This is a genomic window from Microtetraspora malaysiensis (assembly GCF_001528665.1).
Lineage (GTDB): Bacteria > Actinomycetota > Actinomycetes > Streptosporangiales > Streptosporangiaceae > Microtetraspora_A > Microtetraspora_A malaysiensis.
Window position 1 is genome coordinate 208,115 of record NZ_BBYJ01000017.1, and the last position, 53,442, is coordinate 261,556.

The following is a 53,442-nucleotide window of genomic DNA, read 5'->3' on the forward strand; positions in this document are numbered from 1 at the left end:
CACGCCGGCCTTCCTTAGAAGCTGTCCAACCGGCGTGCGGACACCGTACACACCCCTCTGATCACACGACCAGCAGCGAGGCGACTATGGACCGTCGCTACCGGTGCCACGACGGGCCCGCCACCGCCGCACTCTCGGCTCAGATCATCGACCTGTACTGGCGCTGCTACGCCGCCCCGCCCTGGTCGGAGAGCCGACGGTGGAGAACTTCGTCCGACGCGCCGTGGCGACCGCACTCGGACATGGCCGCCACGATCGCCGGCCGTGCCCGGAGCTGACGGCGGGCCGGCATCTCAGGTCACCAGGCCCTTGCGGTAGGCGTAGACCACCGCCTGCACGCGGTCACGCAGGTCGAGCTTGGTGAGGATGCGGGACACGTACGTCTTGACGGTCTCATGGCTGATCACCAGCGTCGCGGCGATCTCGCTGTTGGACCGGCCGTCTGCGATGAGGCGCAGCACCTCCAGCTCGCGCGGGGTCAGCGCGGTCTCGTCCGGCGTGGCCTGGGCGGGGCGGATCCGGGCCGCGTACCTGCCGACGAGCTGCCGCGTCACCTCGGGTGCCAGCAGCGCGGCGCCCGAGGTGACGGTGCGGATGCCGTGCAGGAGCTGCGCCGGTGGGGCGTCCTTGAGCAGGAACCCGCTCGCCCCCGCGCGCAGCGCCTCGTACACGTACTCGTCCAGGTTGAACGTCGTCACCACGAGCACCCTGATCGGATTCTCGACCCCGGCGCCGGCCAGCAGGCGGGTGGCCTCGATGCCGTCGAGCACCGGCATCCGCACGTCCATCACCACGATGTCGGGGCTCAGCCGGCGGGCCAGGTCGACCGCGGCGCGACCGTCGCCGCACTCGCCCACCACCTCCAAGTCGGGCTGTGCGTCGATGATCGTCGCGAAGCCGGTGCGGATCAGCGCCTGGTCGTCGCAGACCAGGACCCGGATCGGCGCGGTCACGACGGGCTCCCCGCGGGGATGCGGGCCCGTACCACGAAGCCGCCACCCGCCTGGCGGTCGGCGCTGAACTCGCCGCCCAGGGCGTCCACCCGCTCGCGGAGCCCGGCCAGGCCCCGCCCGCTCCCGCCGGGAGAGGCGGCCCTGGAGCCGGGGCCGTCGGTGCTGACCTCCACGCTGATCTCCTTCTCGCCATAGCGCACCTGGACCACGGTCAGGCTGCCCTGGGCGTATTTGAGAGCGTTCGTCAGGGACTCCTGCACGACCCTATAGGCGACGAACTCGGCGCTACCGGCCGATTCCGCCGGACTGCCCTCCTCGGTGAACTCCACCAGCTGCCCGGCCAGGCGCGTCTGCTCTACGAGCGTGTGAAGTTCGCCGACGGATGGCACCCTGACGTCGGCGTCGTGGTCGGGGTTGAGCAGATCGAGCAGATGCCGCAGGTCGGCGATCGCCCGTCGGCCGGTGTCGGTGACGGCGCTCAAGGTCGCGTCGAGGCGGTCGGGGGCGGTGGTCAGGTAGCGTGCGGCCTCGGCCTGCACGACCATCGCCGTCACGTGGTGCGTCACGACGTCGTGGAGTTCGCGGGCGATCCGGGTGCGTTCGGCGGCGCGGGTGGCCTCGGCGACGTGGCGGCGGCGTTCGGCCTCGGCGGCGCGGGTGGAGCGCAGCCAGGCCCCGATGCCCCACGCGAGGGTCAGGGCCAGGTAGAACGTCACGTATCCTTCCGGCCCCTCGGTTGAGCCGGACCGGTCGAGCGCGAGCGCCAGCGGAAGGTACGCCGCGGAGAGGAGGACCACGGTGACGCGCCGGTGACGTTCCAGATGGGTGCCTGCGCTGATGAGCGCGATGGGCAGTGCGGTGCCCGCCACCGTGTGGTAGGCGCGGAGCTGGTCGAGGGCGAAGCCGAGCGACACCAGGACGAGACTGACGGCCGGCCACCGTCGGCGCACGGCGAGCGGGAGGCACTCGAGGGCGAGCACCAGGGCGGCCAGCGCGTCGAAGGGTCGGGGCGGTAGGTCGCCGAGTTGCGTCCCGTTGCCGTGCAACGCCGGCAGGAGTGACGCGATGACCAGCAGCAGCGCGAACGGCAGATCCCGGACCACGACATCGCACCGCCGCCACAGGTCCGTGACCCGCCGTAGATCGATCACTGGGCGAGCGTAGCGGTCGCGGCGCGCCGGAGCGGGACCAGGTTGCCGCGCCGGCGGGCCAGCCACATGAACACGACCATCAGCAGCAGGCCGAACACCACCGCGTACGGGCTCGCCTCCGGCCCGAAATCGCCGCCGGTGAGCAGGGCCGGGCCTGAGGTCACACCGTGCAGCAGCCCCTGCGTCGCGCCGTTGCCCGAGACCTCGGTGCTGAAAATGCCGGCCGCGGCGAAGTTCCAGCCGAAGTGCACGCCGATCGGTACCCACAGGGTGCGGGTGGCGGCGTAGGCGGCGGCGAGCATACCGCCCGCCTCGATCGCGATGGCGACCGCGCCCCACAGATTGGCGTGCTGGTTGGTCAGATGCATCAGGCCGAACACCAGGCCGGTCAGCGCCAGCGCCAGCCACGTCCCCAGGCGTTCCTCGACGATCCTGAACAGGATGCCGCGAAAGAGCAGTTCCTCCGTCACCGCGGCGGCGGCCATGAAGCCGAGCAGCCCGACCGCGCTCGTCAGCGAGCCCAGGCCGTCGATCCGGTAGCCGCCCACGAGAGCGATGTTCACGATGACGGCCGCGAACAGCGCGACACCGATCAGCGCCCCCCGTGCGATGGAGGTGGCGGCGCCTTGCGCCGCCACCTCCACTGGTGCGCGGCGCTCGGACCACCGCACCACGCGGGCGTACACGAGCACCGTGAGCACGGCCGTCGCGACGCCGAGGAGCAGGGTGAGGAGCGAGTTCCCCTGCACCGCGCCCACGATCGCGCTGCCGGCGAAGGCGACCATCGCGACGGGCACGAGCTGTTTCAACAACCGCATGACGACTCCCTTACATGGGGGGATTCCGCGGCGGGGCGCCGCCGCTACGCCAAGAAACGCTAGAGATTCGGCGGTCTGGAATCGTCCCCGTGCGGTGGACATTCACGGGTAGCTCGCACGGGGGACAGGCGCACATGCGATTCGTCAGCGGCCCCATGATCACAGGCGTGATCATGGGGCCGCCTCTTTTTGATCTACTTCGCCAACGGTGTCCCACTCGGAGGTGATATCGAACAATGACCCGCCAGCATGATCGACGTATGACCCGCTTCAGCGTGATCGATGTGACAGGTAGGAAATCTCCTACTTATAGTGGCGGCATGAACATCACGCATGCCTCTGTCGTCACCATCCCCGTTTCCGATCAAGACCGGGCGAAGGACTTCTACGTCTCCCAGCTGGGTTTCGATGTCGTCGTCGATCAGCAGATGGGCCCGGTGCGGTGGCTCCAGGTCGCCCCCAAGGGAGCCCAGACCAGTTTTACGCTGGCCACTGCCGAGCAGGGCTTCACCCCCGGCAGCTCCACCGGCACCATCTTGGAGACCGCCGACCTCGATGCCGACTGCGCTGCACTGCTGGCGGCCGGTGCCGCCGTCCACGGCCCGACGGATCAGCCCTGGGGCCGCCAGGCTACTGTTACGGATCCCGACGGCAACAGCTTCGTGCTCTGCGCGCCGGCCACTTCGAGAGTCTGACGCCGATGGCCACCCTCGGGACGGGCAGCGAGGAGAAGGTGTTCGCGGCGCTAGCCAGCCCGGTGCGCCGAGAGGTGCTGCGGCTGCTGCGGGAAGCCGGGCCGCAGCCGGTCAACGAACTCGCCTCGCACTTCGCCATGGCTCGCCCCAGCTTCTCCGAGCATCTGCGGGTGCTGCGGGAAGCCGGGCTGGTCAGCGAGACCAGGACAGGACGGCAGCGGCTCTACCGCCTGGAGGGCGCCCCCTTGTATGAGGTGCAGGAGTGGCTGAATCCGTTCGAGCGGTTCTGGCGCGAGAAGCTCACCGGGCTGCGCGACCTCCTCGACTCGCTGGGCGAGGTTGAGTCGTGACCGCAGACGATCTGACCGCCGTCCGAGTCGAGCAGTTCCTGGCACATCCGCCGGCGAAGGTGTGGCGCGCGCTGACCGAGCCCGAGCTGATCGCCCAGTGGCTGATGCCCGGCGACTTCCGCCTGGAGGTCGGCCACCGCTACACCATGCAAGCCCGGGCCATGCCAGGCATCGGCTTCTCCGGCACCATCCAGGCCGAGGTGCTGGCCTTCGAACCCGAACGCATGCTGCGCATCGGCTGGCGCGATGTCGACCCCAGCAGCCCCAACGCTGCTGACTGGACCATCACCTGGGCTCTGAAGCCCGAGGGTCGCGGCACCCGGCTCTTCCTTGTCCACGAGGGCATCGATCCTGACAACCCACTCCAACAGCGCGCCCGCACCCTTATGGGCAGTGGCTGGCGCTCCATCGTCACCCACCGTCTCAACGAGGTCCTCCGCGCTCTTCAAGCCCGATGACCTCACCGCGACAGACGCCCACGCCCCCATTTCGGCAAAAGGAATTCCTTCATGTCTGACATCGCAGATCGCTATGCCCACCTTGCCGAGGGCTTCCTGGCCCGGATCAGGGCGACCCCCGACTATCTGTGGGACGCGAAGAGTCCCTGCCAGGGCTGGACGGCCCGCGACGTGGTCGCGCACGTCATCAACGGGCACCGTGGCATCCTGGCCATGGTCCACGGGACTCCGCCGAGCGCCGCACATGGCGTCGCGGTCTCTCCCATGGCCGACGCGCCGGCCGTGGAACCCGGCGCCGACCTGGCGGTTGCGTTCACCGCCTGCAGTGACGACATGGTCGCGATGCTCCTCGACTCGGCGCTGGCCTCGCGGCGACTGCCCGGCGGCCCGCTCGGGCCCGTTCCGGTCGAGCAGGCCGCCGACGTGATCGGCTCCCTGGAGCTGCTGGGGCACACTTGGGACCTGGCCCGCGCCACCGGCGGCGACGAGGTCCTCGACTCTGACGATGTCGCCCGCACCCACCAAGCGCTCATCCCCCACCACGCCGGACTCCTGGCCACAGGAGCATTCGACCCCAGCATCCCGGTGCCCGAAGGCGCCGACGCCCAGACCGCGTTCCTGTGTTTCACCGGACGCCAGCCCTGACAGCCCCCAGGTCGGATGGGGTATGAGTGGTGGGGCGTCAGGGACTCAAACCCTGAACCTACGGATTAAAAGATCGGCTTGCCGTAGCTCCGCACAGTTCGATGCAGGTCAGGGCTCGTACGTAATCCGATCTGAACCGTCCTGGATCACCTGGAACTGCAACCAGGAATGCAACTCGGCGACTAGAGCGCCCTCAATGCCTCTGCTAGATCGTCTCCGTAGAAAGACCAACAGGAGACGGACTCCGAATCATCCATCTCGCCCATGAGGTACTCACCGTCTCGGGCCGGTCGTGAGTGACCGTGGTTGACCGCTCGTCGCCGGCTAATGGCACGCTAATGGCACGACGATCAGCCTGCGACCTGGGCTTTCACTCTTCGTGCGGGTCAGCCAGAGCCATGGCCTTTCGGATAGGAATCCCTTTGCGGTCCACTAATTGGAGACGTTCTCGGACTTGCCTGGGCGTCCGTGGTCGAAAGCCCGGACCACTGCAACCGCAGGAGTGGAAGTCCAAACCGGCGTGGAGGAGGGCGCTCAATGCTCGCCAAGCTGGGCCATCACTCCGGCGTGGTGCCGCGAAATCTCGCCCGGCGTCAATCATGGGCTCGCGGCAACGGTTACAGAGCTGGGCTCGCTCCTCCGGGCGTCGCTTGGTAGTCACGCGGCAGGGCGAGCACACATAGTGGACCTTGTAAGTTCCCGCGCTATACCGGCACATGCCGCAAGGGTACGTGGGTACAAGCGCATCGCGCGTACCCCGCCCTGCCTGGTCAGCCTTCCGCCTTAGCCACCCACGGCCCCAGCAACGGCACGACGATCATCCAGGAGCCGGTGGCTGGTGAGCCGTTCAGCTCTGGGGCATTCAGCGGCCGATGTCGTCCAGCTCGGTCAAGTCCTCAGGAGAGAGGGAGAGCCCTGCGCCGGCGATGTTCTCGCGCAGGTGTGCCGTCGATGACGTGCCGGGGATGAGCAAAATGTTCGATGATCGCTGCAGCAGCCAGGCCAGTGCGACGGACATCGGTGTCGCCTCCAATCGAGCGGCGACCGCCGAGAGCGCCGAGGACTGAAGCGGGGTAAAGCCCCCGAGGGGGAAGAAGGGCACGTACGCGACGCCGTTGGTGGCGAGCCGGTCGATGAGCTCGTCGTCGTGGCGGTGGGCGAGGTTGTACATGTTCTGCACGCACACGATCGGCGCGATGCCCTGTGCCTCGGTGACCTGCTCCGCGGTGGCGTTGCTGACCCCGAGGTGGCGGATCAGGCCCTGCTGCTGGAGTTCGACGAGCGTCTCGAACGCCTCGGCGAGCGAGCCGGGCTGGGGACCTTCGGCGTTGCCGAGTCGGAGGTTGACCAGGTCGAGTACGTCGAGCCGGAGGGACTTGAGGTTGTCGTGGACCTGGCGGCGCAGATCTTCGGGTCGCCGGGCCGTAGGCCAGCCACCCTGTTCGTCGCGGGTCGCGCCCACCTTGGTCACGATGTGCAGCGACTCGGGATAGGGGTGCAGTGCCTCGCGGATCAACTCGTTGGTGACACGCGGCCCGTAGGCGTCGCTGGTGTCGATGTGGGTGATGCCGACGTCGACCGCTTCACGCAGGACGGCCAGGGCGCCCTCGCGATCGGCGGGCGGCCCCATGACCCACGGGCCGGCCAGTTGCATGGCGCCGTAGCCGAACCGGGTGACGGTCAGGTCACCCAGAGTCCAGGTGCCGCCGGGAAGAGAGAGGGAGGGTGTGCTCATCTTGTTGCCTTTCGTCGTGCACTTGGGGGTGGCGTCTGCTGCCTCCCTGCATCAGCATTGGAGAGAAACTTCCTATCGGGAAGTAGGCACTCTGGAGTGCGTAACCCACCCATTGGTGAGAGGTGCGATCAGTGACGACGATGAAGGCGGCCCAGAAGAGGGCTCAGGCCAAGGTGGAGTACAACGCGTTCCTGGCAGGGTGCCCCAGCCGGCAGCTGCTCGACCGAATCTCGGACAAGTGGGTCGTCCTGATCCTGTGTGCGCTGGGCGGCGACAACAGTGCTGGCCAGCCCGGTGCGGCACACGCAGACGCGCCGAAGGCGATGCGTTACTCCGAGATCTCTCGTCTTCTGATTGGGGTCAGTCAGAAGATGCTGACCCAGACGCTACGATCGCTGGAGCACGATGGTCTGCTCACCCGTACCGTGACGCCTACCGTCCCTGTCACCGTCTCCTACGAGCTGACCGACCTCGGCCTCTCGCTCCACCACATGACGCGCGGGCTCAGAAGCTGGGCGCAGACCCACATGGCCGAGGTCCTCGCAAACCGCGAGAACTACGACTCTCGCACCTCCTGACGACTCACATCCAACCGTCCAACAGCTCCATATTCTCGGCGCTACACCCTCAACTGCGAAGAGCCCCTACTACCCCCAGCTCAGAGGGCCATCGGCGGCTGGTGACACGTTGGTCAACTGGCGCCGGTTGAGCAGCTGCGGCAGCGGATTATTCGTCCGCTGGTTTCCGAGTTTCAGGCCTGGATTGTCGCCTCCCTGCCGCTGCATGCGGCGCACGTTGCGATGGGAGACCAGGCGTCACCGGTGCTGGACCCAGACATTCGGTTCGATGAGTTCTCCCAGGTCATGCACTTGATCAATCGCAACCAGGGCGAGGGCACCAGGAACTACGTAGGAGCCCGAATCAGGAAAGGCCATGCCGACCCAGTTCTCCCAGTCTGCGACGGAACCCGTCATGACCATGGAGCGCTCCGCCGGGCACAGCATGTGGGCGCCCATCCTTTGGTGGGTCCGCAGCCATGGGTCCAGCGGAGCACCATCCGGCCGTGTCCAAGTCATGAATCGCCCCATCGGCGTCAATGGGTAACGCGCCTTCAGCGTCGGGCGGACCGGCGCGATCACTCGCGTCAGCCCGGCCTGCTCACCGGCGTCAGCGAGGCGCCGGAGCATCTGTGCTGCCAGTCCCTGTCCCTGCAGGTCCCGACGGACCTGGGCCGCGGCGATGACCAGAGTGTCGGGTCGGCCACCGTTCTCATGCAGTTCTACTGCTTGCCTCAATGCGTCGTCGTAGCCGCCAGGCAGCTTGTCGGCGGTGCCGTCCCATCGCACCGGGACGCCCCAACCCCCGGCGACGATCTGATCATCCCCGTCAACTAGGAGCAGGCTCATGTCCTCGAAGAATTCCCGCACCCGTCCCATGTACTGATCGGCCACCGGGTCGTGAAAGATGAACTCGGGCCAATCGGCGTTGAAGATCTTGTTGGCCTGCTGATGCAGGTCAGGTCGTTCGGCGAAGATGAAAGATCGGATGCCCACGGTTGCAGAGCCTACGCAGCGTCGCAGCCTCACGTGCCTAGAGCCTTGGGTCCGCGCAGGCCAAAGCGGCCGACGGCACCGACACCCGGTGGGCCGGGGCTGAGGCACGAAGTCCCGACCCGTCGATCGCCCGCCGACCCGTGCGATGGTCGGCCACAGCATGGCGATCGTCGTGCTGCATCTGTGTGCGGCGGCGCGGAGCGCCGTCGTCTTGACTGGCTGAGACCGCACGACCTCCGCCACGCCTGCGCGTCCTACCTGCCGGCCTGCGGAGCGTCGCCCCCGGCGTCGTCGCCGAAGATCTCGACCAAAGCCGATGCGGTGAAGAAGAGGCTGATCAGCGAGAGTGCCAGAATCCTGGCAACAGCGTGCACTCGGGTCTTCATGAACTTCCCTTCCTGGGTTCAGGTCCTGGGTTCAGGAGCGCCCGGTGGACGTCAGGTTTTCGATGGCGCGCGCGATCAGGCTCTGCAGCAGCGCATTGATGGTGCCTCCGACGAATTCGATGGCCTGGACGACCGCGAACGTCGTGTCGAAGCGGTCGTCGTCGGCGAAGATCCGCAGGGTTATGGCACACGGGACGAGGACCAGCAGCCCGATCGCCGCGACCGCCGTCATACGCCACTGTTTGCGGCGGATCAGGGGAGCACGGCAGCGCGGTGCACCCAGGCTCCGACCGGTGGCGCTGGTGATCGCCATGCACGGCACCAGTAGGAACAGCAGCCTCAGCGTTCGCGACGGCAGACTCCTCACCGCGGCGGCCCGGCGACGCAAGCGGCAGGCCGGGGCTGTCGCAGCGCGGCCGTAGCCCACGCGGCCGTACCGATGCCGGCGGCGTTCTCGTGCGCGGAGGCCGCGAGGACGACCGCGACGACGAGCCCCGACACGTCAATGCGGGATGACGATCGGGCGCGCCCGGGCGAGATGGGCGGCCAGTTGCTCACGTGTTTGGTGCAGGTGCGCGTTCCATGCGGGCTGGCCGGGGCCGCTGCGCCAGGATTCGCTCAGTGGGCTGTTGTCCACGGTGTCGAAGCCGAACTCGTCGTACAGGCGCGTCACCAGTTCCACTGCCTCGGGAAAGTCGCTCGAGACCGACAGCGCGTGGCGGCCGGGCGTGCCCGCCGGGCTGCCCGAGGCGAAGAACCGTGGCGCCTGGATGTGCGTGAAGGCTTTGGCGACCTTCGAGGTGGGAAGCTGCTCCTGACGCAGCTCGTGCACGGTCTTCTCGCCCGAGTCGACGACGGGGAAGTGGCCGTCGCGCCAGGGCATGTAGTTGTTCGTGTCGAGCACGATCTTGCCCGCGAGCTGTGTCACGGGCATGTCGTTGACCAGCTTGAGCGGGACCGCCACGATGGCGAAGTCAGCCGCCGCGGCGGCGTCGGCGGCGGTCGCGGCGCGCGCTGAGGGGCCGAGTTCGGCGATGAGCCGGGTCAGGGTCTGCGGGCCGCGGGAATTGGCGATGACGACGTCGTAGCCCTGCTTGATCGCCGCACGCGCGAGCGTGCTGCCGACCTCACCCGCGCCGATGATGCCGATGACGGTCATGGATTCTTACCTCAACTTCCGGTGAGACGGTTGCGCCGTCGCCCGGCCTGGGTTCGGCCGGGCAGCCGTGCTTTTTGTACCGCTCGGTTGTACGCAACGCTAGCAGATTTTTGTACCGATCGGTTAGTGGGGGTTGCATGCGGAGGGCGTGCGCCGCCAAGTCGGAGCCGATCGGTACAAAAATCAGACTGGAAGGGGGCGGAGGCGGGCCGGAAACGGCACCGCCCCGGACCGCTCAATGGCCACTTCCCGAACTCACGAGGCCCCGCCGCCTCGCACCCTCCTGGCCGCGACTGTTGTTCGCGGCGTCCACTGGACGCCGGTCGTCTGGCTTCTGCTCGTCGTCTGCGGTGCCGTTTTCCTTGATGGCCTCGACACCTCGATGATGGGGGTCGCCGTCACCGGCTCCCTGCTCGTCCTCGTCTACGCGGTCGTTGAGGCGCCGACCCGGGGCTGGGGCAGCGTGTAGACCCTCGTGCTGCTGGCGGTCAGTGTCGCGTTGATGGCCGCCTTCATCGCGATCGAGCTGCGCCATGAGCGGCCCCTGCTCCGCCTCGGCATCCTTCGCAACTCCCATCTTGTCCACGCCAACATGGCCGGCTTCGCGATCTCCGGCGGCTACGCCGCCTTTCAGTTCATCGCCACCCTGTACGTGCAGGACGCCCTCGGCTGCGCCCAGGCCACCGCGGGCGTCGCCGGCGAGGAGCAGGGCCTGGCCTCAGGGCTGGTCAACACCAGCCTCCAGGTCGGCACAGTCGCGATGATCGCCGTCGTCTCAGCGGTCCTCGGTTCGAGTGCTCCGATCCACGACCAGCTACTGCCGGGGATGAGGAACGCGGCGAGCGTGATCGTCGGTGTACTCGCCGGCGCCTCGCTGCTCACCGCGGCGTTCTTGCTCTGGCGACGTGGGCGGGCCACACCGGCCGACGACGCAGCCGTTTCACCAGAAGTCGGGGTGAGCTACCCCATACCTGTCAGCTCGTCAGGATCGCGCCCGCGACGACGTCGAGGAGGTGCTCGGCGCGTGGGGCGAATGAGGGCTGGTCGTTGAGCCATGCGAGTGCAGCCACCAGCGCGAACAGATCGGTGCCGTCGAAGTCGGTCCGCGCCACGCCCGCGGCCTGGGCGCGGGTGAGGAGCCCCGTGCCGGCTGCGCGCATGGTGACGCACGAGGCATGGAGCGCCGACTCGGGGTCCTCGATGGCGGCGGCCATCAGCTCTGTGACGCCTCGATACTCGTGTGCGACCGCGACGCAGTCGTGGAGCCAGGAGACGAGAGCGTCTTCGGGTGGGCTCGACGTTTCGAGCTCGGCCGCCCTTGCCGTCAGCTCGTCGAAGCTCGTGCGGAGCAAGGCGTCGAGCAGCGCCTCGCGGGTGGGGAAGTGGCGGAGCAGCGTGGCTAGCCCCATGTCGGCTCTGCGTGCGATGTCGCGTAGCGACGCCTCGGCGCCCTGCTCGGTGATGACGGTGCCCGCGACTGCGAGCAGGTGGTCGCGGTTCTTCCTGGCGTCGGCCCGCATCTACCCCTCCCGGCTATCCGGATCAGTGATCCAGTTGACGATCCGGATCGGTGGTCCATATATTCGGATCAGTGGTTCGGATAAATGGACCACTGATCCGATCAGCGTACCCCCTGGTAGAAGAAGGACAAAGCGATGAGGATACAGATGATGAGGGCCGTCCGGCTGCATGAGCACGGCGGCCCCGAGGTGCTGAGCTACGACGAGGTGCCGGTTCCGGTGCCGGGTCCTGGCGAGGTACTCGTCCGCGTGCACGCGGTCGGCATCAACCCTCCGGACTGGTACCTGCGCGACGGGCTGAGCAACATCCCTCCGGAGACCCGGCCGAAGTTCGACCTGCCCGTGATTCCGGGCACGGACGTGTCGGGCGTCGTCGAGGCCGTCGCCGCGGACGTGGAGGGCTTCGCCGCCGGTGACGAGGTCTTCGGCATGCTCCGTTTTCCCAGCTTCGACGGCCAGGCGTACGCCGAGTACGTGACCGCGCCCGCGTCGGACCTCGCGCGCAAGCCGTCCGGCATCGATCACGTCCACGCCGCCGGGGCGCCCATGTCCCTGCTCACGGCGTGGCAGTTCCTGATCGAGCTCGGACACGATCATCCCTCGCCCTTCCAGGCGGCCCGGCACCGCCCGGTGGCACTCGGCTCCGGCACGACGGTGCTCGTCAACGGAGCCGCGGGCGGCGTGGGTCACTTCGCACTGCAGCTGGCGAAGTGGAAGAGCGCGCGGGTCATCGCGGTGGCATCGGGCACGCATGAGTCGTTCCTGCGTGAGCTGGGCGCCGACCAGTTCATCGATTACACCAAGAACCGTCCCGAGGAACTCGTCAAGGACGTCGACCTCGTCCTCGACGCCGTCGGCGGCCGCGAGAGCAGCCGCTTCCTCCCCACGCTCAAGCGCGGCGGCGCCCTGTTCCCCGTGTTCTTCGGCGAATACGACGAGGAGGAGACCGCGAAGCTGGGCGTCACGGTCTCGGGAACCCAGGTCCGCTCGCACGGCGCGCAGCTCGCCGAAGTGGGACGCCTCCTCGACGCGGGCACGATCCGCGTCGCGATCGACAGCACGTTCCCGCTCGCGGACGCCCAGGCGGCGCACGAACGCGCCGCCCGGGGCCACATCCAGGGCAAGATCGTTCTCACGGTCGCTCAGTAACCAGCGAGCGGTTTCTCAAGGCGCGTCCGATGGGGCGCGGCCGCTCTCGCCGACCGCGCCCCTCTTCTCCCCGAATTCTCACCCGGATTACTACCGGCAACCGAGCATGTGCGAGGTCTGACATGACGACAACTGCGGCTTTCGGTTGGGGAAGCAGCCACCTCAACGCAACGCCTGCGGGAGAGGCGGATCTCGACCCCGCAGAGCAGCTCGCCGTCCAGCGGACGCTGGCGCGCTACACCTTCGCCCTGGATCACGGAGATCTGGTGGCGTTGGAGGACGTCCTGACCGAGGACGCCACCTGGACGTTCACAGTCGCGGGCGAGACGGAGATCGGCCCGTTCGCCGGGCGCGCCGCGGTTCTCGACTTCGTGCGGGATGCGACGAAGGCGCAGACCGATCAGCGAAGGCACCACCTGACCAACATCGTCTTCCGCAGTGCGGACGCCAGCACGGCAGCGGTGTGGGCCTACCTGACGCTGACGTCGAACGCAGGCGGGAGCCCGGCCGTGGTCACGACCGGCTTCTACAAAGTCGCGCTTCGGCACGCCGAAGACGGGTGGCGTATCGCGGAGCTGTTCATCGGTCTGGACAGCTCCGTATGAAGCCCGGCGATCACCAGGGCATCAAGGACAGGCATAAGGAGAGCGATGTGGCACGTCTCGGGGTAGTGGCGGAGCGCGCAGGGGAGGCCCGGGTGGCGGCGACGCCGAGCACGGTGAAGCAGCTGGCGGCACTCGGATACGAGGTCGTGGTGGAGAAGGGGGCGGGCAGCGCCGCGTCGTTCGCGGACGAGGCGTACCGCGAGGCCGGTGCCGGGATCGTCGGCGCCGACGAGGCGTGGGCGAGCGAGGTGGTGCTGAAGGTCGACGCGCCCACCCGGGAAGAGATCTCTCTGCTGGCCGACGAGGCGACGGTGGTCGGCATGCTCAGTCCGGCCCTGCGGCCCGACCTCGTCGAGTCGCTGGCCACGCGCCGCATTACGGCGCTGGCCGTGGACGCCGTACCGCGCATCTCCCGCGCCCAGTCGATGGACGTACTCAGCTCGATGGCGAACATCGCCGGCTACCGGGCGGTCATCGAGGCGGCCGCCCAGTTCGGCCGGTTCTTCACCGGCCAGGTGACCGCGGCCGGCAAGGTGCCCCCGGCGAAGGTGCTCGTGGCGGGCGCCGGCGTGGCGGGTCTGGCGGCGATCGGCGCGGCGAGCAGCCTCGGCGCGATCGTGCGCGCGACCGACCCCCGGCCCGAGGCGGCCGACCAGGTGAAGTCGATCGGCGGGGAGTACCTCAAGGTCGAGGTCGAGGAGGTGATGGAGTCCTCCGACGGGTACGCGAAGGCCACCAGCGAGGCGACGCCAAAGAGCGCGTCGAGGACATCCTCCGCCACCTGTGACGATGCGAGACACGCAACGGACGGCGAGGCCCGCGGCTCACGAGAGCGTGCCTCGCTGGCCGCGTCCGCACCTGGTCGGTGCGGACGCGGTCGGCGTCACCCGGAGTTGAGGCTCGGGCTCTGGCTCGGGCGGTGCTGCCCCTGCTGTCAGAACTGGCTGGCGCCGCCGTCGACGTGGACTTCCGCGCCGGTCATGAAGCTGCTGCGGTCGGAGGCGAGGAAGGCCACGACGCCGGCGGTCTCCTCGGGCCGGGCGAGGCGGTTCATGGGTACGGTCGCGATCATGGCCGCGCGCTGCTCTTCGCCGGGACCCACCACCCCGAGCAGGCCGGGGGTCTCGGTGGGCCCGGGGGCGATGGTGTTGACGCGGATGCCCCGGCCGGTCAGTTCCGCGGCGAAGGTGCGGCCGAGGGAGCGGATGGCGGCCTTGGTGGCGGCGTAGACGCTCATCGTCGGCGATGCCTTGATGGCCACGTTCGAACCGCAGAGGATGACCGACGAGCCGTCCTTCAGTAGCGGCAGCGCCTTCTGGACGGTGAACAACATGCCGCCGACGTTGGTGTTGAACGTCTTCGTGAAGTGCTCCCAGGTGATCTCGCCCAGCGGGGCGACTTCGGCGATGCCCGCGTTGGCGAACAGGATGTCGAGGCCCCGGCCGCTCTTCCCGACGGCCGCCATGACCCGGTCGAGGTCCGCGAGGTCGGTGACGTCGGCCTGGATCCCGGTCGCCCGGTCGGCGCCGATCCCGGCCACGACCTCGTCCAGCTCCTCCTTGCGCCGCCCAGCCAGGAAGACGTACGCCCCCTCGGCTGCGAGCGCCCGAGCCGATGCGAGGCCGATGCCGGAGGTAGCGCCGGTGATGAGGGCGGTCTTGCCGTCGAGCTGTCCCATGAGGTGACTCCTTTTTTGAACCGTTCGGTTGCGCGGCGATGCTAGCAGTGTTTTGTACCGATCGGTTGCAAGCCGCATTTTTGTACCGGATGGTAAATTGGCTGCATGGGCAGCACCGCTTACCGCGGCAGGGGACGGCCACGGGGCTTCGTGGAGGAGGAGGCCCTCGACCGGGCGATCCGTGTCTTCTGGGAGCACGGTTACGAGGGCGCTTCTCTGAGTGACCTCACCGCGGCCATGGGCATCAACAAGCCGAGCCTGTACATCGTGTTCGGTAGCAAGGAAGAGCTGTTCAAGCGTGCCGTCGCCCGTTACAGGGACACCTATGTGGCGTACGCGGCGGGCACCCTGGAGGAGCCGACCGCGTATGCCGTGGTTGAGAGCTATCTGCGCGCCGCCGTCGATGCCCTGACCGGCAGCGGTCATCCGCCGGGCTGTCTGTCCATCCAGGGTGGTCTGTCCTGCGCGCCGGCGAACAGCGGAATCTCCGAGTTCCTGGCCGGCTACCGGGCGGTCTTCGAGGGCGAGCTCGCACAGCGGCTGGCCCGGGCGGAGAAGGAGGGCGACCTTGAGGCCGGCACGGACACCGCGGCTCTGGCCCGTTTCGTCATGTCCCTGAGCCAGGGTCTGGCCGTCCACGCCGCGGCCGGCGCGCGGCGTGAGGATCTGCAGGCCGCGGTGGACGTCGCGTTGCGGGCGATCGCCGCTTACCTGCCCGCGGGAAACCCGGTCGCCCCGGCGACGGAGACCACCGGAGCGTAGCCTTCGGCACCTGCGATGCCGCCCGCTCACAGGCTTGCTCCCAAACGCGTCCCCGGCGCGCCTGAGATGCGCGGCGGCGTCCTGCTCGAATGCCTCCGATCAGCGGTCAAGCGGTAGGGCGACGCTCATGGCTGCGTGTGGCTCACCGGCCGGATCGAGGACGGCGACACCGGTCGACCCGACGCCGTTCTCGCTCTCGCCGTGACTGGTGGCATAGCCGCGCTCGCGGATCGACTCCAGCTCACGGGCGAGCGCCTGGCGGTCGGCGATCGTTCGCTCCGTCACGGGGGTGAGCTCCGTACGTCCGTAGAGCTCGTCGACCCGGTGACTCGGCAATGCCGCCAGCCACGCCTTGCCCACCGATGTCTGCTCGGCGGGGTCCGCACAGCCTTCGGGCCTGCCCCTGAGACCGTCGTGGCCGCGGTCGCGGGCGTCGCTCTTCGCGGCGGCGGAGCCGGCACCGCCCAGCGGGTGAGGGCGGCCACGACGGGGTTGCCGCAGCCGAGGCCGGAGGCGGCCGCGGTCAGGGCTGGTGGGTGGCCGCGGCGATGACGGCGTCGGTGAGCGCGGCGGCGTAGGCGTCGGTGAGCTTGCCGACGTCGAACAGCAGCGCGTACCACATCGGGCCGAAGACCAGGTCGATGAGCACCTCGTCGTCGGGGTGGGTGACCTCCCCCCGGTCCCGCGCCCGGCCGAGGATCTGGCGGACGGCGTCGCGGCGCGCCGCGATCAGTTCGCCGTTCACGCGCTGGGCGAAGGCGGGAGCCTGGAGCGCCTCGGCGGCCAGGGCCTGGTTGAGCGCGCCGGGCACGCCGCGCTGGGCGGCGAAGGTGGCCTCCAGCAGGGCCAGCAGGTCCTCGCGCAGGTCGCCGGTGTCGGGCGTGGGCAGCCGGGTGCGGGCGTAGGCGGTCAGCACGTCCAAGATCACCTCGCCCTTGCCCGGATACCGGCGGTAGACCGCCTGCTTGGACACGCCGCTACGGGCGGCGATGCCCTCCATGCTCATCCCCCGGTAGCCCTGCTCGGTGATCAGGCCCAGGGCGGCCATGCGGATGGCGTCGTCGACGGCGGGGTCGCGGGGTCGTCCGGTCATGACGCGCAGTCTATTTGACATACGCACCGGTCCGTATTTGAATCTAATACGCAACGACCCGTATTGAAAGGAGGGGGTGTGCGCCCCCGTTCCTCCACCCCCGCGCTCCTGTCGCTGGCCCTGGGTTACTTCGCGCTGGGCACCGCCTCACTGGCAGTGGTCGGTCTCAGCGGCCCGATCGCCGCCGACCTGCGGGTGCCGGCCGCCACCGTCGGCACCCTGGTCACCGTCTTCTCCCTGGTGTTCGCTCTGGCCGCCCCGATCGCGGCGATCACCCTGGGCCGCCTGGGCCGTCGCCAGGTCCTGCTGCTGGGCCTGGCGCTGATGACGATCGGCGGCATCGCCAGCGCGGCGGCCCCCACCTTCGCGGCCCTGGCCGCCGCCCGGGTGGCCGCCGGCCTGGGAGCGGCGATCTTCGGACCGGCCGCCTCGGCCACCGGCTCGATGATCGTGTCGGTCGAGCAGCGCCCCCGCGCGCTGGCGGTGGTGTTCGGTGGGATGACCGCCGCCACCGTGTTGGGCGTGCCGCTGGCCTCGGCCGCGGGCGCCGCGGTCGGCTGGCGGGCCACGATGGCCGCGGTGGTGGCGCTGACCCTGGTGGCGGGCGGGCTGCTGGCTGTACTGCTGCCGCCGGTGGCGGCGGGCCCGGCTCCCACCGTGCGGGCCTTCGCCGGGGTGCTGCGCACCCCCGGAGCCGCATCGATGATCGCCACCACGCTGCTGGTGCTGGCCGCCCAGTTCACCGTGTACGGGGTCGCGGGGGCCTACCTGGGCACCCGGTTCGGCGCCGGTCCCGGTCTGGTGTCGTTGACCCTGCTGGTCTTCGGCGCCCTGGGCATGGTCGGCAACGCCGCCGGAGCCCGCGTCTACACCCGTCTGGGCGGCGGGCGCACCATCGCACTGGCGCTGGCCGGGCTGACCATCACCTTCCTGGCGCTGGCCGGCGTGCCCGCCCTGCCCGCCGCCGGCGTGACGGTGTTCGCCTTCTGGGCCGTCTTCAACACCTTGTTCATGGCCCCGCAGCAGGCCCGCCTGGTGGAGTTGCTGCCCGAGCAGCGCGGCATCCTGCTGGCCCTGAACGCCTCGGCCCTGTACCTCGGCATGAGCCTGGGCAGCCTGCTGGGCAGCAGCCTGCTGCCCGTCCTGGGTGGCCACTGGCTCCCGGCCCTGGCGCTGCTGCCGCTGGCCCTGGCCGCCGGTGCGCACGCCGCCTCGCTGCGCCCGCACCCCACCCACTCGACGGCCCCGGCCGCCACCACCGCCTCAGCCCACCACTGACCTTCCCGCCCTGCGCTGACCCCGCCCATCCATCAGCACCACGCATCAACGACCACAGGAGAACCCCATGTCCCAGCCCGCCGCCCAACTCGTGCGTGACTACTTCGAACTGGTGTGGAACCAGGGCCGCACCGAGCTGGCCGACCGGTTCCTGGCCGCCGGCCTGATCCAGCACAACCCCAACCTGCCCAACGGCCGCCGGCCGCTGGCCGAGTTCATCGACGGGATGCGCGCCCAGCTGCCCCAGGCCCGCTTTGAGATCCGCCGCATGGCCGTCGATGGCGACCTGGTGTTCACCCACAGCCTGTTCACCGCCCAGCCCGGCCACTCCGGCATCGCGGTGGTGGATGTGTTCCGCATCGCCGACGGCCTGATCGCCGAACACTGGGACCTGCGCGAGGACGTCCCCGAGACCACCGCCAGCGGCAACCCCATCGTCTGACTTCTCTTTCTCGCCACCGAACTGCGAGGCCGAACCCCGTGACCATCCAACCCCACGACCAGACCATCCTGATCACCGGCGCGACCGACGGACTCGGCCGCGCCCTGGCCCACCGCCTTGCCGCCCAGGGCGCCACCTTGATCCTTCACGGCCGCAACCCGGCCAAGGGCCAGGCGCTGCTGGCCGAACTCCACGACCGGACCGGCAACGACAGGCTCACCTTCGAACAGGCCGACTTCGCCTCCATCGACGAGATCCGCGCCCTGGCGGAGCGCCTGGCCGGGCGCGACCGGTTGGACGTCCTGATCAACAACGCCGGAATCGGCGTCGAAACAGCTCCCCAGCGCAGCGCCGATGGCCTGGAGCTGACCTTCCAGGTCGACTACCTGGCCACCTACATGCTCAGCAGCCTGCTCACCCCGCTCCTGGCCCGCACCGCCGCCACGAGCCCGGCTCCCGCCAGGATCGTCAACGTCAGCTCTGCCGGGCAGGCACCCCTGGACTTCGACGATGTGCTGCTGGAACGGCACTGGGATGGTGTACAGGCCTACTGCCAGGCCAAACTCGCCCAGATCATGCTCACCTTCGAGCACGCCGAACTCCTGCGCGACCACGGCGTCACCGTCAACGCCCTGCACCCCGCCTCCTACATGCCCACCAAGATCGTCACCCACCTGTTCACCGTGCAGAGCACCCTGGAAGAAGGGGTCGCCAACACCGCCCGCCTGGTCACCGATCCTGCCCTGGCCAAGGTGACCGGCACCTACTTCAACCGGGCTCGCCCAGCCCGCGCCCACCAGCAGGCCTACGACACCACTGCCCGTACCCACCTGCTGGAGATCAGCCGGCGCCTCACCGGCGTATCGTTCGGGACTGTACGGGTTTCCCGGCATCACCTGGGTCCCGGTGCATGACGCACCATCGGTCGCCTTCGCTTCCATCTGGCCGAAGCAGGGCGCGACGGCTCGGGTTCGCGCCTTTGTCCAGATGTTGCGCCGAACGGCACGGGCCGGTCGAGAAACCGGATTCAGATCGTCACAGTGACGTTGCCGGAACAGGGCGCGGGGTCGAGGGGACCAGCGTGAAGCTGCCTGGATCTCGCGCCAGCGCCGGCAACTTGTGCTGCTGACCCGGCCTTAGCGCGACCCCGGCCCCGCGCTCCACTCGGAGGGCGGGGCCTTCGAGTGCCCGTGCACCGACGTCTCTACAGCGGCACCTCGCGGGCTATCTGCGAGTAAGCACGGATCGCTTGACCATCGCCGGGTTGCTCACGCGCCCTACGCGGAGTAGTCGCCGAAGTCGGCTACCGCGCTCAGCATGGCGTTCTGATCGAGTTGGTCAAGCGATCGCGGCGATATCGCCGTCATCGAAGTAGATCGACTGGTGGAGTCGGCCTCCAAGGGCGGCCGCGTAGCGGGCCAGGATGTCCTGGCCAGAGATCTTGCCCTGCTCGATCTGAGAGATGCGCCCCTTGGTGACCCCCATGCGCTCGGCCACCTGCTGCTGAGTCAGGCCACGGCTGCGGCGGATCTCCGCCAGCCGATGCCCCTGGACCTCGGCCAGAAGCTCCCCCTTACCGGCTTCGACCGCTTCCTCTCCGCCGGCCCGCTCGACATGCTTCGCCCGGATATCGTTCCAGCGAACGTACCCGCTCATCTGCCCTCCTCCTGCTGAGCGCGCTCCTTTAGATAGACCTCAAACCGGTGCTCGGCCAGCGGAATGGCCTCCTCGTACCAGCTTTTCCATCGCCCGGCCTTGTCACCGGCGACCAGCAGGATGCTGGAGCGCCACGGGTCAAAGGCGAACAGGATGCGTACCGTGCCAGGCCGGTATCGACCAGCGGCCGTCCCAGCCCGGGGCCACCTTCGGCGAGCGCGTCGATGGCCTGCACCACCCTGGCGTGGGTGGTGTCGTCGAGTTGCTCGATCCATTCGCGGACCTCGGTTACGAGGTAGACGTCCCATTCCGGGGTATAGCAATAGGTATACCTCGGAGGTCTATGAAGCAGGCCCGGTGGCTCCGGCTTTCGACAGGCGGTGCAATTGCCGTAGAGCCCGCTCCAGCCCAGAGTCCCGGGCTATGTACCCAGGGTCATGGATATACATTGCCAACCTCGACCAGCCACCATCGGTTCCGGGTGAAGGCCAGCACCACCGTCACCTCCCACCCGATCCGGGCGAGGTCGCTGATCTCCGATGGCACGGCCAGCGGACCGATGTTCTCGTCGAACCAGAGCTTGCCCGGCTCAACTTTTGTGATCGGAAGGGGAATGCCCTCCTCCACCCAGCGATCAGTGGTATCCGGATCACGATGCGGAGTCTTCAGCGACAACTGGTGCAGCGCCTCGGCCAGACGGTCCGCCCTGGGCAGGTCGCGCGCCGCATCGGCGGCTCGCGCGGCCTGGGCGGCTGCAATTTCCCGCTCGATCACGCCCTGCTCGGCGAGCCATGTGACGAGCTTCTTGGTGACGGTTCCGGCAGCGCGTAGCAGTCCCTGGCCCGCCATCACTTTGCGGATCATGAAATAGCCGAGGAACTCGCCCAGCATGCTCTCGATATATCCCGCGTCCAGCAGCCGGGTGAAGGCGTCCTCGTCACCGTTGTCGAAGGCTTCGCGCCACCGCTTCTCGTCCCTCTCGTCCAGGATGTTGGGACCGTACATGTTCATGCAGTCCCGGAAGAGGTCGATCACCTCCTCATAGGTGTGAAAGGTCCGCGGAGCCAATCGAGCCCGCTGCTCATTCAGAAACCGGGTAAGCGCCTCGTCGATCGCCATCGTCGCCACGCACCGCAGTTTGGCACGCCAAGCGCTCGGCCAGTGCCTGGTTGACGGCCTCCTGGTTGAACGGCACCGGCTCTTCTGGATAGTCCGGGTTGTAGTCCTCGATTGGATTGTCGCCATGCCCGTCCACACAGATCGGGATGTCGATCTCCGGGTCCAGGATCTTCTCCAGGACGATCTCGTGCCGCCAGCAGTCGCCGAGGTCGTAGGTGTAGGTGAGCTTCGTCCGCGGGGCGGGTAGCGCCCGGTTCAGCCGGCACAGCTCCTCATCGCCGCAATTCTCCAGCGGGTAGAAAGGGTCGGTGTAGCGGCGCTTGCCGTGCTCGAAGAGATGCAGGTGATCGCCGCTCCAGCCGAACAGCACCTGGATCATCCGATGCAGTGCGCCCAGCGAATAGTTTTCCGGCACCTGGACGCGCCGCCACAACCCGCCGAACAAAGAGATCTTGAGCTGATAGACCGGGATCCGCGGTGGCGCGGCCGGCAATGCCTTCAACAGCCGCGCGGCTTCTGGGTGCCGGCTGTCGCGCACGCCTGCGTGCAGGTCGCCGCTCATCATGTCCTTCAGGACGTACCAGGCGTCCCGCTCGCCGTACCGCTCCAGTGCGGCCAGCGCGAAGTCGACGGCCAGCCACCGCCGGTCCCGGACGGAATCGGCCTCCCCGAGCAGCCAGCGGGCATGTGTGCCGAGCACGGGATGATCCCGCACAGCCTGCCAGAGACGCTCGGAGCTCTCGCCCCGTGCGGCCACCACCTCGATCACGCTGACCCGCCCGGCGGGCGAGGCTTCCCCGGCGGCCCATAGCAGCTCGGGTAGCCGGTCTACCAGGCCGGTCGAACGAGGATCATCCGGGATCCGCCAGCGCCACAGCAACTCATCGGCGTCCTCCTCCGGCACCGTGGCCAGCCGCCGTAGCATCTCGGCTGCGGGCAGCTCCGGAGTGATGGGCAGGGGCAGGCGACGCTGCATCTCCCGCCGTGCGTACTCGCCAAGGGCGGTCACCGCGAGCCTCGCGTCCAGCGCGCCGAAATCCCGCAGGATGCCGACCATCTGATCGACCGGATGCCGTTCTATCAGACCGGCGGCGCGCCAGTCCCAGTCGCGCCGCACGCGCATCTCGTTCTCGACAGCGGTCCGTAACGCCGCCCCCAGCGGCGGCGCTTCGTCGCTCAGAACGGCGAGTGTCATCAGGCAGCAGATTCGCGGATCGACCTCGCAGGGGTCGGTGACCTGCGCCGCCACTACCTGCTCCAGCGCCGCGTACCAGGCGGTGATGTCCGGCTCCGCCGCGCTCTTGTCGTGTACGGCACGCGTCCCAGAGATCGTGACGAGTCCCGCCGCCAGAGCCGTCACCCAGGCTCGATGCGCCTCCGGTACATCGCTCAGCCGCCGAACCTTGGCCGGGCACCCCACGCCTATCGTCCTGGCGGCTTCCGGCACCAGCGCGGGCTTGAGCGCACCACCCGCAGTGACCGCACGTCCGCTCCCCACCCACGATGCCAAGGCACGAGCGGCGGCGAACACGGCACAACCGATCGACATCTCCGTCACCATGACGGGGACGGTATCGCGCGGACGGCACGACGCCGACATCGATCGTTGGGGTCGCCGCTGACACGCCGACCGGCCCGATAGATCGTCAAAGGGCACGCCGCTGGAGTTCCGCCATGAAGTTGCGCTTGCGCTTGTGGGTGGTGCGCAGCCGCTCCCCATAGGCGCGTCCGTCGGCCTCGCGGCCGAGCCGGTCGTAGAGCTTCGTGATCTGTACGGCGAGGCCGGCAGCCTCGGCGTAGGCGTCATTCTTCATGAGCGAGATCTTGCTCTCGGCCAGGCGCTCGTAGACGGGAATCGCGTCGGCGGGGTGGGATTCCGCCCGCGATCGAGCCAGCCGCAACCACTGGCCGTCGAAGCCGGCCGCGACGCAGTGCTTGCAGAAGTTGCCCTCCTGCCCCCACGGGCACTCGCACGCACCGTCCAGGCCACGACGGCCGACGGTCAACTCCACCTCATACGGCTCCGTGCCGTACACAGTCGCGAAGATCTTTCCGCCGTCGACCTGCAGGTCATCGACGGCGTCGACGTAATCGACACCGCGGTCATAGGACTTGCCTCCGGCCAACGCCCGAAGGTCATCCTTGGCGAACCCAGACATCATTTACCTGCCGAACAGCCGGTCCGACACCTGTCGTGCCCGTTCTGGAAGCTCCGCACCGACCTCCCGGGCGAAGTCGTGGAACTCTGTGTGACCGGGCAGTTCCTTCAGGCACTCGTGGATCAGGGCAGGCGCTGTTTCGGTCTCCCGCGTTGCCGGCCAAGCCGCGCGCGCAGATCCCGTAGTTCGGGACCAGCCAGAGCCGGGTGCGTCACCAGCCTCTCCAACCGATCGTCGGCCTCGGCGTCTGTCAGCCGTTCCAGCACCAGCAGATGCCAGGTGGCAAGATTCCTGGCCCGCTCACGGCGTTCGAAGCCCGTGTCCCGCCACGGCACCCGTGTCTTGGCGCCGCCTTCGGCCAGCCGATCCAGTGCGGAGAGATATCGGTCGGTGAAGTCCAGCCACGCATCGATCCCGCGTAGCAGCCGCGCCAGTACGTCGGCCAGTGTGGTCTCCTTCTCGGCCGTCGGCCCGTCCCCGCGCCGGGTCCACCCGTACGCCCGCTCCCAGCGGATCAACTCTGGCGCTACCCGCTCGGCAAATCCGGAGAAGCCATACAGATCGAGATAGGTGGCCCAAAGCAACGCGACCGCATCGGAGACCACGAAGCGCGCGGCGGCCATCGGGTCGTCGGAGCGGAAGTAGTCATAGTCACATGTCTCATCGGCCAGGTCGATCAGCAGCTTCAGCGCCCGCGCCCCGGTGGCCGCGTCCACCGCCAGCGCCGCCTTGGCATCCTCGGCCAACCGGGTGAACGTGAAACGCCATCGGGTCCGCTCTTTGGGGGAGACACGTCGATCACCGGCCATGTAGGCCCCGGCCCGGGCCAGCTCCACGAACCGGCGTACGTCGTCCAACACCGACTGGGCGTCCACGGTCTGCCTGGCGCTCTTGGCTGCGGGCTTGTGCTCCTCTGGGGTCAGCTCTGCCTCGATCCTCTCCCTCAGCTGAGCGGATCCGCGCCAGTACAGCGTCCAGAGCGTCTTCTTCAAGCGCTCCTCATCGAGTGGAGTCAGAGTGGCATAGAACTGCTCGCGATTCATCCGCTGCACGGGCAATGATCGTAGCCCGAGGTGGTAGCCGGCACCTGCCAGCGCGACTGTCATCAGTCGACGGCGGAGCGCCTCCGTAAGCCGACGAAGGTACGCCTTGTCGGGCTATCCGGATCCGACATCGGTGCGTGGCCGCAGGGCACGGGACCGGAGCGCCGCCTGCGCGGCGCCGCGCCCGGCGTCGGTGAGGCGGTCGCCGGGATCATCCAGGCCGCGCTGCCGGTGCAACAGGCTGAGCAGATCCAGGCGTCGGTGGATCGCGCCCATGAGCCAGCCGACGTCATTCGCCGGGATGGGCGTTCCGCTGGCAGGGTTATGCCAGCCCTCACCGGCCATGGTCTCGGCAACGGCGGCGCACCGCTCGAGATAGCCGGTGGGACCCCCGGTGAGGTGCAGCATCAAGATGACCTCCGCTGCGACGCCCTCGGCGGGATCGGATGGGATCAGCGCGGCCGTCACGGCCGACCACAGTGTGGCCGTATCGGCCGTTGCCAAGCGCTTGCCCGCCGGAGTGAGGACCAGGGTGCGCTTGCTGCGCCGGACGGCACCGAGCTGCCGGACAAACTCTCGCAGTGTCCAGGCTTCGGGGATGTCGGACTCGGAGCGTGGTCTGCCGGTCAACGTGAGCCAGTCGAAGCGCCGGCAGCCTTCGGCGACGACGGTCCTGGCCAGGGTGTGGTTGGCGGTGAGCGGGATGCCGTCGTCGGTAGCCGCCAAGGTCAGCATCCAGCGGACCGGTGCCAGCCGTATCTCCGCCTCTTCGGGAACCGGCGCCGGTGACATGATCCGTGAGGCGATTATCTTCGTGAGGCGGGCGCGGGCCGCCCCACGGGACCGGGCCCAGCCTTCCATGCGTTCGGAGTGAATGCGTTCCAGCCGGCTCTGCTCGCCCGGGGCGCAAGGGGAGGTGAGGAACTCGCCGGTGATCCGCTCGGCGTCTGCGCGCCAGCCACGGGCGCCAGGAGCGAACTCACCCACCGCGATCGCCATCTCCAGATGGGCCGCTGTCGCCTGGAAGGCATCATTTTCCTGAACGCCCCTCACCCGCCCCCAGGTCAAAATCTCCTCGACATCGGGCGGCTGTACGCCGGAGGCGTTCATGGCCCTCTCCAACGCCTTGAACCCGATGTCGCGGCCCTGGTGCCAGGCCGTCAGGACCTGCATGGTTGTCTCGGAGGTGCAGGCGGCGGCGTACCGCGGCATCTCCAGCAGGTCGAACAACGCACCGAGCGCGGCGGCGAGCTGCTGGTGTTCGGTCAGGTCGGTCCACCACTTGGTCGGCAGCAGGTACCACAGCCAGTACTGGAGCCCGTACAAGGTGACGGTCTCGACTCCTTCCCCGAAGGTCAGCGAATCGAACGCGGCACGCGCCTGACCGGCCTCCTCTGGGTTGCGACGGGCCAGCTCGGCGAGAGCGTTCGCCACCTTGTCGTCCCCGATCCTGCCCACCATCCCCTCCTTCTCATCCTCCGGACGGGCCTGTGCACCTGGGGCTATCCGCATGGCTGATTTTCGAAGCCTCTCACGGCATCGATGTCATAGCTGTTCGGAGCCGCTCGCGTGTGGCGAAGTGGTCAAACGCCCCGACCGGCTGCCGGGCAGGGGACTTGCGGCTCTGTCGCAGATTCGGTGGTGACGCCCGGCACGTAGCGGTAAGCCGTGCGTGATCTCGACAGCACGTGCGGGCCGCGGTGGCCGATCTGCTCGGCCAGCGCTGACCTGGGGCAACACGTCAAAGAATACGATCTACAGCTGCCGTGACTGCCTTCGACAGACCCCCTAGAGAAACGCCCTCCAGACGGTTTCACTCACGTTTCCCCTGGTCAGGCCGCAGATTCGTGTTTCCGGCCAACTGAATTACGTCGAATGCAGGTCCAGGGCACCCCAAACAAAAAGGCCGGGCGATTTCCCTCCGAACAGAATTCGGAAGGAAATCCGCCCGGCTCCGGGTAAAGAAACCGGTTCGGTTCTTCTTCTCCGTCAACCCGAGTTCAGCACTGCTTGCTCTTGTCGCGAGCGAGCCCCTTCACCAGCGGGGCAAGAACCCTGACCACCGCGTCCTTGTCGGACACACGCTCAGAGACCGTGATGTCAACCGTGGGGTTATACCCGTACGACACCACCGTCTTCACCCCGTCCTTCGTCTTGTCCTCATTCACCAGCCACGGCACCCCGCCAGAGGCGAAGCACGTCTTCATCGCGGTCGGCTCGGCGATGTTCCCGCACCGCAGGATCACATCACCATCCCCCCACACCGCCGTCCCCTTCTGATCCGCATCATTGCGGCCGTGCCCCGCCAGCTTCTGCGGCGCCTTCCCCGTCACACTCGCGCACGCCGCCGAATCACCCCCCGGCACCCCGGAGACGTTGTACGAACGCGGCGAGGTACCGCACGCAGTCAGCACAAGAACGGAAGCGGCAATCACCGTGGCCTGTGCCAGGTGCCGGACAGAGGTCATCATCATGAAAAAAGTCCTTTGTCTCACACAGTGGATGGAAATGGGACCCTTGGTCAGAGGTATCCGTGAGGACGCACATGGCTTCCCTGGGCTTCCCCCCGGGGTGTGGACACCCGGTTTCATGCAGCCAGTTCGGTCACCATACCGAGCTGATCTTCATAGGCGGCCGGGGGAGGCGCCGTGACCCGATATCGATCACCGTCGCGAGATACAGCCACGAGTCACCGACCGGCAGAAAGGTGATGTCCCCGCACCACCGTCGGTAGGCCTCACCTGCCGTGAAGTCGCGTTTGAGCAGGTCAGGGACCAGATCATAGGGCCCATGCCATCCCCTTTGTATCAACTAGGTGATACACCTCATGACCGATCGGACCGCTTGTCGCAACTCCTTGATACAAATTCCGCGTGGGTCCGCCGCCGCGGAGTCGATGGAGCCCTTACACCTGTCCGGATGGTCTCGAATCCGCAGAGCGCGAGAATCGCGACTTCGCTGGCGGACGGGGTGGCGTTGGCTGCATGGAGGCGGGAAAGTGGCCGTCCCATCTTTGCCACTGCCGGTTGTGTCCCTTCGTGTCCCACCGCTCTTCCAGATGGGCGTGGACGAGGTGCACGAGCTGCAGCAGTCGGTCGGCAGAGGGCGCGTCTACCCCGAGGTGGCCCGGGCAGCGGCCGAATCCACCGCCGCGCTCCCGAGCGCTTCCTGAGCCAAGCGCAGACCTCGCCCCGATCGCGCCGTTCGACATTCGCCGACGTGACCGATTGGGAGGCATGCTCAGGGAGTACCACGCATGCGACTTGACCAGCCGGATGAATATCGGCCTCCGCAGACTGAGTCAGGTGCCACTCCACTCCGTGCGGGCAGGTTGAGCAGTTGTGCCAGCAGATTATTCGTCCGCAGGTCCTGAAGGCCGTCGGTCCAGCAGAGTACGTCGAGACGATCCTTGACGGCTGGCGTGCATCGTCGGACGTGGGTGCCCCGATGGGTCTTCGGTTGTGGTCTTCTCCTGATCGTCTCTGAGGTCCGCCCTGACACGGACGGTCTAAACGATCTACCGCGTGCCCGATCCGTGCCCGCGAGCAAACAACGAGCGACCAAACGAGATCAACTTCTCGATCCGAGGCAATGCCTGACCGGGAAATTCCAGATCAGATGGGGCATGGAGTGGTGGGGCGCCAGGGATTCGAACCCTGAACCTACAGATTAAAAGAAGTCGATTCGATCGAGGCCCAGGGCTCTGGCCTGCGGGGGTGATGTCCGTGGACGTCCGCCGAGTTCCGCCGTCGTTCGTCCTCTTGGCTGTACTCGTGGCTGTACAGCCTCCGCCGATTGCCGTCCGTTCTGGCAGGCGTCTGGCACGTGATCAAGCCTCAAATCTAACGGGTCGATCTTGCGAGGCGCTCGACGAGCGCATGTGCCCGCTCGTGGTGAATATCGGCACTGTGGGCGATGGCTTCGAGTAGCTTGATGATCTCAGCGCGTCTGTTCGTGACCGACGGGACCAGGCCAAGCAGCGCCGCTGTCGAAGTAGCCGCCAGCCGCGTGTGAAGATCGTCGGCCGTCAAGCGCTGAAGGACAGGATCCACCAGGGCCGGGCAGACTTCACGGCACTTGATGACAGCCTCATAGCCTTCGGTGAACGGCTTAGAACGCCACACCATGTCGAGTTCGTCGATAGGCGGGCCGCAGTAGGCATCCCATACCTCGCCTTCGGTCCTATCCGGTTCGGTGCCCTCGGCCACTATGGCGAGAAAGTCAAGCAGGTGCGCACTGACAGGTTTGGGCTCCAAGCCGTCCGCGGTGATCGGCTGGTCCAGCCGCTGGTCGCCTAGTAAGCCCGCGACTACCAACGCGGCTGGCGGCGTAGCAGTGGTGACGGAGGACTGATGAGTGACCGACCAGTACAGGTGATCAATGGTCTTGGCCCAACCTGCGTGATCGTCCTCAAAAAGCCGCTCCAGATGACCAGGCGTGTCGGTAGCGGGGCCATACGCGTGGGACAGCTGTGACCAGTCGGAGGAGCGTAGAGCGTCCCATCCCAAGAGCATCATTGCATTCTGCCGCACGGATTACTGATCCCAAGACTGCAGTCAGGAATCGTTCTCTCTGTACGTGGAGCCATCGAACGCGCGCTGTCAGTTTGGGAATTGTATGGATCACGGCCGTTGGGGGCGCTGACCTGGGCGTCGGACTGGTCATGAGTGACCGTGGTTGGCCCCTCATCACCCTGTCTAATTGCACGCTAATTGCACGAAGATCATGCGCGTGCCTCGTCACTGGTCGGCACGAGCCGTGTGTGCTCGTTGATGTAGTGCTCTAGCGGGTAAGCGGTACCGGTGGGAAGGATCGTGCCGTCTCGGCGGTCGATGAGGATGGGTGCGTTGCCTCCCAGCATGGCGCCGATGTCTCCGGTTCTTACGTACCGCGCGTGTTGGAAGTAGTAGGCCCAGCCGATGGGGTATTCCTCCACGTCGACGATGACGAATCCATCGTCGTCACCGGTGTATTGACGAGTCGTTTCGTGGATTCGAGCCAGTCTTTCTTCGGCGATGCCTCGGGCTTCGGGTTCGGTCAGCATTCCTCCATCATGGACGCCTTGGTGCAGTGTCCGCGCACGCCACCGCCTGTCGGATCATCCCCCTGCCCCTGGTCTGCTCGGCTCGTCCTGGGCGATGGTGGCGGGATGATCCGGCGCCGCAACCACCTACGGGCCCCAGCGTTGGAACCGCGATCATCCCGGAACCGGAGACCCTGCCGGAGGCATAGGAATCCTTGGCCAAGTGATCCATGTGAGCATGACTGCCATGGGAATGTACAACCGTCTGCGCCTTCCTGCTCCGATCGATTGCCCCGCTTGTGGTGTGCGCGGGCGATGGTGGGTGCAGTTTCGATTCGGGCCTCTCGCATTGACGAACTACGAGGCGGGTGAGCCGGTCGACTGGGCTGCTGGTGGGCGTAAGGAAGGACGGCGGGGACTGGGGCGTGTTCTGATCCAGGGGACGCTGGAGGAGTGCCCGAATTGCCGTGCTGATCTCGGTCGTGAGCACGAGATTGTCACTATCGAGGTCCGCGAGGACGTGTTTGTTTCTGCTGTGGAGGATACGAGCGGCGATGGATATTGGCCTGAGTTTTGGCGGGCGGTAGACGACTGACGGCCCGAGCTGCTGGCGGCCGGGACCGGCCCCCAGGCCGCATGCCCGGCCGCCGAGCGGGCGCAGGGCCGCGAGGCGGCGCGGAGCACCGCCCTTGACACTTGGGCTTCGGCGCGGCGAGCTCCTCGGACTCCGGTGGGATGACATCGATTTCGGCAACGGGCAGCTCACCGTACGGCAGACGCTCCAGCGGGCGGACGGAAGCCTTCAACTGGTCGATCCGAAGACCGATCGGTCGCGCCGGACCGTCCCCGTTCCGGATCCGACCCTTGCCGCTCTCGCCAGCACCGGCGTACCCAGGCGGCCGAGCAACTCGCTTCGGGAGAGCGGTGGAAGGATCACGGGCTCGTCTTCGCCTCGACCATCGGTACGCCGATCGAACCGGGGAATCTCTCGGCACGGTGGCGCAAGGCACGGACACAGGCGGGCCTGGACTGGCTGAGACTGCACGACCTCCGCCATGCCTGCGCGTCCTACCTGCTGGCCTGCGGAGCGTCGCCGCGCACGGTGATGAAGACCCTCGGGCACAGCCAGATCGCGTTGACCATGAACACCTACGCGCACGTGCTCCCGGACATCGAGCGGGCGGCCGTCGACGCCGTCGCCAAGAAACTCTTCGGGTGACTCCACAGCATCAGGGCCGGACTCCCACGACGGGGGTTCCGGCCCTCTTGGCTGTAAAAGGTGGCTGTAACACCCCTCAGAACAAGATCTGTAAGCGGTGTTTTGCCTGGTGGGGCGCCAGGGATTCGAACCCTGAACCTACGGATTAAAAGTCCGCTGCTCTGCCATTGAGCTAGCACCCCTTGCTAGAAGCAGGGTACAGAGGGTACCGCGCCTCCGGCGACGTGCTTTACCGCGATCACGATAACGGGTCAGCGGAAGGCATCGAGCCCAGTGAGGACCTTGCCCAGCGTCAGCAGGTGCACTTCCTGGGTGCCCTCGTAGGTCAGGACGCTCTCCAGATTGTTCATGTGCCGGATCACCGGGTACTCCAGGGTGATCCCGTTGGCCCCGAGCACAGAACGGGCCTGGCGGGCGATGTCCAGGGCGGCTCGGACGTTCGCCAGCTTGCCGAAGCTGATCTGATGCGGTTTGAGCGTGCCCGCGTCCTTGAGCTTGCCGAGGTGCAGTGCGGTGAGCCCCGCCTGCTCAAGCGCGACGGCCATCCACGCCAGCTTCTCCTGGGTGAGCTGGAACGCCCCGATGGGCTTGCCGAACTGCAGGCGCGTCTTGGCGTAGTCGACCGCGGACTCCAGACACGCGTGGCCGGCGCCGAGAACGCCCCACAGGATGCCGAAGCGGGCCTCGCTCAGGCACGACAGCGGGCCCTTCAGCCCGGTCACGCCGGGCAGTACGGCGGACGCCGGCAGCCGGACGTCGTCGAAATAGAGCGAGGACGTCACCGAGGCGCGCAGCGACATCTTCTTGTGGATCTCCGGGGCCGAGAACCCGGGGGTGTCGGTCGGGACGACGAAGCCGCGGATGCCGTCGTCCGTCTGCGCCCACACGATCGCCACGTCGGCGACGGAGCCGTTGGTGATCCACATCTTGGCGCCGTTGAGGATCCAGTCGCCGGACGGGTCCTGCTTGGCGATGGTGCGCATCCCCGCGGGGTCGGAGCCCTGGTCGGGCTCGGTCAGCCCGAAGCAGCCGATGGCCTCTCCGGCGGCCATGCGGGGCAGCCACTCCTGCTTCTGCTCCTCGGACCCGTACTTCCAGATCGGGAACATGGCCAGGGAACCCTGAACCGAGACGAAGGAGCGCAGCCCCGAGTCGCCCGCCTCCAGCTCCCGGCAGGCCACGCCGTACGAGACGGCGTCGAGGCCGGCGCAGCCGTACCCGTCGAGGTGCATGCCGAGCACGCCGAGTGCGCCGAGCTGGGGCGCGAGCTCGCGCGCGGGGAAGACGGCCTCCTCGAACCAGTCGGCGACGTCCGGGAGGACCCGGTCGGCGACGAAGGACCGCACGGCATCCCTGATCATGCGCTGTTCGGGGGTGAGCTGGTCGTCGAGGCGCAGCAGGTCGTCCATGGCTGCCAGCGTATCGGGGCCGCACCGGGGTTGGGCCAGGGGGAATCCCGATGCACGGACGCGGGCTCAGGAGGCACGCTGGAGACATGAACGAGACACACACGAACAGTTCGGTCAGGCAGCTACGGCGGACCAGTAACGGCAGGATCGTGGCCGGAGTGTGCTCCGGTGTCGGCCGGTACATCGGCGTCGACGCCAACATCCTCCGGGTGGCTCTCGCCGTTGCGACGTTCTTCGGCGGCCTCGGCGTCGGCATCTACGCGGTCGCGTGGCTGCTCATCCCCGAGGAGGGCAAGGACACCTCCATCGTCCAGGACCTGGTCAGCAAGAACAAGGACGGGCACGTCTGGCAGGACACCAAGACGAGGTGGGACCGCGCCCAGCAGGCCTGGTCGCAGCCGACGGACGCGACGGCGGAGCCGCACCGGCAGGACGGCTACGCGCAGCACCCCTACGCCCAGCCCCGCCAGTCGCAGCAGGAGCAGGGACCCCAGGCGTGAGTCACGCCGTCCGGGCCTCGGCGAAGATCTCCGTACGGGACTCGGTCCAGGCCATGGCCAGCCATGCCGCGAGCGAGAGTCCGGCCGCGCCGGCGAGGGCGACCACCGGCTCCGGACCGAGTTCCTGGGCGACGGCGCCCCCGATCAGGATGCCGATGCCCTGGGCCGCCAGCAGGCCCGACTGGACGATCCCGAACGCCTGGCCGCGCCGGTCGGCCGGGACGCACTGCACGAAGGCGGCGTTCGCCGCGAGCTGGTAGGCGCCGCCTATCCCTGACAGGACCCACAGCAGCAGCACGGCGACAAGCGGCGGCCGCATCGCGCACACGATGAGCGGCGCGCACGTCAGCATCGCCATCCACCCCATCGCCCGCAGCCGCGCCGACGGCGCGACGAACCGGCTGAACATGAACGCCCCGATCACGGTCCCGGTCGGCATCGCCGCCATGAGCAGCCCGGTCACGGCGGCCACCGGCAGCGTCCCGTCGTCGAGCTCCATGGCGTACGGCACGGCGATGCCCTCAGGCAGCACGTAGAACCCGCAGAGCCAGGCGAACAACACCAGGGTGCGCAGCCGCCGGTCACCGAAGACGAGGCGGCCGCCGGCCCTGGTCGTGGTCCACATCGAGAGGCGGCCCCCAGAGCCGGCGGGGGCGTCGCGCCTGCCCACACCCGCCACGATGACCAGAGCCGACCCCAGGAAGGTGGCCGCGTCGAGCGCGAGGGCGCGGTACGGCCCGAGGGTCGCGATGACGGCGCCGCCGACCGCGAACCCCAGCATCTGAACCGCCTGGTTGGTGACGTTCTGCAGGGCGGAGCCGACGACGTACCGGTCGCCTTCGAGCACCTCGGGCAGCAGCGCCGCGCGGGCGGCGGAGAACGGCGCGCTGAGCAGGACCACGCCGAAGACGAGCGCGCAGAGCGCGGCGAACGGCATGCCGGGCACGGCGGTGACGGCGATCAGCCCGGCCCGGAGGAGATCGCAGACGAGCATGATGCGGCGGCGCGGATAGCGGTCGGCGAGCCCCGCGAGCAGCGGCCCCCCGACGATCGGCGGCAGGTAGGTCAGCGCGTAGACGCCGGCGGTGGCGAGAGCGGACTGCGTCCGGTTGTAGACGAGGATCGCCAGGGCGACCTGGGCGAGCTGGTCGCCGAGCAGGGACATGCCCTGGCCGAGCCACAGGGCGCGGAACTCGCCGATGGCGATGACCTCGCCGTAGGTCGCCTGCCCTTCGACGGGACGACGATGCCGTCCGGGGGACCGACCGACCCTGGTCGCCGCCATATCACCCCGCTGAGATCACCCACACGAACCGTGTTCAGTATGTCACCAACAGTTCCCATGGTCTCGGGGTTTCGCAACTCGTACCGATCACCAGCCGAGCTCGTGCAGCCGCTCGTCGTCGATCCCGAAATGGTGGGCGATCTCGTGGACGACGGTGATGCGGACCTCCTCGACGACCTCCTCGGGCGTCTCGCAGATCTCCAGGGTGGGGTTGCGGTAGATCTCGATCCGGTCCGGGAGGACTCCGGAGTACCAGTCGCCGCGCTCGGTCAGCGGGATGCCGGTGTAGAGCCCGAGGAGGCCCGGCTCCGGCGGATCGTCGACGACGACCACCACCACGTTGTCCATGACCTTGGCCAGCCCGGGCGGGATCGTGTCCAGCGCCTCGGAAACGAGCTCTTCGAACCTGTCCAGGGGGACGTCGATCATGTCTCCATCGTGTCACCGGGGAACGCGGGTGTCGCCGTGCGGTGACACCGTACGGCCCGGCGGCTCCGCGAAGGGGCGCTGCGGCCGGTCACCGGCCCTTCGCCACGCCTCCGGAGCCTGCGCGATGCGCTCGATCGGGGCGGTGGCCGCCCGTTCGCCGTCGATCCCGACGGGTATCCGGTCGCGATCGACTCAGGATTGGGGTAAGCAGGAAAGGCATGGAGACATCGGCGTGGAAGGGCAGCCCCCGGCGGCTGATCAGGGGTCGCGTGGCACGCGTGCTCGCGATCACCGCCGTCGCGGTGGCCGGGGCGTGGCTCGGGCTCGTGCTCGGTGCGTCCGTCCAGACCCCCATGGGGCCGGCGGACGTCCAGATGTCCTTCCAGCCGACCTGGCGCGGCGAGTCGGTCATCGACGTCCGCCCGCTGGGAACGCTCCGGTTCGCCTCTCATCGAGGTCCGCTACGGCTCACGCTCGGCATCGAGGCGGTCCACCCGGACGTGGCGCAGGAGATCCTGAACAACCCCGAGTGGGCCGACCGGCTGCCGGAGACCATCGAGAGAGACCTGATCGATGGGCTGCGCCAGTTGGCGATCCGTGCGGTGCTGTTCGCCGTGGCGGGAGGCTTCCTGGCCGGGCTGATCGTGTTCCGCCGCCTCTCGCGCGCCGCGTGGACGGGCGTCGGGGCGCTGGTCGTCGTGGCCGCGCTGGGCGGGGTGTCGGTGCTCACGTTCAACCCGCGTTCCGTCTCCGAACCCCGCTACACCGGGCTGCTCACCGGCGTTCCGTCGCTCATCGGCAGCGCGGAGTCGATCGTGACCCGGTTCGATGAGTACCGGGGTCAGCTCGCCAAGCTGGTGACCAACGTCTCCCAGCTCTACGAGGTGGGCTCCACGCTGCCGATCTACACCCCCGACCCGGGGACGATCAGGGTCCTGCACGTCTCGGACCTGCACATCAACCCCGTCGGCTGGAACGTCATCCGCTCGCTCAAGGAGCAGTTCAAGGTCGATCTGATCATCGACACGGGCGACATCAGCGACCACGGGACCCGGGCGGAGAACCCGTACGTCGAGGAGATCGGCAAGCTCGGGGTCCCGTACGTGTACGTCCGAGGCAACCACGACTCGGCGATCACGCAGCGCGCGGTGGCCAAGCAGAAGAACGCGATCGTGCTGGACGGCACCGCCAAGACGGTGAAAGGGCTGCGCATCTACGGGATCGGCGACCCCCGGTTCACCCCGGACAAGTCGCTGGAGCCCGCCGCCGACGACGCCGACCTGGTCAACCTCGGCCGGACCCACGCGGTGCGGCTCGCGCCGCCCGAACGGCCCAGCCCCGTGGCCGATCCGTCGCCCGAGAAGATCCCGGTCGATCTCGTCGCCGTGCACGACCCGACCGTGGGCCGGGCGCTCTCCGGCGCCACGGCGCTGGTGCTGGCCGGGCACGTCCACAAGCGCTCGACCGAACTGCTGCCCACCCGTACGCGGCTGATGGTCCAGGGATCCACCGGAGGAGCCGGGCTGCGCGGCCTGGAGCACGAGGAGCCGACCCCTCTTGAGGCGTCCGTCCTGTATTTCAGCAAGGACACTCACCGGCTCCAGGCCTGGGACGACATCACCGTGGGCGGTCTGGGAGAGCAGTGGATCCAATGCCAGCGGCATATCGAGCCCGAGCCGGGCCGTACAATTCTTCCGGAGCCGAAGAACGCCCCGTCGCCAACGGGAACGATCAGCGGCACACCGTCGCCGGTCGCTTTGGCATCAGGGGCAAACGTCCCCTATGCTTCAGAGGTCTCCGACGGAAGACGGAACGGAACGGGGCGAAAGCTCCGAGCCCCCATCGTCTAGCGGCCTAGGACACCGCCCTTTCAAGGCGGCGGCACGGGTTCGAATCCCGTTGGGGGCACTGGCGAGCGAAAGCTCACCGGGGAAACGGAAGGTCGAAGACCTCCGAAGAACTGGTAAGCTAAGCAAGCCGAAAAAAACGGAAGCGAAAAGCTTCCTACACAAGGTCCTGTAGAGCAGTTTGGAGTGCTCGCCACCCTGTCAAGGTGGAGGTCGCGGGTTCAAGTCCCGTCAGGACCGCTCACGGCGAAAGCCGTAGGGTCAGGTAGCTCAGTTGGTACGAGCGTCCGCCTGAAAAGCGGAAGGTCGGCAGTTCGACCCTGCCCCTGACCACATCATCTGAACAGCAAGAACGCCCCGAGCCGATCACGGCCGGGGCGTTTTTTCGCGTTCTCTGACGGCAACGGCAGCGGACGCTCAGCTTCTCCCGATCATCTCCTCATAGAGGAGCCTCGGCCGGCGTTCGCACACGGCTTTCGGTGGGTCCGCGACGGATGGTTTCCAGCGGCTAGTGCCGTGACCGGCAAGGTTTGCCCGGACGGAGCGGTGATCCAGGGTGGTGCATCGCAAGGCGGAGGAGGAGGCCGTAGCGGAGCCTACGGCCGACAATCCCGGGCCCCGCGGAAAGTCCGAGCCTGCGAGGACTTTTCGTGGGTGGGGCGTCAACGCAGCGAGGTGCCGCCCTGGGCGACGCGACGGGGCAAAAATTGGCGGGAGGGGCACTAGCTTCTAACGGTGCGTACCCGGACCGCTCTGCAGGCCCTCACCCGGCATCCGCTGTCCTTCCTGCGATCCCGGTGGCCGTGGCGATCACTGGCGTACCTGTTGTCGAGTGCCGTGCTCGGCGTCACCGTCGTCATCGTCGTGGTGTCGATCTCCCTCCTGGGATTCGTCCCGCTCATGGTCACCGCCGGGTTGGCCGCCGCCGGTCTGCTTGTTCTGCCGGTGACGGGGTTCGAGCGGTGGCGGCTGCGGCTGGTCGACCTCGCCCCGCCCGCCCGCGCGTCTGACGAGCTGTGGCGCAAGGTCGGCCTGACGCTGGTCTCGCTCCTCGCGCTCTGGTGGATCGACCTGGTGGTGGTCTGTTTCACCATCGGGGGTCCCGTCGTGCTGATCCTGTCGCCCGTCCTCCAGCCGGTGGAGGAGACGTGGGCGCTCGCCGCCGCGCTGACGGCCTCGGCCGCTGGACTTCTTCTGTTTCCGGTGGCCGCCTACGCCTTCACCGCCTGGGCGGGGGCGCGCGGAGCGATGACCAGGGCGCTGCTCGCTCCACGCGAGACCGAGTTGGCCGAGGTGGTGCGCTCACGCGCCCGGCTGGTGGACGCGTTCGAGATGGAACGCCGCCGGATCGAGCGCGATCTGCATGATGGTGCCCAGCAGCGGCTTGTCGCGCTGAGTATGAAGCTGGGTTTGGCCCGGCTCGACCTGCCTCCGGACTCGCCGGTCGCCGAGCCGGTCGCGCAGGCCCACGAGGAGGCCAGGCGGGCCCTGGCCGAACTGCGAGAGCTGATCCGCGGCGTGCATCCGCAGGTGCTCACCGACCGCGGCCTGGCCGCCGCCGCCCGTGACGTGGCCGGGCGCTCTCCGGTGCCGGTGGATGTGAACGTCTCTCTGCCGCGGCGGCTGCCCGAGGCGGTGGAGGTGACCGCCTACTACGTCGTCTCCGAGGCTCTGGCGAACATCGCCAAGCACAGCCGGGCAGCCAGGGCCCAGGTGATCGGCCTGCTGGTCGACGATACGCTGATCATGGAGGTCCGCGACGATGGGGTCGGCGGTGCCGATCCGGCCGGCGGCACCGGTCTGGTCGGGCTGGCCGACAGGGTGGCCGTGGTCGACGGCACGTTGTCCCTGTCCAGTCCGGCAGGCGGGCCGACCACGATGCGAGTGGAGATTCCGTGCGGGTAGTGATCGCCGAGGACGCCGTTCTTCTCCGTGAGGGCCTGGTCGGCCTGCTGGAGCGCTTCGGGCACACGGTCGCCGCCTCTGTTGGCGACGCCGTCTCCCTCGTCGCAGCGGTGGAGGAGCACCGGCCGGACATCGTGGTGGTCGATGTGCGGATGCCGCCCGGCTTCACTGACGAAGGGCTGCGTGCCGCGCTCGTACTGCGCACGGCGCACCCGGAACTGGCCGTGCTGGTGCTCAGCCAGTACGTCGAGCAGACCTACGCCGCCGAGTTGCTCGGCTCCGGTCGTGGCACGGGCGTCGGCTACCTGCTCAAGGAGCGGATCGGGGATGTCGGCGAGTTCGTCGACGCGCTCGTCCGGGTCGCGGAGGGCGGCACGGTCATCGACCCCGAGGTGGTGCGGCAGTTGCTCAGCGGGCGGCGCGACCCGCTGCGGCGCCTTACTCCACGGGAGCTGGAAGTGCTCGCCCTGATCGCCGAGGGACGGGCCAACGCCTCGATAGCCCGGGCTCTCTTCGTCACCGACGCGGCGGTCGCCAAGCACATCGCGAGCATCTTCGCCAAGCTCGACCTCCCGCCCGCCGCCGACGGCCACCGCCGCGTCCTGGCCGTCCTGGCCTACTTGCAGGCCGAGCCGAGGTAGTGCCAGGTCTACCCCGGGGCCTGGTCCCCGCGCCAATGTGCGGCGGGCGCCGCACAAGTTGGATCGACGGCATGGCAACGACCTCTTTTGAATTCCCTGGCCGCTGGGTTGAGGGTGCCGGACTTGTCCTCGGTCCGGTTCTGATGCTCGCCGGAGTGCTGCTCCGCGCCGATTTCGATGACTTTTTCCCCGGGCAACTCGCGGCGTTCGCCGCAGACCCCGGCAGGATGACCGCCTCCTACAGCGCCTTCGCCGCGGGGAACGTCCTGCTGTGGCCTGCCGTCATCGCGCTGGTCCGGCGCGCGTGGGCGACCCAGCCGCGGTGGGCGCTGTGGGGTGGTGCGATGGTCATGCTCGGGCTGTTCGCCCGCGCCTTTCACACCGGGATCAATCACCTGATCTTCCAGATTGCCGACGCCCAGGGGGTGGAGGCGGGGCGGAAGGCGGTCGACGGCTACTACGGTGCGTTCCACGTGCTTCAACCGTTGTCGATCGCGATCTTCTTCGGCTGGGTCGTGCTGGCCGTCGGCGTATGGCGGGCAGGCGTGCTGGGGATCGTCAGATCCGTCGCCCTGGCATCGATGAGCGCGCTGCCGATCGGCGTACTCAAGGGGACGGGTCCGATGTCGATCGTCGCCACTCTCGGCTTGTGCGTCGCGCTGGTGCCGCTGGGGACTCGCATCCTGAAGGACGGGCCCGCGCCCAGGTGGTGGGCCTATCCGCTCGCGCTGGGCGTGGGCACCGCAGCCGTGCTCCTCGGCATGGCCGGGTGACGGCCGAGATCGACGGCGACCACTTCTTCGAGGGCGCCCGGGGCACGGCCACGCTTCGCTCGCTGACCACTATCTTCGAACAGCCGAGACGCCCCGAAGTGATCATCGCTTCGGGGCGCTTTTGGGTCCGCTGACGGCAACGTCCGCTTACGTCCCTACGTTCCAGCGGTGGTGAGGCGAATGCCGCGCCCTCCCATGACCATGATGGTCCTCCACTGCGGCAACGCACTCAGATCGGCTACCGGATGTGGAGTGGCCTAGTCTCTCGGGATGACGGAGACAACTGAACATCTGGCCCTGCCCGTCGCCCTGGCCGAGGTGGCCGAGGTTGGCTTTGAGTGGGAGTGGGACGAAGAAACCGACGAGGCCCACGGTTGTGATTTCGAGCTGTACGAGCGATTCGAGGCGCCGGAGAAGACCGCGTGGTGGTTCCGCCTGTGGACCGGTAACAAAGAGGTCGATGGCAGCGAATTTCGCTTTTTCGGCGCTACCGGGGCGGGCGACTATGTCGGTTTCTGGCTGGTTCGGCCTGGTGTGTCAATCATCGAGCAGCCCGTCGTCTACCTCGGTTCCGAGGGTGAATGCGGCGTGGTAGCTCGCGATCTCGGTGATCTGCTCTGGTTGTTCGCGGAGGGTTTGGGCCCGGCAGAGGCATTCGCCGACCCAGGTCGTGAGACGCAGCCGAACGAGGCGTTCCAGGCGATCGCGGAGCGGTACGCGCCGGGGAGGCGCCGTTCCGCGGCGGAGATCGTGGCGCGGGCGCGAGAGGAGTTCCCGGGCTTCTCGGAGTTCATCGACGCGATGTGCCGGTGAGCGAAGTCCGCGCGGCGGGCGCACGCGGATGCCGTGCATGCCAAGCCAGGCGATCCACGGCCGGCCGCGGCCCTGCCGAAGGATGCCTCACGGCCAGGCCCGACAGCCCTCGTGCTGTCCAGCAGGGAAGTACAGCAACGCATCCACACACCGGCACACACTCACAGCCGCCAGCACACGCCTGAACGAGATGAACACAGCAAAGGCCGAGGAGCTGCGCGTAGTTCGCATCGAAGTGGTCAACGCCGTGACGATCGCTCACGGCGTGAGCCACAGGTCTTAGGGCAGTAGCTGGGCGGCCTTGACCTGGTGGAGGTGGACAACCAGGTCGAAGGATCGGCCCAGGGAGGCCTGGACGGCCTGGTCGGGTGACCAGAAGCCGCCGCCGATCAGGCGGGTGGGGCGGGCCTTGGCCAGCCACTCCCGAGCGGCCGCCGGCGTGGTGCGGGTGTCGAGGATGAAGTCGCGGTAGCGGACCTGGTCCAGGACGTACTCGTTGTAGTCCGCGCCCGCCGCGCTGACGGTGCCCTTGCACGCCGAGGGGCGTTCGGCGGGCTTGGATCCCTTCGGGCAGGTGCCGTCGGTGAGGAAGTTGTAGCCGCCCCGGTCGAAGCTGGTACCGACGGTGACGAACCGGTCGCCGAGCCGCTTGCGCAGCATGCCCCCCATCGGGCTGGGGACGAACATCGTGTCGATCGGGGTGTAGCTGAGGTGCGCGTTCAGTCCCGACACCTGGACCTTGTCGCCGGTGGTCCTGTTCCACCAGGTCACGTTGTCGGCCAGGACGGTGTCGCGGTACTCCTGGGCCTGGCGGCGGCCATCGGCGGTGCTCTGGTCGAAGGCGAAGTCGGTGAAGGTCTGCGACAGCGCGCGGGCGTGCTGCACCACCCACTCGTCCGCGCCCTGCTTCTGAAGGAGCTCGAGCGCCTTGGTGGCGCGCTCGGCATAGTTCTGCCGGGTCTTCAGCGGTACGGCCAACGCCTGCGCCATGTACTCGCCCGCGTTCTTCGTGGTGGGACGCAACCCGTCATACAGCTTGGTGAACTCCGGCAAGAGGCTCGAGTGGTGCTGCTTGACGTAGGCCAGCACCTTGTCGAACAAGATGTCGCCGGGGTAGAGCAGGTCGGCGCCCATGAACTGGACCTTGTCGGTGTGGCCGGTGTTGTAGGCGCGCATCCACCGGACCAGGTCGAGGAACTCGCGGTTGTCGAACAGGTCGTAGGGGCCCTTGACCTCGTCGTGGAAGATCGCGCGCGGGTCGCCCTTGCCGTCCAGGACGTAGTCGTTGAGCCGCACGCCGGTGCTCCAGCTCAGCTCGCGGGCAAACGTGGTGAAGCCTTTCTCGGCCACCAGGTAGCGAAACAGCCGCTGGTTGAGGGTGTAGAACTCGGCGGTGCTGTGCGTGGCCTCGCCGACACCGACCACCTGGGCGTCGCCCACCATGGCGCCGAAGGCGTCTAGGTCGTGCGAACGCGCGCCGGGCGAGGTGGAGGCCAGCGGCTTGGCCACCGCGTTGAGCGCGGCCACGACGGCCGCGTCGCCGGTGTCGGCGAATGCCGGGGTGGCGGTCCCCGCGATGGTCACGGCGGCGAGGCTCAGGGCAAGAATCTTGGTCTTCATGGCATCTTCCAAAGAATGAGGGGCTTGCGTGGGCAGGTCTGATACGCCCGGGGCGCGCTGACAGCGGCCCCGGGCGCTGTCAGCTCAGATCCGCGGGCCGAGGAAACAGCCGCCGGAGGCGTCGATGACCTGGCCGGTCACCCAGCGGCCCGCGTCGGAGGCCAGGAAGGCGACCACGTCGGCGATGTCATCGGGCTGACCGACCCGCGGGATCGCGTTGCCGGTGCCGACCATCTGCTGCACCTCGGGGTTGTCGAGCATCCACGGATTCATGTCGGTGACCGTCGGCCCTGGCGCCACGGCGTTGACCGTGATGCCGCGCGCGCCCACCTGCTGGGCCAGGGAACGGCTGAGCACCTCGACGCCGACCTTGCTCATCGCGTACGGCGCCTCGGGCATCGCGATCCTGGTCGCCGCGGTGGTCACGTTGACGATCCGGCCGCCGTCATTCAGCAACGGCAGCGCCCGCTGGATGATGAACAGCGGCGCCTTGGTGTTGATCGCGATCAGCCGGTCGAACGCCTCGGGGGTGATGGCGTCGATCGGCCCTCCGGTGTTGATGGCGGCGTTGTTGACCAGGATGTCCAGCCGTACCTGGCCGGTCCACGCGGCAAGGCCCGCCTCCAGCCCGGCGAACAGGGCATCGACGTCCCCGGGCACGCCCAGCTCGGCCCGTACCGGGAAGGCACGGCCGCCGTCCTTCTCGATCAGCTGCACGGTCTCCAGGGCCGCGTTCTCGTTGGTGCCGAAGTGCACGGCCACCAGCGCGCCCGCGGCCGCCAGCCGCTGCGCGATGGCCCGGCCGATCCCGCGCGAGGCCCCGGTCACCAGCGCCGTCTTACCTGTCAGCTGCGTCATGTCGTCACTCCAGAATCGTGATTCGTCCGGTGACTAGAATCCAGGCACGAAATAGCCCGAAACAATGACAAAATGCGCAAGACAGAATTAACCCCAAAGGCAACGTGAGGGAGGGTCGTGGAGCTTCGCGACATCGAAATCTTCCTGACCCTGGCCGAAGAGCTCCACTTTGCCCGCACCGCCGAACGACTGCACGTCACCCCGGCCCGGATCACCAAGTCGATCCAGAAGCAGGAACGCCAGATCGGCGCCCCGCTCTTCGAACGGACCCCGCGGTCAGTACGGCTGACGCCACTCGGCCGTCAGCTCCGCGACGATCTCTGGCCGATGTACAGCGGGCTCCAGGAGGGCATGCGCCGGGCCAAGCTGGCCGCCGAGGGCATCACCGGCGTGCTGCGCCTGGGCATGATCCCGCACATTGCCCATGACCTGCGGCGCTACTGGGACACGTTCCGAAGCCACCACCCCCAGTGGAAGCTGCAGATCCGGCTCGCTCCCTTCGTTGATCCGTTCGCCGGGTTGCGCCGCGGCGACATTGACGTCCTGGTCGCGTGGCTGCCCGTCGAGGAACCCGATCTGACCGTGGGGCCAGTGCTGTTCACCGAGCCGCGCCGGCTGGGGGTGGCCACGGATCACGAACTCGCCCGGTACACAACCGCCTCGCTGGAGATGCTCGCCGATTTCCCGCACCATGACTCGCCGTCCAGGCCCGATTACTGGGCGGACAGCTTCCTCCCATCCCACACTCCAGCGGGCCACCGGATCGAGCGCGGTCCCCTGGCGCGAAATACCGAGGAGATCCTCTCCCTGGTCACCACCGGAGAGACTGTCAGTCTCTTTCCCCACCACATGAGCCGCTACTGGATCCGGCCCGACATCGTCTACCTGCCTGTCCGGGATGTCGATCTCTTGAAGTTCGCGCCGGTGTGGTCGGCGGAGACGGAGAACGACATGATCCGCGCCTTCGCCCAGACCGTCCGCGACCTCGGCCCCCTCGACCTACTCAGCCTCTGAAAGGCCGGTGACCTCGTACCCCATGTACGTCGCCACAGCGAGGACGCGCGGGGCCGGTCGATGAGCATCCGGAACCAGGTGGCCACCGGGATGGCTAGGCAGATCGGGCTGGGCGAAGGCGGCCAGGCTGATCGGCAGGGCGGCGACCGCGATCAGTCCCGTATCATCGCCGCGTGATCGAGCTTCAGGAGGTCGGGGAGATCGCCTGCGCGGCCGCACGTGTGTGGGCGGTCGTCGCCGACTACGGCCAGGACCCACGCTGGCGCAAGGGCGTCGAGACGATGGCGCCGCGCCCCGAAGGCATCGTGCGGGTGGGCACGACCACAGCCGAGGTGATGCGGTTCGCGGGCCGGACCTATCGCAACGGCGGCGAGGTCGTCCAGGTGGATCCGGGGCGCTCGTTCGCCTGGCGCACCACTTCGGGGATCGATGCCGAGGGCGACAGGCTCGTCGAACCGCTCGGCGCGGACCGGTGCCGCTTCACCTTCCACGTGCGCGTAACCCCGCAAGCGACCTCCGAGAGGTTGCTGGAGCCGGCGCTGAGGTGGTTGCTGCGGCGGTCGATCCGCGCCGACATCTGCCGCTTGGCCGGTCTCTGCGGTTCATGACCGTGTGGCCATCGCTGTAGGGCCGGCCGGGGCCGCGGTTGTCGGGGGCCAGGTGACGTCCCCTCGGGTGGTGTGACGCCAAGCTGTCTGAACAGCAAGAACGCCCCGAGCCGATCGGCACATTCGAGCGCTCGTCGCAACACAGTGATGATCTACTGGCGGCAAGAAGTGCAGCGAGACGGGGACGATGCCTGGTGATTCCCGAAGAGCTGGTTCCTGTCCGCCGGCAGCTGAAGGCACTAGGTCAGGCCCAGTGACCTGACCAGGTCAAGCATTTCCGAGCGGTGCAGCGCGGCTGGGTTGCCTGCGACGGGATGGATGTGGCCATCGATCTCCAGGGCCACCAGGCCGTGCATTCGACCCCAGACGCGCAGCGCGAGCGCTGCCGCGGCGGGTGGCACGTCCGGGAACTCTGCCTGGATCTTCGCGGCGTAGTCCGGGTGAAGATCGGACCAGGAGGTGTCCTCGGGCTGGTGGTGTCGAGCGTGGGGCCATGCGGCGGCCACCAAGCGGGTGAGATCGCGGCACACCCGGCGTGCTGTCTGGTCCACCGGGCCGTTCTCGGGGGGCTGGTAGCCGGGGATGGGCTGGCCGTAGAAGAGTCGGAAGCTTTCCGGGTGGGCCAGCGCCCACTCCCTTAGGGCTTGGCCCCAGGCCATCAGCCTGCCGCCGGGATCGGTGTCGGGCACCGGCGGGCCCGGGAAATGCGGAAGGGCACGGCTCGGGTGCGGATGTTGTTCGCCGAGGGCTCGCCGCCCGAGGGCTTCTCCCTCCCGGTCTAGCTGGTGCGGTGATCGGAAGAGGATTGCCGGGAAGAGATTCGTGGTGTCCGTAGCAGCGCACCAGACGCAGCAGGTTGATCCGGCCAATACCGTCCGGATGGGGCTAGTTGCTGGTGGAGAGAAGCACGGCGAGGCGCTTGGCCGGGGTATCCCAGCCAAGCGTCTTTCGTGGTCTGGCGTTGAGTTCGGCAGCGACGGCGCGCTCCGGCACGACCTCGCGGCGCTGCTTACGGAGGCCCTCTCCTTGTGGCGCGGGCCGGCGCCTTCGGGAGGGGCGTCAGCGGTGGCCCAGTACGTTGACCACGCGGCCGTTGGGGTCGCGGACGAAGAACCTGCGCACTCCCCACTCCTCATCCTGCAAGGGATGCACGATCTCCGCGCCGCTCTCCCGCATGGCCGCGTAGGCCGCATCCACGTCGTCCACCTCGACGCTCATGTCGGGGACGACCGGTGCGGTCTTGTCGCCGGCGATGAAGCTGATCTGCGCTGTCGGACTGGACGGGGAGGCGAGCGTCATGATCCAGCCGAGGTTCATGACCTCCTCGAAACCCAACAGCCCATAGAACTCCCGGTTCTCCTGCACAGCCCCTGACGAATGGACGTTGGGCACGACACGGTGAACGGTCATCGACGACTCCAAACGAGGACGGACATGTCCCTGAGACTCCCTGCTATGCACTCCCTAGCTGCCGGGATAGGTACCGAACATTCAGGGTGTCGTCATCGGTACGGCGGGCCCGCTCCACGAATCTGAACGCGTCGACGAGGAAGTCGATCGCGGCCCCCGCATCGCGGAAGGACAGGCAGGGCCATACCGAAGGATGGTCAATTGCGTCATGCGGCCCATCGTCGCCCAGGGCAGCGTCCACGTCTTGTACGGATGGGAACTCCGCACGCCATTGCGTCGCGGTGAGACCACCCGGGGTGCGGAAGCCCCGTGCCAGGTGGGCCTGTTCGACGTAGCCGCAGGTGACCGCCGTTCCGGCCGGCCCTGGCAAGGGACCGGGGCGCTCTGGCGGTCGGCCTCGGTCGAGGGCGCCACGGTCGCCATGTCAAGATCGGGATCTGCTGGACGACTTCCCGCGTGCCCGCCTCCAGGTCGACGTCTTCCCAGCGGAGCCCGAGCAGCTCTCTGTGCCGTAGGCCAAGGCAGAGCGCCAGGACGTGGCCAGACCCCGGAAAGCCAAGCGGAGGCGCCGGACGTTGGCTGATCATGGGTGGAGGAGGTCTCGTGCGAAGAATGATCGCGTACCTGTTCCCGGTGCTGCTCCTGTCCTCCTGCGGCGGGGTCCCTCAGGCCTCGCCCGGCAGGTCCCACGGCGGCTCGTCTGACGAGTTCGAGGCTCGTGCCCGGGAGGTGGCGGAGCGCTGGCAGGGCTCGGCCGACGACCGTGCCTGGCGCAAAGGGTTCGTCGCACTGGAAGTGCTGAACCCACAAGGATGGGCTCACGTGGGCCGGATCCCGGCCTGGGTGAACCGAAGCTCGCACAACGGTGCCTGGCAGCTGGCCGCCAAGCTGCCCGAGGACTCCCCGGACCGCGCCGACGTGCGATGGCCGGATGGCGAGGTCTCGCAGGTGCCGCTCATCACGGCGGCGAGCGCGTACGCGGAGTTCAGCAAACCGGCCGGCCTCATCGAAGAGGAGTGCCCGGCCAAGGGATGCCGCCCGCTCCGGGTGACCGGCGCCAGAATGGGCAAGGTCCCGCTGGAGACCAGCCGCGGCACGATCCAGGTGCCGGCCTGGGTGTTCACCGTCGAGGGAGTCGAGCAGAAGAAGGTCCATGTGGCGGTCGACCCCTCGGCCGTCACCGCCCGTCCCACGCGGGTGCAGGGGGACGTCGAAGAGGTGATGGCGTTCGACCGCGTCGCCGGCAAGCCGAACCAACTGCTTCTCCTTTACGGCTACGGCGCCTGCGACACCATTCACGGGGCACGTGCTTACGAGACCGACCGACTGGTGGTGGTCGACGTGGACGAGAGAAGATCCGGCTCCGCCGGGGTGTGCCCGGCCGTCCTCAAGACAGCGACGATCACCGCCACGCTGGCGCGACCACTCGGCGACCGCCTCGTGCTCGACTCCGGCACCGGGCTACCGGTGCTGCGGGGGCTGAGCAGGCGCTGACGGCCCGGCAGAACGTCGTTAACGGAACCCCGAGATCGGCCGCCAGCTTCGCCCCCGCGCTACTTCCCGGAAGCGGTTCCGGGCATGGCCAGTGATTGCACGGTCTCGGTGGAGTAGTCGGCCACGTGCCTGGCCTTCCCGGTGTTGACGTTGACCGCGTAGAGGCTGTAGATGCCGTCCAGGGTGAGGACCATGACCTCGGACGGGCTCTTCCAGACGGAGATGTTCAGGATTCCCCCGGGCGTCGCCAGGCCGCGGACGGTCACTTTCCGCAGGATCCGCCCGGTCTTGGTGTCGAGGAGCGTGAGCACCGGCTTCGACTGGTCCTTCATGTCGGAGGCGGCCACCGTGCGGCCGTCCGGGGCGAGCTCGCTGAAGTTGATGAACACGCCGTCGAAGCGCACCGGCTTGCCTCCGCCTGTCACGGGCATCAGCCACAGGTCGGTCTTGATGTACCGGACCAGCTCGACGACGCCGCCCTTGACGGTGATGGCCTCGTACTTGCCGGGCAGGGTCACCGACTTGCCGGTGCGCATGTCGATCAGTACGCCGGGCTTCTTGCTCCCCACCTTCGGGTCGAAGACCAGATAGCGGCCGTCGTCGGAGACCACGAGCTGGTTGCCCACCTCGAACCGGTCCTCCGTCACCTTGACGGGGGAGCGCACCTCGGCGCCGGTCACCAGATCACGGACGACGTGCGCGCGGGCCTCGCGGCTGTAGTAGGCCATCATGCGCCCGTCCCGGCTGACGGCGAGGCGTACGTTCTGGCCCTTGTCGTTCGCGACGAGCGCCTGCGGCACCCGGTAGGTCGTGCCGGTACGGGTGACCACCCGCCACTCCTGGAGGCTGCAGTCGGTGTAGGGCGGCTTGTCGTTGAAGCGGCAGGGCGTCTGGTAGGCGTGACTTATCGGCTCCACCTTGCCGTCCGGCAGGTCGGCCACCGTGTCAGCGCGCTGCGGCGTGGCCGTCTGGGTGTCGCGGGGCCAGATCGCGACGGCCCCCCCCGTCGTCGCCACCAGCGCCGCGGCCGTCACGATCGCGGTCAACGCCATCCTGGTCCGCCGCCTGCGCCGGTGTCCCGCGATGGCCGCGTCGGCCAGGTTTACCGGCGGGGCCTCTTCCGCGAGGTCCTTGAGCGCCTCGTGCAACCTTGTCATCGGATTACCTCCGGGATGCGCAGTTCTGCCAGCTCTGGCGCGAGCGCGCGCAGACGGGCCAGCGCGTGGTGGGTCTGGCTCTTGACATTGCCGATCGAGCAGCCGAGTGTGTCGGCCGTCTGCGCCTCGGTGAGGTCCTCCCAGAAGCGCAGCACGATCACGGCCCGCTGCTTACGGGTCAGCTTGGCCAGCGCCTGACGCAGGACGATCCGGTCGAGCGTGGCGTTGTCGTGGGAGGTGCCGTGCTCGGGCGGATCAGCGCTCGGTAACTCGCGGCTGGACCGGCGCCTCCAGGAGATGTACTCGTTGACCAGCGCTTTGCGCGTGTACGCCTCGGGGTTGCCGTCCCTGGACAGCTTGGACCAATGCCCGACGACCTTGGTCAGCACGTTCTGCAGCAGGTCCTCGGCGAGGTGAGCGTCTCCCACGAGTAGGTACGCGGTCCGCATCAGTGCTTGCTGGCGGGCGCGTACGAACTCACGGAAGTCGTCGTGACGATCCAATGTGCTCTCCCTTCGCCCGTTGCCAACGCGGCCAATGGGGCGAAAGGTTGCACTGTTTTCACAATCGAGGGGACCCCGCCATGGTGGACACCCGGGAGGCGCGCCGGGCCGTAGCCGCCGAGGCCCTACAGAGCGCGGCCAGCGGACGCGCCCGCGCGCCGTACGCCAGCATGCGAAGGCCGCTGATGCGCGCCGTGAGTTCCACCGCCGGCCCTCCACGTGACTGATCCGCGACAACCAAGCGATCTATGTGGAGGACCTGGCCGTGGCGGGGGTGTGGTGGGCCGGTCAGACCGCCCCACCAGGTGGCACAGCCCGATGAAGGAGGCCGCAGAGGTGCCGCGTGAGTGCGCGGCACGGGCCGAATCTGCGACGTTCAGGCCGGGGAGCGCGTCAAGACGCTGATTCGGCCCTCGCCCGACGGGCGTCCCGGCGCTCCTCGAAGCGGGTCGCGGCCACTTCGAGCTTGGCGAGGAAAGCCGCCAACTCCTCGCGGGCCTGCTCCCCCTCCGCGTCGAGGCCTTCGATGTCGAAGGGCTTCCACTGTCGCAGCACCGGCGTCAGAACCTCGTCACAATGCTGGCGCAGGTCGTAGATGCCCGCCATGGCGATCATGACCGACTTGCGGGCGAAGCCCTCCATGCCCTGGCCCGGCATCTGGAACGAGGTCACGACATCGGTGACGGCTCGCATGGTCTGCGACGGGGCCAGCTCGAACGCGGCGGCAAGGAGGTTCCGGTAGAAGAGCATATGGAGGTTCTCGTCAGCGGCGACCTTCGAGAGCAACCTCTCGCAGAGAGGGTCTCCCGACGCCTTCCCGGTGTTCCGGTGGGCGACGCGGGTGGCCAGCTCCTGGAACGAGACGTATGCCAACTGCCGGAGCATGCCGTCGTACTCCGTGGCGAAGCCGCTTTGCATGTGGGTCATCCTGGCCCGCTCCAGAGCGACCGGGTCGACGGCCCGGGAGACGAGGAGGTAATCGCGGATGGCGATCCCGTGCCGGCCCTCCTCCGCTGTCCACCGGTGCACCCAGGTGCCCCAAGCACCGTCCCTGCCGAATGTCGTGGCGATCTCGTGGTGGTAGCTCGGCAGGTTGTCCTCGGTCAAGAGGTTGACGATGAGCGAAACACGGGCGGGCTCGGGAATCGAGGTGTCCTCCGGCGACCAGGCCTCGCCCTGCAGGACCCCGTCGAACGTCCGGCCCTCGCTCCACGGGATGTATTCGTGAGGGAACCACTCTTTGGCCACCGCGAGGTGGCGGTCCAGCTCTCGCCCGACCACGGGTTCGAGCTCTACGAGAAGCTCCGTCTGGGTGAGCGGGCGAGATGCGATCGGCATGTAGGGCCTCCGGGTCTGCAACCTAAACGTGACCTACGCTAGCGTAGGTCAGCGGGCCGATCGCCTGTCGACGGGCCACCGCGACCGTCCGGAAGACGAGCGGATGTCCCGCAGGAGTTCCATCGTGCCGGTCCTCGACGCGGCCCAGGTGGGCATCCCCGCGACGCCCGCGTATAGCGGGATCTCGGCGCCGCGGAAGATCGGAGCGGCGACCTCGGCCGCTGAAGATCGTGCGTCCACATGACGAAGCCCCGGACTTCGTGAGAAGCCCGGGGCTGAATGCCGTCGGACGACGGGCCACTCTCAGTGGCCCGGCATCAGCGGTGCGCTGCTTAGAGCGGGCGGACGTGCTCGGCCTGCGGGCCCTTGGCGCCCTGGCCCGCGGTGTACTCAACCCGCTGGTTCTCCTCCAGCGAACGGTAGCCGCCGGCGTCGATGGCCGAGTAGTGGACGAAGACGTCCGGGGTGCCGTCGTCGGGGGCGATGAAGCCAAAGCCCTTCTCGGCGTTGAACCACTTGACGGTTCCCTGAGCCATGATTCCTTCTCCTTGATGAGACGATCTTGAGAGCCACGAATGTGATCCTCGGGCTGCTGCGACCGACCGCCTTGGGAAAGCCTCGGCTTCGTACGGTAACGCCCGCTGTCATAACTCCGCAGGCACTCTACGCATGCTGGGACTTCGACACAACCTGTGCTTGCGACACTACACGCCACAATGCGGTTCTGGCGCCAACTCTCGCGAAACCTTGTCGACATCTTCGTGAACCGGGAGGCGATCGTCCGGCTTGTCGGTGCGGTGCCGGCAGCGCACCTTCTCAAACACCGCTTCCCCCCGGGCGTGCCGCGCACTGCCTCAGCGTGCGGATTCGGCGGGTCAGGAGAAGCGCCTGCCCTCGTCACGGCGGTAGGCCCACACGGCCCCGGCCGCCAAGAGAACCGTCCAGACGGCCAGCATGATCAGCGACACCGCGTTCGGGCTGACGCCGGCGGTCGCCCACCAGATCAGCTCGGCCGCGCCCCTGGTGGGCACGTACGGCGAGACGGCCTGCACGAACTCCGGCAGGATCTGTGGCGGCAGCAGCAGCCCCCCGAGGATGGCCATCGGGAAGAACAGGAGCTGCGACACCGCCATCGCGGCCTTCGACGCCATCACGAAACCGACGAACAGCCCCATCAGCATGAATGGCACGACGCCCGTGACCAGCGCGCCGAGCCCCAGCAGCAGCCTGGCCGGCGTGATCGCCGCCACCGTGAACAGCGCGCCCACCACGAGTACGGGGATCACCGAGATCAGCATGACCGCGAGCGTCGACAGGATCCGCCCGGCGAAGCGCGGGAACGGGCCCGCGGGCAGTGTGCGCAGGTACGGGCTCCACGACCGCTCGCGGTCCTGCGAGACCGCGTTGCTGAGCCCGATCAGCGCGGCCGACATGGCGCCGAAGAACATCAGCGAGGCTGTCGCCGTCGTCGCTCCCTGCACGTCCTGGCCCGCGAACGGCACCACGAACGCCAGCATCGAGATGGCCGGGAACAACGAACTGGCCAGAAGCCCGATCGGCACCCTGATCTGCTCGATCATGAGAAAGCGGGTATGGGCGAGGACCAGGTTAGACATTCGCGGACTCCTTCGAAGTGATGGCGAGGAAGGCCTCTTCCAGAGTGGCCGGTCTGATCTCCAGGCCGGAGAACGGCACGCGGCTGCGCACCAGCTCCACGACCAGCCGGTCGGGGTCGGTGGTGACCAGGTCGATCCGGCCGTCCGCACGTTCGGAGCCGAGCACGCCGGGCAGCTCGGGCAGGTCCTCGGCGACGAGGGAGACGCGCCGCGCGCCCACCATGCCGCGTACGGCCGGCACGGTGTCGTCGACCAGCACGCGGCCGTTGCCGACCACCACGACCCGCTGGGCCAGGGCCTCGATCTCCTCCAGGTAGTGGCTGGTGAGCAGCACGGTGCCGCCGTCCTCGTGGAAAGCCTTGATGCCGTCCCACAGCGCCCGCCTGGCCTCGACGTCCAGCCCGGTCGTGGGCTCGTCGAGGAACACCAGCCGCGGCCGGCCCGCGAACGCGAGTGCCACCGCCAGCCGCCGCCGCTGTCCGCCGGACAGCCCCCCGATCTGCCGCTTGACCAGGTCGCTGAGACCGAACCTGGCCAGCAGCTCCGCCCTGCCGACGGGCTCGGGGAAGTGCGCGGAGACGAAGTCGACGATCTCGCCCACGCGGAACGACTCAGGCAGCCCGGTCTCCTGCGGCGTCACACCGATGCCGCGCCGTATGGCCGGGTCCAGCGGCGAGCCGCCGAACAGCTCCACCACGCCCGACGTCGGCCGGCGCAGTCCCGCGAAGAGGTTGATGAGGGTGGACTTGCCCGCGCCGTTCGGGCCGAGCAGCCCGACCAGCTCGCCTGCCCTGATGTCGAGCGAGACGCGGTCGAGCGCGAGCACGTCTCCGTATCGGCGGGTGGCCTCGATCGCTCTGGCGAGGACCGTCATGTCATGTCTCCTGTGTCGTCCCGCTGTTGTCCAACAAGGTGCGAATCGTTGTAGCCCTCGCGAAGGCCCGCAAATCGGGCGACTGTCCGCGGCCGGGTCCGGGCCGGTGCGGCCGGTGCGCACAGGGTGGAGATCGCGACACCACCCAGGTGATCAGGCATTCGCCGGGCACGTTCATCGCCGGGGCAGCCCCAGAACGAGTGCGGCGCCGACGACCAGGTGCAACAGGAGCAGCACCAGCGTCGCGGCGATACCGACGGCGTTGCCGACCGGGCCGAACAGGGACAGGGCGAGTACGATCAGGGCGATGATCGTCCAGGTCCGGCCGGGCTGGGACGCGAACCGCTCCAGAACGGCCAGCAGTCCCCAGCCCGCCAGCCCGGCCAGCAGGCTCGTCACCACGACCAGCACCGGCCCCACCAGTTGCGTGCCGTCGCCCATCCGCGCGGTCAGCGTCGTTCCGGCCACCGGAACCGCCAGGGCCCAGACGGCCAGGGCGGCCGCGGGTGCGCCGATCACGGTGAGCAGGAGTCTTTTGACGGAAGTGTTCATGCCGGTCAGCTTCGCCCGCCGGCCCGGTCTGCCACATCGGGCGCGCGGTCGCGACCTGTCCTCCCCCTGTGGGGTACGGGTCCGACTTTGGTAGGTGATGGCTCCGCCCTACCTCCGCCTAGCCTGGGCCGATGAGGAAGATCCAAC

62 protein-coding genes, 4 tRNA genes and 3 pseudogenes (1 of these 69 running past the window's edge) are annotated in these 53,442 nt (G+C 68.1%); 31 read left to right on the plus strand and 38 right to left on the minus strand.

Features of this window, described 5'->3' with window-relative positions:
• Positions 1–293: 293 nt before the first annotated feature.
• From AWQ71_RS22515 to AWQ71_RS22525, 3 genes are read right to left on the minus strand one after another with little or no spacing between them, the layout of a single operon-like run.
• Positions 294–953: a response regulator gene (locus tag AWQ71_RS22515; RefSeq protein WP_067136291.1), complete on the minus strand. Its 660-nt coding sequence runs from the start codon at positions 951–953 to the stop codon at positions 294–296.
• Positions 950–2,104, minus strand: a complete 1,155-nt coding sequence (locus AWQ71_RS22520; protein ID WP_067136293.1) for a sensor histidine kinase — start codon at positions 2,102–2,104, stop codon at positions 950–952. Before AWQ71_RS22520 ends, AWQ71_RS22515 begins: the two co-directional genes overlap by 4 nt.
• Positions 2,101–2,922, minus strand: a complete 822-nt coding sequence (locus tag AWQ71_RS22525; protein WP_067136295.1) for a CPBP family intramembrane glutamic endopeptidase — start codon at positions 2,920–2,922, stop codon at positions 2,101–2,103. Before AWQ71_RS22525 ends, AWQ71_RS22520 begins: the two co-directional genes overlap by 4 nt.
• A 320-nt stretch (positions 2,923–3,242) precedes the next feature.
• Here AWQ71_RS22525 and AWQ71_RS22530 point away from each other — a divergent pair, with 320 nt between their 5' ends.
• Genes AWQ71_RS22530 through AWQ71_RS22545 form a run of 4 tightly spaced genes read left to right on the plus strand, consistent with a single transcriptional unit; the run spans position 3,243 to position 5,070 of the window.
• Positions 3,243–3,617 (plus strand): VOC family protein, encoded by a 375-nt coding sequence (locus AWQ71_RS22530; RefSeq protein WP_067136297.1) that lies wholly within the window; start codon positions 3,243–3,245, stop codon positions 3,615–3,617.
• A 5-nt stretch (positions 3,618–3,622) separates the two neighbouring features.
• A complete protein-coding gene (locus AWQ71_RS22535) occupies positions 3,623–3,967 on the plus strand; it encodes an ArsR/SmtB family transcription factor (protein WP_067136299.1) in 345 nt (114 codons plus the stop codon).
• Positions 3,964–4,425, plus strand: a complete 462-nt coding sequence (locus tag AWQ71_RS22540) for an SRPBCC family protein (RefSeq protein ID WP_067136301.1) — start codon at positions 3,964–3,966, stop codon at positions 4,423–4,425. The genes AWQ71_RS22535 and AWQ71_RS22540 overlap by 4 nt, the downstream gene beginning before the upstream one ends.
• 51 nt (positions 4,426–4,476) lie before the next feature.
• A complete protein-coding gene (locus tag AWQ71_RS22545) occupies positions 4,477–5,070 on the plus strand; it encodes a maleylpyruvate isomerase family mycothiol-dependent enzyme (protein ID WP_067136303.1) in 594 nt (197 codons plus the stop codon).
• A gap of 862 nt (positions 5,071–5,932) precedes the next feature.
• Here the strand turns inward: AWQ71_RS22545 and AWQ71_RS22550 are convergent.
• The gene (locus AWQ71_RS22550; protein WP_067136305.1) at positions 5,933–6,805 is read right to left on the minus strand and encodes an aldo/keto reductase family oxidoreductase; all 873 of its coding nucleotides are present in this window, start codon (positions 6,803–6,805) and stop codon (positions 5,933–5,935) included.
• Positions 6,806–6,945: 140 nt separating this feature from the next.
• On the opposite strand from AWQ71_RS22550, the gene AWQ71_RS22555 reads away from it, so the two are divergent.
• The gene (locus AWQ71_RS22555; protein WP_439650376.1) at positions 6,946–7,383 is read left to right on the plus strand and encodes a winged helix-turn-helix transcriptional regulator; all 438 of its coding nucleotides are present in this window, start codon (positions 6,946–6,948) and stop codon (positions 7,381–7,383) included.
• Positions 7,384–7,620: 237 nt separating this feature from the next.
• Here the strand turns inward: AWQ71_RS22555 and AWQ71_RS22560 are convergent, their stop codons facing one another.
• From AWQ71_RS22560 to AWQ71_RS22570, 4 genes are all read right to left on the minus strand, one after another.
• Positions 7,621–8,358, minus strand: coding sequence for a GNAT family N-acetyltransferase (locus AWQ71_RS22560; protein ID WP_067136309.1), 738 nt, complete (start codon positions 8,356–8,358; stop codon positions 7,621–7,623).
• 254 nt (positions 8,359–8,612) lie between these two features.
• A complete protein-coding gene (locus AWQ71_RS44445; RefSeq protein WP_281196218.1) occupies positions 8,613–8,744 on the minus strand; it encodes a hypothetical protein in 132 nt (43 codons plus the stop codon).
• Between the two features lie 31 nt (positions 8,745–8,775).
• Positions 8,776–9,057 carry a hypothetical protein gene (locus tag AWQ71_RS22565; protein ID WP_157570489.1) on the minus strand — a complete coding sequence of 94 codons (282 nt, stop codon included), beginning with the start codon at positions 9,055–9,057 and terminating at the stop codon, positions 8,776–8,778.
• Positions 9,058–9,246: 189 nt separating this feature from the next.
• Positions 9,247–9,903, minus strand: coding sequence for an NADPH-dependent F420 reductase (locus AWQ71_RS22570; RefSeq protein WP_067136313.1), 657 nt, complete (start codon positions 9,901–9,903; stop codon positions 9,247–9,249).
• Positions 9,904–10,141: 238 nt separating this feature from the next.
• Here AWQ71_RS22570 and AWQ71_RS22575 point away from each other — a divergent pair, with 238 nt between their 5' ends.
• Together AWQ71_RS22575 and AWQ71_RS22580 are read left to right on the plus strand one after the other, a co-directional pair.
• Positions 10,142–10,372 (plus strand): hypothetical protein, encoded by a 231-nt coding sequence (locus AWQ71_RS22575; RefSeq protein WP_067136315.1) that lies wholly within the window; start codon positions 10,142–10,144, stop codon positions 10,370–10,372.
• A gap of 6 nt (positions 10,373–10,378) precedes the next feature.
• On the plus strand, positions 10,379–10,954 hold the full coding sequence (locus AWQ71_RS22580) for a hypothetical protein (protein WP_067136317.1): 576 nt from the start codon (positions 10,379–10,381) through the stop codon (positions 10,952–10,954).
• Here AWQ71_RS22580 and AWQ71_RS22585 read toward each other — a convergent pair.
• Positions 10,878–11,423, minus strand: coding sequence for a TetR/AcrR family transcriptional regulator (locus AWQ71_RS22585; RefSeq protein ID WP_067136319.1), 546 nt, complete (start codon positions 11,421–11,423; stop codon positions 10,878–10,880). The genes AWQ71_RS22580 and AWQ71_RS22585 overlap by 77 nt on opposite strands.
• A gap of 135 nt (positions 11,424–11,558) precedes the next feature.
• On the opposite strand from AWQ71_RS22585, the gene AWQ71_RS22590 reads away from it, so the two are divergent.
• The 3 genes and pseudogenes from AWQ71_RS22590 to AWQ71_RS40425 form a co-directional block, all read left to right on the plus strand.
• A complete protein-coding gene (locus AWQ71_RS22590) occupies positions 11,559–12,572 on the plus strand; it encodes an NADP-dependent oxidoreductase (RefSeq protein ID WP_218001912.1) in 1,014 nt (337 codons plus the stop codon).
• Between the two features lie 122 nt (positions 12,573–12,694).
• Entirely contained in the window at positions 12,695–13,177 is a 483-nt protein-coding gene (locus tag AWQ71_RS22595) for a nuclear transport factor 2 family protein (protein ID WP_067136321.1), read from the plus strand.
• Positions 13,174–13,869: pseudogene (locus AWQ71_RS40425) on the plus strand (NAD(P) transhydrogenase subunit alpha); the annotation flags it as partial. The gene AWQ71_RS22595 and the pseudogene AWQ71_RS40425, both read left to right, overlap by 4 nt.
• A gap of 242 nt (positions 13,870–14,111) precedes the next feature.
• Here the strand turns inward: AWQ71_RS40425 and AWQ71_RS22610 are convergent.
• Complete coding sequence (locus tag AWQ71_RS22610) at positions 14,112–14,855, minus strand: SDR family NAD(P)-dependent oxidoreductase (RefSeq protein ID WP_067136327.1); 744 nt, start codon at positions 14,853–14,855, stop codon at positions 14,112–14,114.
• Between the two features lie 105 nt (positions 14,856–14,960).
• On the opposite strand from AWQ71_RS22610, the gene AWQ71_RS22615 reads away from it, so the two are divergent.
• On the plus strand, positions 14,961–15,617 hold the full coding sequence (locus AWQ71_RS22615; RefSeq protein WP_067136329.1) for a TetR/AcrR family transcriptional regulator: 657 nt from the start codon (positions 14,961–14,963) through the stop codon (positions 15,615–15,617).
• A gap of 99 nt (positions 15,618–15,716) precedes the next feature.
• Here the strand turns inward: AWQ71_RS22615 and AWQ71_RS42740 are convergent, their stop codons facing one another.
• A complete protein-coding gene (locus tag AWQ71_RS42740; protein ID WP_084259167.1) occupies positions 15,717–16,118 on the minus strand; it encodes an IclR family transcriptional regulator domain-containing protein in 402 nt (133 codons plus the stop codon).
• A 22-nt stretch (positions 16,119–16,140) separates the two neighbouring features.
• Positions 16,141–16,710 carry a TetR/AcrR family transcriptional regulator gene (locus tag AWQ71_RS22625; protein ID WP_067136333.1) on the minus strand — a complete coding sequence of 190 codons (570 nt, stop codon included), beginning with the start codon at positions 16,708–16,710 and terminating at the stop codon, positions 16,141–16,143.
• A 78-nt stretch (positions 16,711–16,788) separates the two neighbouring features.
• On the opposite strand from AWQ71_RS22625, the gene AWQ71_RS22630 reads away from it, so the two are divergent.
• The 3 genes from AWQ71_RS22630 (at position 16,789) to AWQ71_RS22640 (ending at position 19,344) form a co-directional block, all read left to right on the plus strand.
• Positions 16,789–17,988 (plus strand): MFS transporter, encoded by a 1,200-nt coding sequence (locus AWQ71_RS22630; RefSeq protein WP_067136335.1) that lies wholly within the window; start codon positions 16,789–16,791, stop codon positions 17,986–17,988.
• Positions 17,989–18,055: 67 nt separating this feature from the next.
• A complete protein-coding gene (locus AWQ71_RS22635) occupies positions 18,056–18,430 on the plus strand; it encodes a nuclear transport factor 2 family protein (RefSeq protein ID WP_067136337.1) in 375 nt (124 codons plus the stop codon).
• Positions 18,431–18,468: 38 nt separating this feature from the next.
• Positions 18,469–19,344, plus strand: a complete 876-nt coding sequence (locus tag AWQ71_RS22640) for an SDR family NAD(P)-dependent oxidoreductase (protein WP_245658416.1) — start codon at positions 18,469–18,471, stop codon at positions 19,342–19,344.
• A 424-nt stretch (positions 19,345–19,768) separates the two neighbouring features.
• Here the strand turns inward: AWQ71_RS22640 and AWQ71_RS22645 are convergent, their stop codons facing one another.
• From AWQ71_RS22645 to AWQ71_RS43955, 9 genes and pseudogenes are all read right to left on the minus strand, one after another.
• Entirely contained in the window at positions 19,769–20,086 is a 318-nt protein-coding gene (locus AWQ71_RS22645; RefSeq protein WP_067136339.1) for a helix-turn-helix domain-containing protein, read from the minus strand.
• Positions 20,083–20,394 carry a type II toxin-antitoxin system RelE/ParE family toxin gene (locus AWQ71_RS40435; protein WP_369407212.1) on the minus strand — a complete coding sequence of 104 codons (312 nt, stop codon included), beginning with the start codon at positions 20,392–20,394 and terminating at the stop codon, positions 20,083–20,085. The genes AWQ71_RS22645 and AWQ71_RS40435 overlap by 4 nt, the downstream gene beginning before the upstream one ends.
• 127 nt (positions 20,395–20,521) lie before the next feature.
• Positions 20,522–21,214 (minus strand): hypothetical protein, encoded by a 693-nt coding sequence (locus AWQ71_RS22650; RefSeq protein ID WP_157570490.1) that lies wholly within the window; start codon positions 21,212–21,214, stop codon positions 20,522–20,524.
• Positions 21,168–22,766 (minus strand): plasmid pRiA4b ORF-3 family protein, encoded by a 1,599-nt coding sequence (locus tag AWQ71_RS22655; protein WP_169806605.1) that lies wholly within the window; start codon positions 22,764–22,766, stop codon positions 21,168–21,170. Before AWQ71_RS22655 ends, AWQ71_RS22650 begins: the two co-directional genes overlap by 47 nt.
• Before the next feature lie 85 nt (positions 22,767–22,851).
• A complete protein-coding gene (locus AWQ71_RS41825) occupies positions 22,852–23,331 on the minus strand; it encodes an SWIM zinc finger family protein (protein ID WP_067136355.1) in 480 nt (159 codons plus the stop codon).
• A gap of 155 nt (positions 23,332–23,486) precedes the next feature.
• Positions 23,487–24,470, minus strand: a complete 984-nt coding sequence (locus AWQ71_RS22665; RefSeq protein WP_157570492.1) for a hypothetical protein — start codon at positions 24,468–24,470, stop codon at positions 23,487–23,489.
• A 51-nt stretch (positions 24,471–24,521) separates the two neighbouring features.
• On the minus strand, positions 24,522–25,868 hold the full coding sequence (locus AWQ71_RS22670) for a hypothetical protein (RefSeq protein ID WP_067136359.1): 1,347 nt from the start codon (positions 25,866–25,868) through the stop codon (positions 24,522–24,524).
• Positions 25,869–26,407: 539 nt separating this feature from the next.
• Positions 26,408–26,881 carry a DUF3515 family protein gene (locus AWQ71_RS22675; protein WP_067136361.1) on the minus strand — a complete coding sequence of 158 codons (474 nt, stop codon included), beginning with the start codon at positions 26,879–26,881 and terminating at the stop codon, positions 26,408–26,410.
• A gap of 166 nt (positions 26,882–27,047) precedes the next feature.
• Positions 27,048–27,182, minus strand: a pseudogene (locus tag AWQ71_RS43955) (IS3-like element ISRhosp1 family transposase); the annotation flags it as partial.
• 253 nt (positions 27,183–27,435) lie between these two features.
• On the opposite strand from AWQ71_RS43955, the gene AWQ71_RS41830 reads away from it, so the two are divergent.
• On the plus strand, positions 27,436–27,579 hold the full coding sequence (locus tag AWQ71_RS41830) for a hypothetical protein (RefSeq protein ID WP_157570493.1): 144 nt from the start codon (positions 27,436–27,438) through the stop codon (positions 27,577–27,579).
• A 670-nt stretch (positions 27,580–28,249) separates the two neighbouring features.
• Here AWQ71_RS41830 and AWQ71_RS22680 read toward each other — a convergent pair.
• Entirely contained in the window at positions 28,250–28,921 is a 672-nt protein-coding gene (locus AWQ71_RS22680) for a hypothetical protein (protein WP_157570494.1), read from the minus strand.
• A 209-nt stretch (positions 28,922–29,130) separates the two neighbouring features.
• Positions 29,131–29,451: a YrhB domain-containing protein gene (locus AWQ71_RS22685; protein WP_084259170.1), complete on the minus strand. Its 321-nt coding sequence runs from the start codon at positions 29,449–29,451 to the stop codon at positions 29,131–29,133.
• A 202-nt stretch (positions 29,452–29,653) separates the two neighbouring features.
• Between AWQ71_RS22685 and AWQ71_RS41835 the strand changes: the two genes are divergently transcribed.
• Positions 29,654–30,025, plus strand: coding sequence for a hypothetical protein (locus AWQ71_RS41835; RefSeq protein WP_157570495.1), 372 nt, complete (start codon positions 29,654–29,656; stop codon positions 30,023–30,025).
• 336 nt (positions 30,026–30,361) lie between these two features.
• Positions 30,362–30,649, plus strand: a pseudogene (locus AWQ71_RS43335) (tyrosine-type recombinase/integrase); the annotation flags it as partial.
• A 107-nt stretch (positions 30,650–30,756) separates the two neighbouring features.
• Here AWQ71_RS43335 and AWQ71_RS22690 read toward each other — a convergent pair.
• Both AWQ71_RS22690 and AWQ71_RS22695 read right to left on the minus strand, forming a co-directional pair.
• Positions 30,757–30,831: transfer RNA gene (locus AWQ71_RS22690), tRNA-Lys, on the minus strand.
• A gap of 69 nt (positions 30,832–30,900) precedes the next feature.
• Positions 30,901–32,058 carry an acyl-CoA dehydrogenase family protein gene (locus tag AWQ71_RS22695; RefSeq protein ID WP_067136365.1) on the minus strand — a complete coding sequence of 386 codons (1,158 nt, stop codon included), beginning with the start codon at positions 32,056–32,058 and terminating at the stop codon, positions 30,901–30,903.
• 86 nt (positions 32,059–32,144) lie between these two features.
• Here AWQ71_RS22695 and AWQ71_RS22700 point away from each other — a divergent pair, with 86 nt between their 5' ends.
• Positions 32,145–32,558, plus strand: coding sequence for a PspC domain-containing protein (locus tag AWQ71_RS22700; RefSeq protein WP_067136374.1), 414 nt, complete (start codon positions 32,145–32,147; stop codon positions 32,556–32,558).
• A gap of 1 nt (position 32,559) precedes the next feature.
• On the opposite strand, the gene AWQ71_RS22705 is transcribed toward AWQ71_RS22700, so the two are convergent.
• Both AWQ71_RS22705 and AWQ71_RS22710 read right to left on the minus strand, forming a co-directional pair.
• Entirely contained in the window at positions 32,560–33,843 is a 1,284-nt protein-coding gene (locus AWQ71_RS22705) for an MFS transporter (RefSeq protein ID WP_067136376.1), read from the minus strand.
• Positions 33,844–33,930: 87 nt separating this feature from the next.
• Positions 33,931–34,272: a metallopeptidase family protein gene (locus AWQ71_RS22710; protein ID WP_067136378.1), complete on the minus strand. Its 342-nt coding sequence runs from the start codon at positions 34,270–34,272 to the stop codon at positions 33,931–33,933.
• A 218-nt stretch (positions 34,273–34,490) separates the two neighbouring features.
• Between AWQ71_RS22710 and AWQ71_RS22715 the strand changes: the two genes are divergently transcribed.
• The 9 genes from AWQ71_RS22715 (at position 34,491) to AWQ71_RS22750 (ending at position 40,251) form a co-directional block, all read left to right on the plus strand.
• Complete coding sequence (locus AWQ71_RS22715) at positions 34,491–36,122, plus strand: metallophosphoesterase family protein (RefSeq protein ID WP_067136379.1); 1,632 nt, start codon at positions 34,491–34,493, stop codon at positions 36,120–36,122.
• Positions 36,108–36,180: transfer RNA gene (locus AWQ71_RS22720), tRNA-Glu, on the plus strand. The genes AWQ71_RS22715 and AWQ71_RS22720 overlap by 15 nt, the downstream gene beginning before the upstream one ends.
• A gap of 104 nt (positions 36,181–36,284) precedes the next feature.
• A tRNA-Asp gene (locus AWQ71_RS22725) sits at positions 36,285–36,359 on the plus strand.
• 19 nt (positions 36,360–36,378) lie between these two features.
• Positions 36,379–36,452: transfer RNA gene (locus AWQ71_RS22730), tRNA-Phe, on the plus strand.
• Positions 36,453–36,854: 402 nt separating this feature from the next.
• The gene (locus AWQ71_RS22735) at positions 36,855–38,024 is read left to right on the plus strand and encodes a sensor histidine kinase (RefSeq protein ID WP_067136381.1); all 1,170 of its coding nucleotides are present in this window, start codon (positions 36,855–36,857) and stop codon (positions 38,022–38,024) included.
• Positions 38,015–38,665 carry a response regulator gene (locus AWQ71_RS22740; RefSeq protein ID WP_157570496.1) on the plus strand — a complete coding sequence of 217 codons (651 nt, stop codon included), beginning with the start codon at positions 38,015–38,017 and terminating at the stop codon, positions 38,663–38,665. The genes AWQ71_RS22735 and AWQ71_RS22740 overlap by 10 nt, the downstream gene beginning before the upstream one ends.
• Before the next feature lie 71 nt (positions 38,666–38,736).
• Positions 38,737–39,438, plus strand: a complete 702-nt coding sequence (locus tag AWQ71_RS22745; RefSeq protein WP_067136385.1) for a hypothetical protein — start codon at positions 38,737–38,739, stop codon at positions 39,436–39,438.
• Complete coding sequence (locus AWQ71_RS41840) at positions 39,435–39,572, plus strand: hypothetical protein (protein WP_157570497.1); 138 nt, start codon at positions 39,435–39,437, stop codon at positions 39,570–39,572. The genes AWQ71_RS22745 and AWQ71_RS41840 overlap by 4 nt, the downstream gene beginning before the upstream one ends.
• Before the next feature lie 136 nt (positions 39,573–39,708).
• Complete coding sequence (locus AWQ71_RS22750) at positions 39,709–40,251, plus strand: hypothetical protein (RefSeq protein ID WP_067136387.1); 543 nt, start codon at positions 39,709–39,711, stop codon at positions 40,249–40,251.
• 279 nt (positions 40,252–40,530) lie between these two features.
• On the opposite strand, the gene AWQ71_RS22755 is transcribed toward AWQ71_RS22750, so the two are convergent.
• Positions 40,531–41,871 (minus strand): erythromycin esterase family protein, encoded by a 1,341-nt coding sequence (locus tag AWQ71_RS22755; RefSeq protein ID WP_067136389.1) that lies wholly within the window; start codon positions 41,869–41,871, stop codon positions 40,531–40,533.
• 84 nt (positions 41,872–41,955) lie between these two features.
• On the minus strand, positions 41,956–42,729 hold the full coding sequence (locus AWQ71_RS22760; RefSeq protein WP_067136391.1) for an SDR family oxidoreductase: 774 nt from the start codon (positions 42,727–42,729) through the stop codon (positions 41,956–41,958).
• A 117-nt stretch (positions 42,730–42,846) separates the two neighbouring features.
• Between AWQ71_RS22760 and AWQ71_RS22765 the strand changes: the two genes are divergently transcribed.
• Both AWQ71_RS22765 and AWQ71_RS22770 read left to right on the plus strand, forming a co-directional pair.
• Positions 42,847–43,743, plus strand: a complete 897-nt coding sequence (locus AWQ71_RS22765) for a LysR family transcriptional regulator (RefSeq protein ID WP_067136395.1) — start codon at positions 42,847–42,849, stop codon at positions 43,741–43,743.
• Between the two features lie 173 nt (positions 43,744–43,916).
• Positions 43,917–44,351: an SRPBCC family protein gene (locus tag AWQ71_RS22770; protein ID WP_067136397.1), complete on the plus strand. Its 435-nt coding sequence runs from the start codon at positions 43,917–43,919 to the stop codon at positions 44,349–44,351.
• 239 nt (positions 44,352–44,590) lie between these two features.
• Here the strand turns inward: AWQ71_RS22770 and AWQ71_RS22775 are convergent, their stop codons facing one another.
• On the minus strand, positions 44,591–45,040 hold the full coding sequence (locus AWQ71_RS22775; protein ID WP_218001914.1) for a TetR-like C-terminal domain-containing protein: 450 nt from the start codon (positions 45,038–45,040) through the stop codon (positions 44,591–44,593).
• A 370-nt stretch (positions 45,041–45,410) separates the two neighbouring features.
• Positions 45,411–45,761 carry a VOC family protein gene (locus tag AWQ71_RS22780; RefSeq protein WP_067136399.1) on the minus strand — a complete coding sequence of 117 codons (351 nt, stop codon included), beginning with the start codon at positions 45,759–45,761 and terminating at the stop codon, positions 45,411–45,413.
• Positions 45,762–46,364: 603 nt separating this feature from the next.
• Between AWQ71_RS22780 and AWQ71_RS22785 the strand changes: the two genes are divergently transcribed.
• On the plus strand, positions 46,365–47,255 hold the full coding sequence (locus AWQ71_RS22785) for a hypothetical protein (protein WP_157570498.1): 891 nt from the start codon (positions 46,365–46,367) through the stop codon (positions 47,253–47,255).
• Between the two features lie 59 nt (positions 47,256–47,314).
• Here the strand turns inward: AWQ71_RS22785 and AWQ71_RS22790 are convergent, their stop codons facing one another.
• The 7 genes from AWQ71_RS22790 to AWQ71_RS22820 form a co-directional block, all read right to left on the minus strand.
• On the minus strand, positions 47,315–48,412 hold the full coding sequence (locus AWQ71_RS22790; RefSeq protein ID WP_157570499.1) for a WD40 repeat domain-containing protein: 1,098 nt from the start codon (positions 48,410–48,412) through the stop codon (positions 47,315–47,317).
• A complete protein-coding gene (locus AWQ71_RS22795) occupies positions 48,409–48,915 on the minus strand; it encodes a SigE family RNA polymerase sigma factor (RefSeq protein WP_067136403.1) in 507 nt (168 codons plus the stop codon). Before AWQ71_RS22795 ends, AWQ71_RS22790 begins: the two co-directional genes overlap by 4 nt.
• Before the next feature lie 393 nt (positions 48,916–49,308).
• Entirely contained in the window at positions 49,309–50,253 is a 945-nt protein-coding gene (locus AWQ71_RS22800; RefSeq protein WP_067136405.1) for an acyl-ACP desaturase, read from the minus strand.
• Between the two features lie 332 nt (positions 50,254–50,585).
• Positions 50,586–50,789: a cold-shock protein gene (locus AWQ71_RS22805; protein ID WP_066939726.1), complete on the minus strand. Its 204-nt coding sequence runs from the start codon at positions 50,787–50,789 to the stop codon at positions 50,586–50,588.
• A 339-nt stretch (positions 50,790–51,128) separates the two neighbouring features.
• A complete protein-coding gene (locus AWQ71_RS22810) occupies positions 51,129–51,869 on the minus strand; it encodes an ABC transporter permease (RefSeq protein ID WP_067136407.1) in 741 nt (246 codons plus the stop codon).
• Positions 51,862–52,743, minus strand: coding sequence for an ABC transporter ATP-binding protein (locus AWQ71_RS22815; RefSeq protein ID WP_067136409.1), 882 nt, complete (start codon positions 52,741–52,743; stop codon positions 51,862–51,864). The genes AWQ71_RS22810 and AWQ71_RS22815 overlap by 8 nt, the downstream gene beginning before the upstream one ends.
• A 174-nt stretch (positions 52,744–52,917) precedes the next feature.
• Positions 52,918–53,295 (minus strand): DUF6069 family protein, encoded by a 378-nt coding sequence (locus tag AWQ71_RS22820; RefSeq protein ID WP_067136411.1) that lies wholly within the window; start codon positions 53,293–53,295, stop codon positions 52,918–52,920.
• 131 nt (positions 53,296–53,426) lie between these two features.
• Between AWQ71_RS22820 and AWQ71_RS22825 the strand changes: the two genes are divergently transcribed.
• A protein-coding gene (locus tag AWQ71_RS22825) for a sensor histidine kinase (RefSeq protein ID WP_067136419.1) crosses the window boundary here: on the plus strand, positions 53,427–53,442 show its 5' portion. The gene runs 1,115 nt beyond the window's last position; 16 of the gene's 1,131 nt are visible here — the first part of the coding sequence; it begins with the start codon at positions 53,427–53,429; the stop codon falls past the right edge of the window.

Excerpts from the sequence above, each read along its gene's own strand:
- AWQ71_RS22635 (WP_067136337.1), top strand. The coding sequence starts at position 18,056 with ATGTCCCAGCCCGCCGCCCAACTCGTGCGTGACTACTTCGAACTGGTG.
- AWQ71_RS22550 (WP_067136305.1), bottom strand. The coding sequence starts at position 6,805 with ATGAGCACACCCTCCCTCTCTCTTCCCGGCGGCACCTGGACTCTGGGT.
- AWQ71_RS22685 (WP_084259170.1), bottom strand. The coding sequence starts at position 29,451 with ATGCTGACCGAACCCGAAGCCCGAGGCATCGCCGAAGAAAGACTGGCT.
- AWQ71_RS22810 (WP_067136407.1), bottom strand. The coding sequence starts at position 51,869 with ATGTCTAACCTGGTCCTCGCCCATACCCGCTTTCTCATGATCGAGCAG.
- AWQ71_RS22750 (WP_067136387.1), top strand. The coding sequence starts at position 39,709 with ATGACGGAGACAACTGAACATCTGGCCCTGCCCGTCGCCCTGGCCGAG.
- AWQ71_RS22800 (WP_067136405.1), bottom strand. The coding sequence starts at position 50,253 with ATGCCGATCGCATCTCGCCCGCTCACCCAGACGGAGCTTCTCGTAGAG.
- AWQ71_RS22545 (WP_067136303.1), top strand. The coding sequence starts at position 4,477 with ATGTCTGACATCGCAGATCGCTATGCCCACCTTGCCGAGGGCTTCCTG.
- AWQ71_RS22610 (WP_067136327.1), bottom strand. The coding sequence starts at position 14,855 with ATGGGACAGCTCGACGGCAAGACCGCCCTCATCACCGGCGCTACCTCC.
- AWQ71_RS22815 (WP_067136409.1), bottom strand. The coding sequence starts at position 52,743 with ATGACGGTCCTCGCCAGAGCGATCGAGGCCACCCGCCGATACGGAGAC.
- AWQ71_RS22675 (WP_067136361.1), bottom strand. The coding sequence starts at position 26,881 with ATGATGATGACCTCTGTCCGGCACCTGGCACAGGCCACGGTGATTGCC.
- AWQ71_RS22575 (WP_067136315.1), top strand. The coding sequence starts at position 10,142 with ATGGCCACTTCCCGAACTCACGAGGCCCCGCCGCCTCGCACCCTCCTG.
- AWQ71_RS44445 (WP_281196218.1), bottom strand. The coding sequence starts at position 8,744 with ATGAAGACCCGAGTGCACGCTGTTGCCAGGATTCTGGCACTCTCGCTG.
- AWQ71_RS22680 (WP_157570494.1), bottom strand. The coding sequence starts at position 28,921 with ATGCTCTTGGGATGGGACGCTCTACGCTCCTCCGACTGGTCACAGCTG.
- AWQ71_RS22745 (WP_067136385.1), top strand. The coding sequence starts at position 38,737 with ATGGCAACGACCTCTTTTGAATTCCCTGGCCGCTGGGTTGAGGGTGCC.
- AWQ71_RS22805 (WP_066939726.1), bottom strand. The coding sequence starts at position 50,789 with ATGGCTCAGGGAACCGTCAAGTGGTTCAACGCCGAGAAGGGCTTTGGC.
- AWQ71_RS22670 (WP_067136359.1), bottom strand. The coding sequence starts at position 25,868 with ATGGTGGGCAGGATCGGGGACGACAAGGTGGCGAACGCTCTCGCCGAG.
- AWQ71_RS22710 (WP_067136378.1), bottom strand. The coding sequence starts at position 34,272 with ATGATCGACGTCCCCCTGGACAGGTTCGAAGAGCTCGTTTCCGAGGCG.
- AWQ71_RS22755 (WP_067136389.1), bottom strand. The coding sequence starts at position 41,871 with ATGAAGACCAAGATTCTTGCCCTGAGCCTCGCCGCCGTGACCATCGCG.
- AWQ71_RS22665 (WP_157570492.1), bottom strand. The coding sequence starts at position 24,470 with ATGACAGTCGCGCTGGCAGGTGCCGGCTACCACCTCGGGCTACGATCA.
- AWQ71_RS22715 (WP_067136379.1), top strand. The coding sequence starts at position 34,491 with ATGGAGACATCGGCGTGGAAGGGCAGCCCCCGGCGGCTGATCAGGGGT.
- AWQ71_RS22590 (WP_218001912.1), top strand. The coding sequence starts at position 11,559 with ATGAGGATACAGATGATGAGGGCCGTCCGGCTGCATGAGCACGGCGGC.
- AWQ71_RS40435 (WP_369407212.1), bottom strand. The coding sequence starts at position 20,394 with ATGGGACGTCTACCTCGTAACCGAGGTCCGCGAATGGATCGAGCAACT.
- AWQ71_RS22555 (WP_439650376.1), top strand. The coding sequence starts at position 6,946 with ATGAAGGCGGCCCAGAAGAGGGCTCAGGCCAAGGTGGAGTACAACGCG.
- AWQ71_RS22705 (WP_067136376.1), bottom strand. The coding sequence starts at position 33,843 with ATGGCGGCGACCAGGGTCGGTCGGTCCCCCGGACGGCATCGTCGTCCC.
- AWQ71_RS22530 (WP_067136297.1), top strand. The coding sequence starts at position 3,243 with ATGAACATCACGCATGCCTCTGTCGTCACCATCCCCGTTTCCGATCAA.
- AWQ71_RS22595 (WP_067136321.1), top strand. The coding sequence starts at position 12,695 with ATGACGACAACTGCGGCTTTCGGTTGGGGAAGCAGCCACCTCAACGCA.
- AWQ71_RS22525 (WP_067136295.1), bottom strand. The coding sequence starts at position 2,922 with ATGCGGTTGTTGAAACAGCTCGTGCCCGTCGCGATGGTCGCCTTCGCC.
- AWQ71_RS22695 (WP_067136365.1), bottom strand. The coding sequence starts at position 32,058 with ATGGACGACCTGCTGCGCCTCGACGACCAGCTCACCCCCGAACAGCGC.
- AWQ71_RS22790 (WP_157570499.1), bottom strand. The coding sequence starts at position 48,412 with ATGACAAGGTTGCACGAGGCGCTCAAGGACCTCGCGGAAGAGGCCCCG.
- AWQ71_RS22760 (WP_067136391.1), bottom strand. The coding sequence starts at position 42,729 with ATGACGCAGCTGACAGGTAAGACGGCGCTGGTGACCGGGGCCTCGCGC.
- AWQ71_RS22615 (WP_067136329.1), top strand. The coding sequence starts at position 14,961 with ATGGGCAGCACCGCTTACCGCGGCAGGGGACGGCCACGGGGCTTCGTG.
- AWQ71_RS22700 (WP_067136374.1), top strand. The coding sequence starts at position 32,145 with ATGAACGAGACACACACGAACAGTTCGGTCAGGCAGCTACGGCGGACC.
- AWQ71_RS22570 (WP_067136313.1), bottom strand. The coding sequence starts at position 9,903 with ATGACCGTCATCGGCATCATCGGCGCGGGTGAGGTCGGCAGCACGCTC.
- AWQ71_RS22780 (WP_067136399.1), bottom strand. The coding sequence starts at position 45,761 with ATGACCGTTCACCGTGTCGTGCCCAACGTCCATTCGTCAGGGGCTGTG.
- AWQ71_RS22655 (WP_169806605.1), bottom strand. The coding sequence starts at position 22,766 with ATGGTGACGGAGATGTCGATCGGTTGTGCCGTGTTCGCCGCCGCTCGT.
- AWQ71_RS22820 (WP_067136411.1), bottom strand. The coding sequence starts at position 53,295 with ATGAACACTTCCGTCAAAAGACTCCTGCTCACCGTGATCGGCGCACCC.
- AWQ71_RS22625 (WP_067136333.1), bottom strand. The coding sequence starts at position 16,710 with ATGACCGGACGACCCCGCGACCCCGCCGTCGACGACGCCATCCGCATG.
- AWQ71_RS22535 (WP_067136299.1), top strand. The coding sequence starts at position 3,623 with ATGGCCACCCTCGGGACGGGCAGCGAGGAGAAGGTGTTCGCGGCGCTA.
- AWQ71_RS22565 (WP_157570489.1), bottom strand. The coding sequence starts at position 9,057 with ATGGCGATCACCAGCGCCACCGGTCGGAGCCTGGGTGCACCGCGCTGC.
- AWQ71_RS22585 (WP_067136319.1), bottom strand. The coding sequence starts at position 11,423 with ATGCGGGCCGACGCCAGGAAGAACCGCGACCACCTGCTCGCAGTCGCG.
- AWQ71_RS22645 (WP_067136339.1), bottom strand. The coding sequence starts at position 20,086 with ATGAGCGGGTACGTTCGCTGGAACGATATCCGGGCGAAGCATGTCGAG.